Annotated in this window: 57 protein-coding genes and 1 pseudogene (2 of these 58 only partly in view); 33 read left to right on the forward strand and 25 right to left on the reverse strand. The window is 53.4% G+C overall.

What is annotated here, in order from left to right; translation table 11 throughout:
* The 3 genes in view from RJ38_RS13175 to RJ38_RS13185 are tightly spaced (at most 1 nt apart) and all read right to left on the reverse strand, a layout consistent with a single transcriptional unit that may run on beyond the window.
* On the reverse strand, window positions 1-1,269 hold the 5' portion of the coding sequence (locus tag RJ38_RS13175) for an aspartate aminotransferase family protein (protein ID WP_039019346.1). Its footprint begins 57 nt before the window's first position; 1,269 of the gene's 1,326 nt are visible here — the first part of the coding sequence; the start codon lies at window positions 1,267-1,269; its stop codon lies beyond the left edge, outside the window.
* A 1-nt stretch (window position 1,270) separates the two neighbouring features.
* A complete protein-coding gene (locus RJ38_RS13180) occupies window positions 1,271-2,065 on the reverse strand; it encodes a beta-keto acid cleavage family enzyme (protein WP_039019347.1) in 795 nt (264 codons plus the stop codon).
* Entirely contained in the window at window positions 2,062-4,464 is a 2,403-nt protein-coding gene (locus RJ38_RS13185) for a GcvT family protein (protein WP_039019348.1), read from the reverse strand. Before RJ38_RS13185 ends, RJ38_RS13180 begins: the two co-directional genes overlap by 4 nt.
* 213 nt (window positions 4,465-4,677) lie before the next feature.
* On the opposite strand from RJ38_RS13185, the gene RJ38_RS13190 reads away from it, so the two are divergent.
* The 5 genes from RJ38_RS13190 (at window position 4,678) to RJ38_RS13210 (ending at window position 10,931) form a co-directional block, all read left to right on the forward strand.
* The gene (locus RJ38_RS13190; protein ID WP_238321711.1) at window positions 4,678-5,463 is read left to right on the forward strand and encodes a MurR/RpiR family transcriptional regulator; all 786 of its coding nucleotides are present in this window, start codon (window positions 4,678-4,680) and stop codon (window positions 5,461-5,463) included.
* A 110-nt stretch (window positions 5,464-5,573) separates the two neighbouring features.
* A complete protein-coding gene (locus RJ38_RS13195) occupies window positions 5,574-6,545 on the forward strand; it encodes a TAXI family TRAP transporter solute-binding subunit (RefSeq protein ID WP_052245388.1) in 972 nt (323 codons plus the stop codon).
* A gap of 156 nt (window positions 6,546-6,701) precedes the next feature.
* Window positions 6,702-9,701, forward strand: a complete 3,000-nt coding sequence (locus RJ38_RS13200; protein ID WP_039019349.1) for a TRAP transporter permease — start codon at window positions 6,702-6,704, stop codon at window positions 9,699-9,701.
* Window positions 9,698-10,132 carry a universal stress protein gene (locus RJ38_RS13205; protein ID WP_039019350.1) on the forward strand — a complete coding sequence of 145 codons (435 nt, stop codon included), beginning with the start codon at window positions 9,698-9,700 and terminating at the stop codon, window positions 10,130-10,132. The genes RJ38_RS13200 and RJ38_RS13205 overlap by 4 nt, the downstream gene beginning before the upstream one ends.
* Window positions 10,133-10,271: 139 nt before the next feature.
* Entirely contained in the window at window positions 10,272-10,931 is a 660-nt protein-coding gene (locus RJ38_RS13210; protein WP_039019351.1) for an HAD family hydrolase, read from the forward strand.
* A gap of 59 nt (window positions 10,932-10,990) precedes the next feature.
* Here RJ38_RS13210 and RJ38_RS13215 read toward each other — a convergent pair whose 3' ends face one another.
* Complete coding sequence (locus tag RJ38_RS13215) at window positions 10,991-12,331, reverse strand: DEAD/DEAH box helicase (RefSeq protein WP_039019464.1); 1,341 nt, start codon at window positions 12,329-12,331, stop codon at window positions 10,991-10,993.
* A 348-nt stretch (window positions 12,332-12,679) separates the two neighbouring features.
* Window positions 12,680-13,543 carry a DMT family transporter gene (locus RJ38_RS13220; protein ID WP_039019465.1) on the reverse strand — a complete coding sequence of 288 codons (864 nt, stop codon included), beginning with the start codon at window positions 13,541-13,543 and terminating at the stop codon, window positions 12,680-12,682.
* Between the two features lie 143 nt (window positions 13,544-13,686).
* On the opposite strand from RJ38_RS13220, the gene RJ38_RS13225 reads away from it, so the two are divergent.
* Entirely contained in the window at window positions 13,687-14,709 is a 1,023-nt protein-coding gene (locus tag RJ38_RS13225; RefSeq protein WP_039019352.1) for an aspartate-semialdehyde dehydrogenase, read from the forward strand.
* A gap of 82 nt (window positions 14,710-14,791) precedes the next feature.
* Here RJ38_RS13225 and RJ38_RS13230 read toward each other — a convergent pair whose 3' ends face one another.
* Complete coding sequence (locus RJ38_RS13230) at window positions 14,792-15,250, reverse strand: hypothetical protein (RefSeq protein ID WP_156121864.1); 459 nt, start codon at window positions 15,248-15,250, stop codon at window positions 14,792-14,794.
* A 338-nt stretch (window positions 15,251-15,588) separates the two neighbouring features.
* A complete protein-coding gene (locus tag RJ38_RS13235; RefSeq protein WP_039019354.1) occupies window positions 15,589-16,239 on the reverse strand; it encodes a carbonic anhydrase in 651 nt (216 codons plus the stop codon).
* 166 nt (window positions 16,240-16,405) lie between these two features.
* Between RJ38_RS13235 and RJ38_RS13240 the strand changes: the two genes are divergently transcribed.
* The 3 genes from RJ38_RS13240 to RJ38_RS13250 all read left to right on the forward strand — a co-directional run bounded on the left by RJ38_RS13240 (window position 16,406) and on the right by RJ38_RS13250 (window position 19,104).
* Window positions 16,406-16,783, forward strand: coding sequence for a hypothetical protein (locus tag RJ38_RS13240; protein WP_238321705.1), 378 nt, complete (start codon window positions 16,406-16,408; stop codon window positions 16,781-16,783).
* A gap of 112 nt (window positions 16,784-16,895) precedes the next feature.
* The gene (locus RJ38_RS13245) at window positions 16,896-18,278 is read left to right on the forward strand and encodes a leucyl aminopeptidase family protein (RefSeq protein WP_039019355.1); all 1,383 of its coding nucleotides are present in this window, start codon (window positions 16,896-16,898) and stop codon (window positions 18,276-18,278) included.
* 1 nt (window position 18,279) lies between these two features.
* On the forward strand, window positions 18,280-19,104 hold the full coding sequence (locus tag RJ38_RS13250) for a C40 family peptidase (RefSeq protein ID WP_082005741.1): 825 nt from the start codon (window positions 18,280-18,282) through the stop codon (window positions 19,102-19,104).
* Here RJ38_RS13250 and RJ38_RS13255 read toward each other — a convergent pair whose 3' ends face one another.
* From RJ38_RS13255 to RJ38_RS18915, 3 genes are all read right to left on the reverse strand, one after another.
* On the reverse strand, window positions 19,105-19,458 hold the full coding sequence (locus tag RJ38_RS13255) for a DUF2794 domain-containing protein (protein WP_052245389.1): 354 nt from the start codon (window positions 19,456-19,458) through the stop codon (window positions 19,105-19,107).
* Between the two features lie 196 nt (window positions 19,459-19,654).
* A complete protein-coding gene (locus tag RJ38_RS13260) occupies window positions 19,655-20,278 on the reverse strand; it encodes a TetR/AcrR family transcriptional regulator (RefSeq protein WP_039019356.1) in 624 nt (207 codons plus the stop codon).
* 130 nt (window positions 20,279-20,408) lie between these two features.
* Window positions 20,409-20,561 carry a hypothetical protein gene (locus tag RJ38_RS18915; protein WP_156121865.1) on the reverse strand — a complete coding sequence of 51 codons (153 nt, stop codon included), beginning with the start codon at window positions 20,559-20,561 and terminating at the stop codon, window positions 20,409-20,411.
* A gap of 145 nt (window positions 20,562-20,706) precedes the next feature.
* Between RJ38_RS18915 and mbfA the strand changes: the two genes are divergently transcribed.
* The 6 genes from mbfA to RJ38_RS13290 all read left to right on the forward strand — a co-directional run bounded on the left by mbfA (window position 20,707) and on the right by RJ38_RS13290 (window position 26,307).
* Window positions 20,707-21,684 (forward strand): iron exporter MbfA, encoded by a 978-nt coding sequence (mbfA, locus tag RJ38_RS13265; RefSeq protein ID WP_039019357.1) that lies wholly within the window; start codon window positions 20,707-20,709, stop codon window positions 21,682-21,684.
* 135 nt (window positions 21,685-21,819) lie between these two features.
* Window positions 21,820-22,746 carry an AEC family transporter gene (locus tag RJ38_RS13270; protein ID WP_039019358.1) on the forward strand — a complete coding sequence of 309 codons (927 nt, stop codon included), beginning with the start codon at window positions 21,820-21,822 and terminating at the stop codon, window positions 22,744-22,746.
* Window positions 22,747-22,750: 4 nt separating this feature from the next.
* Window positions 22,751-23,476 carry a nitroreductase family protein gene (locus RJ38_RS13275; protein WP_052245390.1) on the forward strand — a complete coding sequence of 242 codons (726 nt, stop codon included), beginning with the start codon at window positions 22,751-22,753 and terminating at the stop codon, window positions 23,474-23,476.
* 81 nt (window positions 23,477-23,557) lie between these two features.
* Window positions 23,558-24,388, forward strand: coding sequence for an S-formylglutathione hydrolase (gene fghA, locus RJ38_RS13280; protein ID WP_039019470.1), 831 nt, complete (start codon window positions 23,558-23,560; stop codon window positions 24,386-24,388).
* Window positions 24,389-24,412: 24 nt separating this feature from the next.
* Window positions 24,413-25,849, forward strand: coding sequence for a Si-specific NAD(P)(+) transhydrogenase (gene sthA / locus RJ38_RS13285; protein WP_039019359.1), 1,437 nt, complete (start codon window positions 24,413-24,415; stop codon window positions 25,847-25,849).
* A complete protein-coding gene (locus tag RJ38_RS13290) occupies window positions 25,846-26,307 on the forward strand; it encodes a YaiI/YqxD family protein (RefSeq protein ID WP_039019360.1) in 462 nt (153 codons plus the stop codon). The genes sthA and RJ38_RS13290 overlap by 4 nt, the downstream gene beginning before the upstream one ends.
* A gap of 25 nt (window positions 26,308-26,332) precedes the next feature.
* Here RJ38_RS13290 and RJ38_RS13295 read toward each other — a convergent pair whose 3' ends face one another.
* On the reverse strand, window positions 26,333-27,331 hold the full coding sequence (locus RJ38_RS13295) for a permease (protein WP_238321706.1): 999 nt from the start codon (window positions 27,329-27,331) through the stop codon (window positions 26,333-26,335).
* Between the two features lie 98 nt (window positions 27,332-27,429).
* Window positions 27,430-27,741 (reverse strand): ArsR/SmtB family transcription factor, encoded by a 312-nt coding sequence (locus RJ38_RS13300; RefSeq protein ID WP_039019361.1) that lies wholly within the window; start codon window positions 27,739-27,741, stop codon window positions 27,430-27,432.
* Window positions 27,742-27,855: 114 nt separating this feature from the next.
* Here RJ38_RS13300 and RJ38_RS13305 point away from each other — a divergent pair, with 114 nt between their 5' ends.
* The 5 genes from RJ38_RS13305 to RJ38_RS13325 are packed head-to-tail and all read left to right on the forward strand — an operon-like array spanning window position 27,856 to window position 32,186.
* Entirely contained in the window at window positions 27,856-28,830 is a 975-nt protein-coding gene (locus RJ38_RS13305) for a DMT family transporter (protein WP_039019362.1), read from the forward strand.
* Window positions 28,831-28,887: 57 nt separating this feature from the next.
* Window positions 28,888-29,511: an HAD family hydrolase gene (locus tag RJ38_RS13310; protein ID WP_039019363.1), complete on the forward strand. Its 624-nt coding sequence runs from the start codon at window positions 28,888-28,890 to the stop codon at window positions 29,509-29,511.
* The gene (locus RJ38_RS13315; RefSeq protein WP_039019364.1) at window positions 29,508-30,428 is read left to right on the forward strand and encodes an ornithine cyclodeaminase family protein; all 921 of its coding nucleotides are present in this window, start codon (window positions 29,508-29,510) and stop codon (window positions 30,426-30,428) included. Before RJ38_RS13310 ends, RJ38_RS13315 begins: the two co-directional genes overlap by 4 nt.
* 12 nt (window positions 30,429-30,440) lie before the next feature.
* Window positions 30,441-31,229 carry a phytanoyl-CoA dioxygenase family protein gene (locus RJ38_RS13320; RefSeq protein ID WP_039019365.1) on the forward strand — a complete coding sequence of 263 codons (789 nt, stop codon included), beginning with the start codon at window positions 30,441-30,443 and terminating at the stop codon, window positions 31,227-31,229.
* Between the two features lie 27 nt (window positions 31,230-31,256).
* Window positions 31,257-32,186 carry an alpha/beta fold hydrolase gene (locus RJ38_RS13325; RefSeq protein WP_039019366.1) on the forward strand — a complete coding sequence of 310 codons (930 nt, stop codon included), beginning with the start codon at window positions 31,257-31,259 and terminating at the stop codon, window positions 32,184-32,186.
* Between the two features lie 34 nt (window positions 32,187-32,220).
* On the opposite strand, the gene RJ38_RS13330 is transcribed toward RJ38_RS13325, so the two are convergent.
* A complete protein-coding gene (locus RJ38_RS13330) occupies window positions 32,221-33,468 on the reverse strand; it encodes an MFS transporter (protein ID WP_039019367.1) in 1,248 nt (415 codons plus the stop codon).
* A gap of 117 nt (window positions 33,469-33,585) precedes the next feature.
* Here RJ38_RS13330 and zapE point away from each other — a divergent pair, with 117 nt between their 5' ends.
* Window positions 33,586-34,662: a cell division protein ZapE gene (gene zapE, locus RJ38_RS13335; RefSeq protein ID WP_039019472.1), complete on the forward strand. Its 1,077-nt coding sequence runs from the start codon at window positions 33,586-33,588 to the stop codon at window positions 34,660-34,662.
* Window positions 34,663-34,701: 39 nt separating this feature from the next.
* On the opposite strand, the gene RJ38_RS13340 is transcribed toward zapE, so the two are convergent.
* The 4 genes from RJ38_RS13340 to RJ38_RS19520 form a co-directional block, all read right to left on the reverse strand.
* Window positions 34,702-35,322 (reverse strand): LysE family translocator, encoded by a 621-nt coding sequence (locus RJ38_RS13340; RefSeq protein ID WP_039019368.1) that lies wholly within the window; start codon window positions 35,320-35,322, stop codon window positions 34,702-34,704.
* Window positions 35,319-36,590, reverse strand: a complete 1,272-nt coding sequence (locus RJ38_RS13345) for a bifunctional folylpolyglutamate synthase/dihydrofolate synthase (RefSeq protein WP_039019369.1) — start codon at window positions 36,588-36,590, stop codon at window positions 35,319-35,321. Before RJ38_RS13345 ends, RJ38_RS13340 begins: the two co-directional genes overlap by 4 nt.
* A 103-nt stretch (window positions 36,591-36,693) precedes the next feature.
* Window positions 36,694-37,275, reverse strand: coding sequence for a substrate binding domain-containing protein (locus RJ38_RS18560; protein ID WP_082005742.1), 582 nt, complete (start codon window positions 37,273-37,275; stop codon window positions 36,694-36,696).
* A gap of 12 nt (window positions 37,276-37,287) precedes the next feature.
* Window positions 37,288-37,566: a LysR family transcriptional regulator gene (locus RJ38_RS19520; RefSeq protein ID WP_052245392.1), complete on the reverse strand. Its 279-nt coding sequence runs from the start codon at window positions 37,564-37,566 to the stop codon at window positions 37,288-37,290.
* 69 nt (window positions 37,567-37,635) lie between these two features.
* Between RJ38_RS19520 and RJ38_RS19080 the strand changes: the two genes are divergently transcribed.
* On the forward strand, window positions 37,636-38,025 hold the full coding sequence (locus RJ38_RS19080; protein WP_052245393.1) for an MBL fold metallo-hydrolase: 390 nt from the start codon (window positions 37,636-37,638) through the stop codon (window positions 38,023-38,025).
* Between the two features lie 53 nt (window positions 38,026-38,078).
* Here the strand turns inward: RJ38_RS19080 and accD are convergent, their stop codons facing one another.
* Together accD and RJ38_RS13365 are read right to left on the reverse strand one after the other, a co-directional pair.
* Entirely contained in the window at window positions 38,079-38,996 is a 918-nt protein-coding gene (gene accD, locus RJ38_RS13360; RefSeq protein WP_039019370.1) for an acetyl-CoA carboxylase, carboxyltransferase subunit beta, read from the reverse strand.
* A gap of 75 nt (window positions 38,997-39,071) precedes the next feature.
* Window positions 39,072-39,962 carry a CPBP family intramembrane glutamic endopeptidase gene (locus RJ38_RS13365; protein ID WP_052245394.1) on the reverse strand — a complete coding sequence of 297 codons (891 nt, stop codon included), beginning with the start codon at window positions 39,960-39,962 and terminating at the stop codon, window positions 39,072-39,074.
* 176 nt (window positions 39,963-40,138) lie between these two features.
* On the opposite strand from RJ38_RS13365, the gene ilvD reads away from it, so the two are divergent.
* From ilvD to RJ38_RS13395, 6 genes and pseudogenes are all read left to right on the forward strand, one after another.
* Window positions 40,139-41,866, forward strand: a complete 1,728-nt coding sequence (ilvD, locus tag RJ38_RS13370; protein ID WP_039019372.1) for a dihydroxy-acid dehydratase — start codon at window positions 40,139-40,141, stop codon at window positions 41,864-41,866.
* On the forward strand, window positions 41,866-42,498 hold the full coding sequence (locus RJ38_RS13375) for a hypothetical protein (protein ID WP_039019373.1): 633 nt from the start codon (window positions 41,866-41,868) through the stop codon (window positions 42,496-42,498). The genes ilvD and RJ38_RS13375 overlap by 1 nt, the downstream gene beginning before the upstream one ends.
* Window positions 42,499-42,669: 171 nt before the next feature.
* Window positions 42,670-43,440, forward strand: a complete 771-nt coding sequence (locus RJ38_RS13380) for a DUF6478 family protein (RefSeq protein WP_039019374.1) — start codon at window positions 42,670-42,672, stop codon at window positions 43,438-43,440.
* A 9-nt stretch (window positions 43,441-43,449) separates the two neighbouring features.
* The gene (locus RJ38_RS13385; protein ID WP_039019375.1) at window positions 43,450-43,818 is read left to right on the forward strand and encodes a hypothetical protein; all 369 of its coding nucleotides are present in this window, start codon (window positions 43,450-43,452) and stop codon (window positions 43,816-43,818) included.
* Between the two features lie 123 nt (window positions 43,819-43,941).
* Window positions 43,942-45,965 (forward strand): annotated as a pseudogene (locus RJ38_RS13390) (FAD-dependent oxidoreductase).
* Window positions 45,966-46,091: 126 nt separating this feature from the next.
* The gene (locus RJ38_RS13395; RefSeq protein ID WP_039019376.1) at window positions 46,092-46,994 is read left to right on the forward strand and encodes a LysR family transcriptional regulator; all 903 of its coding nucleotides are present in this window, start codon (window positions 46,092-46,094) and stop codon (window positions 46,992-46,994) included.
* 18 nt (window positions 46,995-47,012) lie between these two features.
* Here the strand turns inward: RJ38_RS13395 and RJ38_RS13400 are convergent, their stop codons facing one another.
* The 4 genes from RJ38_RS13400 to RJ38_RS13415 are packed head-to-tail and all read right to left on the reverse strand — an operon-like array spanning window position 47,013 to window position 49,987.
* Window positions 47,013-47,957 (reverse strand): OmpA family protein, encoded by a 945-nt coding sequence (locus RJ38_RS13400; protein ID WP_039019377.1) that lies wholly within the window; start codon window positions 47,955-47,957, stop codon window positions 47,013-47,015.
* Window positions 47,954-48,523 (reverse strand): peroxidase-related enzyme, encoded by a 570-nt coding sequence (locus tag RJ38_RS13405; protein ID WP_039019378.1) that lies wholly within the window; start codon window positions 48,521-48,523, stop codon window positions 47,954-47,956. The genes RJ38_RS13400 and RJ38_RS13405 overlap by 4 nt, the downstream gene beginning before the upstream one ends.
* Window positions 48,524-48,533: 10 nt before the next feature.
* Window positions 48,534-49,259, reverse strand: coding sequence for a GNAT family N-acetyltransferase (locus tag RJ38_RS13410; RefSeq protein WP_039019379.1), 726 nt, complete (start codon window positions 49,257-49,259; stop codon window positions 48,534-48,536).
* Window positions 49,256-49,987, reverse strand: a complete 732-nt coding sequence (locus RJ38_RS13415; RefSeq protein ID WP_039019380.1) for a competence/damage-inducible protein A — start codon at window positions 49,985-49,987, stop codon at window positions 49,256-49,258. Before RJ38_RS13415 ends, RJ38_RS13410 begins: the two co-directional genes overlap by 4 nt.
* 42 nt (window positions 49,988-50,029) lie before the next feature.
* Here RJ38_RS13415 and sfsA point away from each other — a divergent pair, with 42 nt between their 5' ends.
* Both sfsA and map read left to right on the forward strand, forming a co-directional pair.
* Window positions 50,030-50,737, forward strand: a complete 708-nt coding sequence (gene sfsA, locus RJ38_RS13420; RefSeq protein WP_039019381.1) for a DNA/RNA nuclease SfsA — start codon at window positions 50,030-50,032, stop codon at window positions 50,735-50,737.
* A gap of 77 nt (window positions 50,738-50,814) precedes the next feature.
* On the forward strand, window positions 50,815-51,651 hold the full coding sequence (gene map / locus RJ38_RS13425; protein WP_082005754.1) for a type I methionyl aminopeptidase: 837 nt from the start codon (window positions 50,815-50,817) through the stop codon (window positions 51,649-51,651).
* A gap of 60 nt (window positions 51,652-51,711) precedes the next feature.
* On the opposite strand, the gene RJ38_RS13430 is transcribed toward map, so the two are convergent.
* Window positions 51,712-52,911: a hypothetical protein gene (locus RJ38_RS13430; RefSeq protein WP_238321708.1), complete on the reverse strand. Its 1,200-nt coding sequence runs from the start codon at window positions 52,909-52,911 to the stop codon at window positions 51,712-51,714.
* 27 nt (window positions 52,912-52,938) lie between these two features.
* On the reverse strand, window positions 52,939-53,409 hold the full coding sequence (gene greA / locus RJ38_RS13435) for a transcription elongation factor GreA (protein WP_039019383.1): 471 nt from the start codon (window positions 53,407-53,409) through the stop codon (window positions 52,939-52,941).
* Between the two features lie 304 nt (window positions 53,410-53,713).
* Between greA and RJ38_RS13440 the strand changes: the two genes are divergently transcribed.
* The 3 genes from RJ38_RS13440 to RJ38_RS13450 all read left to right on the forward strand — a co-directional run.
* Window positions 53,714-55,351 carry an electron transfer flavoprotein-ubiquinone oxidoreductase gene (locus RJ38_RS13440; RefSeq protein ID WP_039019384.1) on the forward strand — a complete coding sequence of 546 codons (1,638 nt, stop codon included), beginning with the start codon at window positions 53,714-53,716 and terminating at the stop codon, window positions 55,349-55,351.
* Window positions 55,352-55,466: 115 nt separating this feature from the next.
* The gene (locus RJ38_RS13445) at window positions 55,467-55,808 is read left to right on the forward strand and encodes a RidA family protein (protein ID WP_082005744.1); all 342 of its coding nucleotides are present in this window, start codon (window positions 55,467-55,469) and stop codon (window positions 55,806-55,808) included.
* Between the two features lie 236 nt (window positions 55,809-56,044).
* On the forward strand, window positions 56,045-56,550 hold the beginning of the coding sequence (locus tag RJ38_RS13450; RefSeq protein ID WP_039019386.1) for a tetratricopeptide repeat protein. Its footprint extends 1,213 nt past the window's final position; 506 of the gene's 1,719 nt are visible here — the first part of the coding sequence; the start codon lies at window positions 56,045-56,047; its stop codon lies beyond the right edge, outside the window.

Here is a 56,550-nt window from a genome sequence, read left to right on the forward strand (position 1 = left end):
CTGTTCCTCGGTCATGATGTAGGGCGGGGCAAGCAGGATGTGGTCGCCGTTTTTACCGTCACGTGTGCCTGCCATTGGATAGCAAGCCAGACCTTCGGCAAAACACGCTTTCTTCAGCTTCCCAGCCAGACCAAGGGCCGGGTCAAAGGGTTCTTTGGTTTCGCGATCTTTGACGATCTCGATGCCGCGAAACAACCCGCGACCACGAATATCACCGACATTTGGATGTTGACCAAATTCTGCAACCAGTGCCGCTTGCAGCCTTTCGCCCATGTCTTTCACACGCGCCAGAAGGTCACGTTCCAAGATCGCTTTCACCACGGCAAGACCAGCAGCCGTTGCGCAGGGGTGGGCCAGATAGGTGTGGCCATGTTGGAAAAACCCGGTGCCATTGGCGATCGTGTCATAGATTTCACCTGAACAGAGCATCGCGCCAATTGGCTGATAGCCCGCGCCAAGGCCCTTGGCGATACAAAGGATGTCGGGGCGGACGTTGTCAGCTTCACACGCATAGAGATGCCCAGTGCGACCCATGCCGCACATGACCTCATCCAAGATCAAAAGCACACCGTATTTGTCACAGATTTCGCGGATGCGGGTGTAGTAGCCTTCCACCGCAGGCACCGCCCCAAGGGTCGCGCCGACGACGGGTTCTGCCATGAAGGCCATGACAGAACCCTCACCCAAACGTAGGATCTCATCTTCAAGTTCTTGGGCGGCGCGTTGACCGTATTCAAAGGCGCTCTCACCGTCTTGGCGCAGGGTGTATTCATAGCAGGGCGCGATATGGCTGACATCAACCAAGATCGGGGCGAATTGTTGGCGACGCCATTCATTACCACCAGCAGAAAGTGCGCCAATGGTGTTGCCGTGATAGCTTTGCTTGCGGGCAATCAGGTGGCGGCGTTGGGGTTCGCCTTTCTCCACGTGGTACTGACGCGCCAGCTTGATCGCGGCTTCGGTTGCCTCAGATCCGCCTGACACGAAATAGACGCGGTCGATCCCCTCGGGGGCATGTTCGACCAGTAGATCCGCGAGGTCTTCGGCGGGTTGGGATGTGAAAAAGCTGGTATGCGCAAAGGCCAGTTGGTCGAGTTGCGTTTTCACGGCTTCGGTCACTTCTTTATCGGAATGGCCAAGGCACGACACGGCCGCGCCGCCGGACCCATCAAAGTACCGTTTGCCATTGGTGTCGATCACGTAGCAGCCATCGCCTGAGGCCGCGACAGGGGGCTGGATTTTGCTGTGGCGGGGGAAAACATGGGTCATTTTAAGACACTTTCTGTAGATCAGATGTGGGCGTCAGGCCAAGGGCACGGCCTTCGTTTACGGTAAGGGTTACAAGGTCGGCATTGTCTTTGGCAAGGCTGCCGTCCGGGCGGTGCAGGTTGTTTTCAAAGCCGATCCGCAAGTTGCCGCCCGCTTGCATGCCGGCGCGCGCACAGGCGAGTTCATTTTGACCAAAAGCGCAGATTGTCCAATCCAGATCAAGCATCTCGCTGGCGTTAAGATAGGATTGCAGATCACCTGGCTGCGCCAGAATCTGGGGCGAATATTGCCCAAGAACGAAGATTGCGGATTTCATGTCGGGCGGTACAATCCCTTGTTCCATCCAATGGGCAAGCTGCGCGATGTCATCGGCATTATACAAGATATGTTGCACATCAATTTGGGCCTCTGCGCCAAATGCGTAGAGACGTTTGGCGATGTCCATATCCCGTGCCATTTCACGCACGGATACGCTGGCGGCCTTCGGAATGATCTGGGTTAGACACTGATATTGCGCCGAGGCGTCATAAATTCCCGCAGCTTCGGTAGTGATCTGGATATCCATTTGCGGAACCAGTTGGGCGATCGCCGCCATGGCATCGCGATAACGTCCGGCGTCAAGGGAATGCACACCGGCATCATCGCGCACATGCAGATGGATCCCGTCCGCGCCAGCATTGAAACAGGCCTTTGCCGTTGCGGCGATCTCATCTGTGGTCATGGGCAGAGCGGGGTGGTCTGCCTTGGTCCGACGTGCGCCATTTGGCGCGACGGTGATTTTGAAACTATGGGTCATCTTTGTGCCTTACGCATCCGTTCACCTTTGGGATCAAAGGCAGGGCCGACCATCAGGCGGCCTTTGTACATTTCACGTGCGATATCGAGTTCGACTGCAATGCCATCCGGTTGATCAATATGGACATATCCCAGCGCGATAGGTTTCCCGATGCGATATCCGAAAGCCGTGGTGGTGGTATGGCCGATGATATCACCGTTCAGATAGATCGGTTCATGGCCAAGCGGCACGGCGGTTTCATCTTCAAGCACAAGGGTGATAACGCGCGCCTTCGCACCTTCTTCACGGCGCTGATCCACGGCGGTTTTCCCGATGTAGTCGATGGTTTTCTTGCACATGCCATCCATGCGGGCCTCGATTGGGGTGGTGTCGCTGTCCAGCTCATGGCCCATTGCACAGAAGCCTTTTTCCACCCGCATTGAGGTTTGGGCAAACAAGCCCGCAGGCGTTGCACCGGCTTTGGTCAAAGCGTCATAGATCACGCCGACGTTTTCTGTCTTGCAGGTGATCTCCCAGCCGGCTTCTCCGACATAAGACATGCGCATGGCGCGGACATGTTTGCCCGCGATATGGGCGGGGCCAACTTTGAAATATCCGATGTCATTGAGTTCAGGCGCACCAACGTCACGGGCAATGCGCGCCGCTTCGGGGCCCATCAGACCAAGAACCGCGTAATCTTCGGTGCTGTCGGTCAGGGTCACGTCGTAGCCTTCTGAATGTCGCGTGAACCAAGACAGGTCGCGTTTGATGGCATTGGTGCCGACAAACAGGCGGTAGTGATCAGGCGCAATACGCTGTGCAGTGATGTCGCTTTCATAGGTGCCACGGCTATTCAGGATGGCGGTGTACATGACGGAACCAGGCGCTTTGCCCATATTGCCTGCGCAGACATATTGCAGGAAGGCTTCTGCATCAGGGCCTTGGACTTCGATCTTACCGAAAGGGGATGCGTCAAAAATCGCGGCTTTTTCATGGGCGGCCATGACTTCAAGCTTCACATTTTCAAACCAATCGGGTTTGCCAAAGGTCATCGCCGGGGGATTGGAGGCGCCGAAATACTGCGGGCGTTCCCAGCCATAAGTTTGGGTCATGACAGCACCTGCTTTGCGATATTGCGCGTCCAATGGCAGACGTTTGAGATCACGTGCGGTTTTCAATTGGCGACCGGGATAGGCGATTTCGTAATGGGTGCCGAGGATCTCAGGTGCGCGCGCCATCAGATGTTCAATGCGGTTGTAGACAGGGGCGAAGCGTTTCGCGTCGGTTTCGCCAAGATCATAGGCCGTGTGCCCATGAACGATGCAATGCGCAAGGTTCATGCCAGCGCCACCACCAGATGCCATGCCAACGGAATTCATACCGCAACCGTAAAACAGCCCTTTGGTTTCGGAGGCTTCGCCCAACATGAATGTGCCATCAGGAGTGAAGCTTTCTGGACCGTTCAGCAGCATCTTGACCTCAGCCGTTTCAAGGGCGGGCAGGCGGTGCAGGGCGTTCATCATCATGGGTTCAAAGTGATCCCAATCCTCAGCCAGCAGGCCGAATTCGAAGCTTTCATCCAAGATCGCGGGGTCGATTGCTTTGCCCATGGGTTCAAAACAGCCGACCAGCAAGCCGCCACTGTCATCGCGAATATAGAGGTGGCTGTCGTGATCAGAGAGGGTGGGCATGTTGCCGGTGATGCCGTCGATAGGTTTGGTTAGAAGGTAGAAATGTTCACAGGGTTGCAGTGGGGCTTCGGCCTTGGCCATGCCGGCGACTTCACGCGACCAGAGACCGGCGCAGATTGCGACGGCGTCACACATCACAGTGCCTTGGCTGGTTTCGACGCCTGTGATTTTGCCATTCTTGGTTAAAATCCCGGTGACGCCTGTGTTCTCAAAGACCTTCGCGCCGCGGTTTTTCGCGCCTTTGATCAAAGCTGCACAGACATCAGACGGGGACACGCGCCCATCGTCTGGTGACCAAACCGCGCCCAGCACATCATCGGTGTTCATCAAGGGCCAGCGTTCTTTGGCCTCGGCCGCGCTGATGGACGTGGCATCTATGCCATAAGCATGGGCAAGTGATTCTTGGCGTTTCACATGGGTCAAACGATCAGGGGTGGTGGCGATAGACAGGGATCCTTTCTGGATCCAGCCCACATTTTGCCCGGTCTCTTGTTCCAACTGACTGTATAGATCGACCGAATATTGGATCATTCGGGTCAGGTTTCGCGAGTGACGCAAGGCGCGCACTTGGGCTGCGGAATGCCAGGTTGTGCCGCTGGTCAGCTTGTTGCGTTCCAAGAGAATCGCATCGCTCACACCCATCTTCGCCAAGTGGTAAAGGGTAGAGCACCCCATGATTCCACCGCCAATAACGACGACAGATGCATGAGAAGGAAGAGATTTCGGCATTGGATCAGACCTTTGTCCGGGGGATGTGATTTGCGCCCAACACTGAGGGAAACGCAGAATTAGTCAATCGACGCCCGAAATAACAAATGTTATCATATTTTTGGCGAATCAAAAGGCGTGCTTGATGGATCCCACCGTTAAAATTAAAATGATTTCAAAGCTAAGGCCGATTATGAAGGGTTTTCCCCTCGGTTAAGAGTCGTAGCGAAATACATCGTCGACAACCCAGGGGACTTTGGACTTGACCCTATTCGGGTGACCGCACGTAAGGCTGGAGTTAGCACATATACGCTTGTTCGGATGGCGCAGTATCTTGGTTTTGAAGGCTTCGAAGATCTGCGTGCGCCCTTTAGAACGGCCTTGGTTTCGAGGTCAGAAACCACCGATAATCTTGAATGGTTGGAAGCGGTCGCACAATATCCCGGAACAGGCAAAGCACAGGTGGATGCGACCCGAAATTCCTTGGCAATCACACAGCGATCGCTGCACCAATTGTCGCCTGACAAGTTGCAGCGTGTGGTCGATCTGATGTTCGGTGCGCGCAATGTGTACCTGACCGGGGTTCGTGCGAGCTACGGACTGGCCTACTATTTTCACTATGTTGGACGTATGGCATTGCCAACATTGCAGTTAATCCCAAGACATATGAACAGTTCTATCGATGAACTGAACTATGCAAATGAAGAAGATATCCTGATCGTCATCACGGTCACGCCCTATTCAAAGGAAACAATACACGCCTGTCAGTTTGCGAAGTCACGTGGAATTAAACTGATCATGATTTCGGATTCCGAAGTCATCGCGTCTGAATTAAAACCGGAAGAAGTTTTGGTCGTTTCCACAATTACGACACATTTCTTTGCATGTTATTCGGGGGCCATGGCTGTGATCGAAAACATACTCGCGCTGCTTGTAAAACGTGGTGGTAAAGAGGCTGAGAAACGCATTGAATCCTACGAAGATCTTCGTAGCGATGTGGATGCCTATTGGTCTAAATAAAAAAACATTAGTTTTTGCATGACAATCCCGTGACCGTCCGACATTTTATGCAAAGCTCAGAGGGGCGAAGACCCTTCTTACGGCTAATAATATGTATAGGGAGTTATCATATGACATCGATGAAATTTATGTTCGGTCTCGCGACCGCAGCGGCAATGACAGCTGGCGGCGCATTTGCAGAAGAACAGCAGTTCATCACAATCGGCACCGGCGGCGTGACCGGCGTTTATTACCCAACTGGTGGCGCGATCTGCCGTCTGGTAAACAAAGGCCGTCGTGACCACGGTGTACGTTGTTCCGTAGAATCCACTGGTGGTTCTGTGTACAACATCAACACCATTCGCGAAGGCGAGCTGGAATTCGGCGTTGCACAGTCTGACTGGCAGCACCACGCGTTCCACGGCACATCCAAGTTTGAAGATGCTGGTGCATTCGAAGGCCTGCGCGCTGTGTTCTCAGTTCACCCTGAGCCCTTCACAGTTGTTGCACGTGCCGACGCTGGCATCACATCTTTCGCTGACCTTGCTGGTAAGCGCGTAAACATCGGTAACCCAGGTTCCGGCGCACGTGGCACCATGGAAGTTCTTATGGAAGCTTCTGGCCTGACCACTGACGATTTCGCTTTGGCAACTGAGCTGAAGCCTGCTGAGCAATCTGCAGCGCTTTGCGACAACCAAATCGACGCAATGGTCTTCACTGTTGGTCACCCTTCCGGAACCATCCAAGAAGCAACAACAGCATGTGATTCTGTGATTGTTGAAGTTTCTGGCGAAGCTGTTGACGGTCTGATCAACGACAACGCTTACTACCGTACAGCAACCGTTCCTGGTGGCATGTACCGTGGCAACGATTCTGACATCGGCACATTTGGTGTTGGCGCGACTTTCGTGTCTTCCGACGCAGTGTCTGAAGAAGTTGTTTACGTTCTCGTGAAATCAATCTTTGAAAACTTCGACGACTTCAAAGGTCTTCACCCTGCATTCGCAAACCTGAAACCAGAAGAAATGGCGACTGCTGGTCTGTCTGCTCCTCTGCATGATGGCGCTGCGAAATACTACCGTGAAATGGGCTGGATCGAGTAATCGACCAGATCTGATCTGAGTATCAGGGGGCGGGTAACTGCCCCCTTTTCTACACCTGATACATGAAATCCGCATATAAGACGGCGCATAGGTGGTGTATTAAGTTTTCCAAAATTCCGGCCGCATCTGACATTGCGGCATGTCCGGGAGGGACATATGTCACAAAACACCGAAAATTCCAGCGCGCTAAGCGAGGAAGAGCTCCAGGAACTGGTCGCTTCTTCTGACGCAGGCGCACGCAGCCCGGCAGGCGCGGTTGGCACGATGATGGCGGTTGTCGCCATTGTCTGGTCGCTGTTCCAGATTCTGCTGGCATCACCTTGGGCCCCGTATATTTTGCCGGGTTCAGTTATTAACAACTCGCGTCTATTCCATCTCAGCTTTGGTCTGTTTATGGTATTCTTAGCCTACCCACTGACCGCTACCAGCCCGCGTGACCGCATTCCTGCCTATGACTGGATTTTGGCGATATTTGGCGCTGCTGTCGCGCTATATGGCTTTTTCTTTTATCAGAAAATTGTGGATGCTGGTGGACTAGCCGATAACCTGGATAAAAAAGTCGCTCTGGCTGGACTAGTCGTTTTGTTCGCAGGCGCATGGCGGGCCCTTGGTCCGGCTATGGCAGTTCTGGCTTCAGTGTTTTTGGGCTATGTCTTCCTCGGAGACAGCAGTGGGATCGTGTACTTCCTGGAAACACGCTTGGAGATGGAAGTCTCATCAGGCTTGATCTCCGTATTGGAATGGGGTGGACTAATTCTCCTGCCAATCATTGTATTTGTTGCTTATCGGACTATTGGGATTGCCCCAGCAGTTTTGATTTTTCTTCTTGGCTTGATGTTTGTGGTCGGCGTACCTGAAGTCATCCAGTGGAAAGGCGCATCCCTGAAGAAAGCCATGTCGCATATGTGGATCACCTCTGAGGGTGTGTTCGGTATTGCGCTGGGTGTTTCGACCAAATTTGTGTTTCTCTTTGTTCTGTTCGGCGCATTGCTGGATAAAGCGGGTGCGGGCAACTATTTCATCAAGATGGCCTTTGGTGCCCTAGGCCATTTGCGCGGTGGTCCGGCGAAAGCGGCTGTTGTGGGTTCTGCGGCGACAGGTCTGATTTCCGGATCCTCCATCGCCAATGTTGTGACAACTGGTACATTCACCATTCCTTTGATGAAGCGTGTTGGGTTCTCGTCTGAGAAAGCCGGTGCGGTTGAAGTTGCGTCCTCTGTGAACGGTCAAATCATGCCCCCAGTTATGGGTGCTGCGGCCTTCTTGATGGTGGAATATACATCAACACCGTATATCGACGTGATTACCCATGCCTTCCTGCCTGCTGCAATTTCTTATATCGCGCTTGTGTATATTGTGCACTTGGAAGCGGTTAAGAAGAATATGCCTGCACTTGGCGAAAGTGACACCAGCTTCTTGAAGATGCTTCTGTCATTCATCTTGTCATTTGGCATTATGTGGGGCGTTAGCAAAACATGTGGAATTGCGTTTGCTCTCATACTTTCGGGTATTCTTGGGCTGAGTGCCAGCCTGACAAGTTTGTTGGCATATCTCGTAGTCTCAGCGATAGCTTTCGTTCTCATTCGTTGGTCTGTTAGCATTGAGAAAGATAGCATTTGGTCGTGGTTCGCTTCCACTGGTGCGTTCATCATAGCGTTGTTTGGCAGCCTGTTTGGTGTTTTGTATTCATTCATGCAGGTTCTTAGCTATGTCTTCCCGGGTGGTTCAGGCGCGTCGACTGCGATCATTCTTGCACTGATTGGTGGTTCATATCTTGGTTTGCTGTATCTGGCATCGCAAAGCCCAGATCTTGAAGCCGATGATCCCAATGCGGCAGAAATCAAGCTCCCAGTGGTTGGTGAAGTCTATAAAACCGGCCTTTACTTCCTGCTGCCAATCGTTGTGTTGGTTTGGTTCTTGATGGTCGAGCAGAAATCTCCTGGTCTTTCGGCTTTCTGGGCAACTGCTTTGATGATTGTCATGCTTCTGACGCAACGCCCTCTGAAAGAGATGTTCCGAGGTCAGAATGACTATGTAAACACATTCAAAGACGGCTTGGTTGATCTGATGCAGGGCCTGATTGACGGCGCACGCAACATGATCGGCATCGCGCTGGCGACAGCGACAGCTGGTGTGATCGTGGGCACTGTGACTTTGACGGGTATTGGCCAAGTTATGGCTGATCTGGTCGAATTCCTGTCTGGCGGCAACTTGGTTGCGATGTTGGTGCTGGTTGGCATCCTGTCCCTGATCTTGGGCATGGGGCTGCCGACAACCGCGAATTATATCGTTGTGAGTTCTCTCATGGCGGGTGTGGTTGTGGAGCTTGGCGCGCAAAACGACCTGATCGTTCCATTGATCGCGGTGCACTTGTTTGTGTTCTATTTTGGGATCATGGCGGACGTGACGCCACCTGTGGGGCTTGCGAGTTTCGCGGCGGCGGCTGTGTCTGGTGGGGATGCAATCAAAACTGGTTTCATTGCGTTCTTCTATTCACTGCGCACCGTGGCTTTGCCGTTCGTGTTCATCTTCAACACAGATCTTTTGTTGATTGATGTGACCTGGACGCAGGGGATAATCGTGGCCATTGTTTCGACCATAGCCATCCTTGTGTTCACCGCGGGCACAATGGGTTGGTGGCTGACCAAGTCGAAGATCTACGAAAGCATTGCCCTTTGTGCGATTGCCTTTGTTCTCTTCCGTCCTGACTATGTGATGAACCGCATTCAGCCTCCGTTTAACGCGGTTGAACCGGCAAATCTCGCGCAGGCGCTTGGGGATGCAAATCCTGGTGATGAAGTACGTATCGTTGTGCGCGGCCCTGATTTCGACACGCTCGAAAGCAAGGACGTAACCCTGGTTCTGCCAGTGGGCGATGAGACAACCGGTGAGGAACGTCTTGCAGCCTTTGGTCTGGCAACCACTGTTGACGGCGACGTCGTACAGCTGGATGAACCTTTCCCGCAAACAACGTTCTCGTCGAAACTGGGTGGCTTTGACTTCTACGGTGACGAAGTCGTGACTGTTGCAGCGGCCAAAGCGACGGCGGAACAATCTCCTAAGGAATTGGTGTTCATTCCGGCACTGATCTTCCTGGGTCTGATTGGGATGTTGCAATTGGCCCGTGCGCGTAAAGAAGAAGGAGAAATGGCATGAGTGGTTCCGTTCTATGCGCAATCGATGTCAGCCAGCCGGTTGATGATACGAAAGTGTTGAAAAAGGGCGCTTTGCTTGCCGCGATGGAAGGGGCGACGCTTGATGTGATCACTGTCATCCCTGACTTTGGCATGAGTGTCGTTGGGTCGTTCTTTGACAAAACCCACACTGAGCAGGCGATTGTCGAGGCAAAATCGGCCTTGAACAAACTCTGCGTTGAGGTGCTGGGCGATGAGATGAACGCAAATATCCGTCACATCGTGGCCGTGGGTACCGCCTATGAGGAAATCCTGAAAACCGCGAATGCGGCAGGCAGTGAGCTGATCGTGATCGGCGCGCATAAGCCTGATTTCAAAGATTACCTTCTGGGCCCCAACGCCGCCCGCGTGGCGCGTCACGCAACAGTGTCCGTGCATATCGTCCGCAGCTGATCGGCTGAGACATGAAATAATAAAACGGCGCGGGTATTTCTCGCGCCGTTTTGCGTTCGTAGACGCTTACGAAATAAATTGAAGACCGGAAGTTTGCGCCGTACCATTTGCGAAATTCAATGATTAAGAAGGTCATTTTATGTCGAAATTTGATTTGGTCATATTTGATTGCGATGGGGTGTTGCTTGACAGTGAATTGATCTCCTGTGGTGTCGATGCGGAAGCCTACTCCAAGGCGGGCTATGCCATGACCACGAACGAGGTTGCGATGCGCTTCGCCGGAGTGCCGGGAGAAGTCAGTGATGCGATCATTGCACAGGAGATGGGCAAACCGTTACCGGACGGTTTTCGGGCGAATTTGAAGGAGGTTGTCCTTGCGCGATATAGAGACGAATTGGAGCCGATCCCTGGGGCAAAGACGCTTTTGTCATCATTGGTTGTCGCGAAATGTGTCGCCTCATCCGCAGCGCCTTCCAAGCTGGCGCTTGGGTTGATCCTGACTGAGATGTTTGAACTTGTTTATCCGAATGTGTTTTCTGCTAACCTGGTCTCTAAGGGTAAACCACACCCGGATGTGTTTCTTTACGCTGCGGAAAAAATGAATGTCCTGCCTTCCCGTTGCGTTGTGATTGAAGACAGTGTCGCGGGGGTTGCCGCTGCGAAAACGGCAGGGATGACCTGTATCGGGTTTACGGGCGCGTCCCACTGTTTTGAAGGGCACTCGGACCGTTTGACAAAAGCAGGGGCGGATTTTGTGGTGAACAGAATGGATGCAATACCTGCACTGCTTGAAGGTTAGTTCGCGATACCGATCGGCCAAACAAAAGCCCCGCAGCAGTGCTACGGGGCTTTTGTTATTTACGCTGCTGGTTTGCTGCGACGGGGGCGGCGTGGCTTGCGGTTTTCGCCGCCAGGGTTGCCACCTCCAGCGTTGCCGCGACCACCAACATGACCGCCGCCACCGGGTTTGCCGCCTGGACGACCGCCACCACCGTGACCACCGCCGCCATGACGACGTCCGCCGCCACCGCCACCGCGATGTGGTTTATGTTTGCCTAGGCCACCGCGTGGTTCTGGTTTTTCTTCCTGCGGACGTGCGCCACCGATCACTTCAATCTCGGTTTTCATCAGCTTTTCAATCGCGCGTAGATAGGCGATTTCAGTCGCTGCACAAAACGCAATCGCATCGCCATCACGGCCCGCACGTGCGGTCCGACCAATGCGGTGGACATAGTTGTCGGCGACTTCGGGCAGCTCATAGTTATAGACGTGGCTTACGCCAGGGATATCGATCCCGCGCGCGGCAACATCGGTCGCAACCAGAATGCGGATCGCGCCGGATTTGAAATCACGGATCGCTTTGTCACGTTGGTTTTGTGATTTGTTGCCGTGAATGGAAGATGCTTTGAAGCCATCTTCTTCGAGGCTGCGTTTTAGTTTCTCAGCACCATGTTTCGTACGTGCGAATACCAACGAAAGACCATCTGGGTCACGACGTAGGTAATCTTTCAAAAGCTCAGTTTTGTTTTCTTTCGCGCAGTAATGCAGCGTCTGACGCACTTTATCCGCGGCCTTACCGGGAGGGGCAACTTGTACGCGTTTTGGGTTGGTCAGATACGCTTTTGACAGCTCTTCCATGGTTTTTGGCATGGTGGCTGAGAACAACAAAGTTTGACGCGGTGTGCCTAGTTTTGGTGCAATTTTGCGCAACGAGTGAATGAAACCCATGTCGAGCATTTGGTCAGCTTCGTCCAGCACAAGGTAAGTTGCACTGTCGAGGTACAAGGCGCCGCGATCCATCAAATCGATCAAACGACCAGGGGTCGCGACCAAGATATGCGTGCCTTTATCAAGCTTTTTGATTTGGTTGTTGATGGAAACACCGCCCACAACAGTTACAACGCGGATTGGCGTGCCCTGTGTGTAGCTTGTGATGTTTTCAGCGATCTGGTTTACCAGCTCACGGGTTGGCGCAAGGATCAAAGCTTTGATTTGCTTGGGGCCGGGTTTGCCATGTTCGCGCATCAAACGGTTGATCAGGGGCAAACCAAAGGCGGCGGTTTTGCCGGTACCGGTTTGCGCAAGACCGATGATGTCATTGCCTTCCAAGATCAACGGGATGGCTTTTTGTTGGATCGGGGTCGGCGTCTTATAGCCAGCACCGGAAATCGCAGCCATCAATTTTGGTGTGAAATCCATGTCAGCGAATTGTGGGCCTGTGGTGGCAGGCGCTTTGTCAGCTGTGTCTTCAGTCGTGTTTTCTGTTGCGTCGGTCAAAGGATGACCCTTTCATATGTCGGGCAATAACGGCCCATAACAAAGAGACATTTCAGCAATAGAAATGCCATTTGCGCCAAGATGGCGCGCGGTTGCGGTTACATATGCTGCCAGCCTGTGGCGCGTCATATGTCAGACCCCCGCGTGATTTGGGAACTGTTCGGAATATATTCTCTGCTTTTGCTGATTGTTCAGCGGCTGCTCACGCGGCAACGGGCAAAGACAGGGGGCGTATGCGCCTTCAGCGCGACAAAGTCAATGGTGGGGTGTTTAGGCGGTTTTGACCATGCGGCTGCGCAACACGGTGTAGACCCCGCTGGCGACAATCAAGGCGCTGCCCGCCAATGTCCAAGCATCCGGGTTTTCGCCAAACACCAGCATTCCAATGACCATCGCGAAGATCAACCGTGTGTAACGGAAGGGGGATACAACGGAGACTTCGCCCATGCGCATGGCGCTGGTCAGGGCAGAATAGGCGATGACACCGATCAAAGAAGCCGCAATCACGCAGGCAAGCGTCACGGCATCGGGCACCACAAAACCACCCGTATAGGGTGCGGCGATGCACCCGGCGATGATCAGCATGGTGAAGCCACTGACACCAAGCTGTGCATTGGTCATGGTGGCGGGGCTGGCGCGTGTGGCCAAATCACGGCCGGCAAATCCAATCGTGCCCAGCAGCGCAAAAAGGGATGTCAGCTGTAACCCTTCAGGGCCGGGACGTAGGATCAGCAGAACGCCCAGAAAGCCAACCAACATAGAAACCCAACGCCGCGCGCCGACGACTTCAGAGAAGATCACAATCGCGCCGAGAGACACAAACAAAGGTGTCGCCTGCAAAATCGCCGACGCTGTGGAAAGCGACGCCAAAGCTATCGCCAATGTGAAAAACAACCGCCCGCTGATTTCAAATCCCGCGCGCCAGAGCATCGGTTTTGAACGCCATTGCGGGTGGATCAAAGCTTCGCCGTTCAAGCGCCCCATCGCGGCAAAGATCACCCCGCCGATCAGCCCAAACAGAATCAGGGCCTCACCCACGGGGATAAATGTTGTGGCCTTCTTCAGGAACATGTCTTCAATGGCAAAACAGGCCATCGCCAGCACCATGAATAGACTGCCTTTTGTATTATCCATCTGCACGTCCTCGGATCTGATCGAAATGACCATAATGTGTTCAAATGGCGCAGCAAGCGAATAAACACGCCTCTTCCATGCGCGCAGAGTTTGCGCTATGACCCATCTCGCTCGCTATGAGTAAAACAAAGAGGAGTCCCGTGATGGGGTACAAAGTTGCTATCGTAGGCGCCACAGGCAATGTGGGTCACGAAATGCTGAACATTCTGGCTGAACGCCAGTTTCCTGTAGATGAGATCGTGGCACTTGCAAGCCGCCGGTCCCTCGGATCCGAGGTCAGCTTTGGCGATACCACACTCACGACCAAGGACCTTGATACCTTCGATTTCGCGGGTTGGGATATGGCCTTGTTTGCGGTTGGTTCTGAAGCCACGAAAATCTACGCGCCCAAAGCGGCAGCGGCAGGTTGTCTTGTGATCGATAACTCATCTTTGTATCGTTATGATCCACAGATCCCGCTGATCGTACCTGAGGTAAACCCAGAGGCGATTGCGGATTACAAAAACAAAATGATCATTGCGAACCCCAACTGTTCCACAGCCCAAATGGTTGTGGCGTTGAAGCCGTTGCATGATCGTGCCCGCATCAAACGCGTTGTGGTCAGCACCTATCAATCCGTGTCTGGTGGCGGCAAAGAAGCCATTGATGAACTTTGGGATCAAACCAAATCCATCTACAACCCGACCGACAGCAAGCCACCGAAGAAGTTCACCAAACAGATCGCTTTCAACGTGATTCCCCACATCGACGTCTTCATGGAAGATGGGTCGACCAAGGAAGAATGGAAGATGGTTGTTGAGACGAAGAAAATCATCGACCCATCCATCAAAGTGACCGCGACCTGTGTGCGCGTGCCTGTGTTTGTTGGCCACTCTGAATCCGTGAACATCGAATTTGAAGATTTCTTGGATGAAGACGAAGCCCGCGATATCCTGCGTGAAGCACCAGGCGTTATGGTCATCGATAAACGCGAAGATGGTGGTTATGTGTCCCCGATCGAATGCGTCGGTGATTTCGCAACTTTCATCAGCCGTATCCGCCAGGACAGCACTGTTGAAAACGGTCTGAACCTATGGTGCGTGTCCGACAACCTCCGTAAGGGTGCTGCCCTGAACGCGGTACAAATTGCGGAACTTTATGGTCGTGAGATCCTGAAAAAAGGCTAATCCAGCCTGCATAGATGTAAAAAGGCCGGGCAATCGTTCGGCCTTTTTCAGTTTCAATGTATCGTCATCTTGCCGCGCCGGGTCAGGCTTCTGGGGGTGCCGCCGGGTATCTATATTCTCGGATCAATGTCCAAATGCTTTGGTTGATAGCTTGTATGGTCTTGATTGCGGCCGTTACGCCTTTGGCGTCATCTTGGCTGACGGGTTCTGCTGGCTTTGGTTTTAACGTGGTTGTCCGATCCCCAAGTTTGGTCAAATATGCTTCAGAAATCTTCGCGCTGGGATCAAAGTCATAAATGCAATGACTATAGCGGTCGCGCAGTTTACGGGCTTTTTTCAGGCGAGTGATAACCGCAAGAACGTCGTCTCGTTGGGCGCTGGGTGTGTGGTCTAGCCTCGCCAAGCGTTGCACCAAATCCAAGCGCGCATCAGAGGTTCGCAAGGTAACAAAAGTGGCGGCGGCGGTTTCAATGTCGGATTTTGAGAGGCCCGCGATAAGATGTATCAGCAAGCCTTCGGTGTTGACCCATGCGTGATTCATCCTGCCAACCAGCAGCAAGTACTTGTCAAAATTGTGTGTGTTATTGGCGTTCATACCTCGAATTTTCGTGGCTTTATAGTTGGAACGTGCAACGTAATATAATCGACCATTTAATAACCTTCCCGGGTTATCGGAAGATTATTAAAGACCGAAAACCCTCAAAACAGCCCCCTCCTGAGATACCCGGAATTATGGGAATTCAGGAGGGGGCTGAGTGTTATAATACCATGAATTGATGGTATTGCCCAGATTAACTTTTCTCTTATTCCTGTAATCACAATGGGATAAGGGACAATTAGGCGTTTGGAATGATGGGCAGGGTCGTGATCTTGATCAACTTAAACCTGATTGAAGGACTTGGTCGCCGGATCAAAACATTCAAGTCCACCGACGCCAATATCATTCCACAGACCGTGAATGGACAGGTCGCCCGCGTTCACGGCTTCGGCGACAAAAGGGAAGCCCATAAGGTTTTCCAGCGAAACCAATACAGCTTCCTTTTCAAGCGCGGTTCTGCGTTCGGCTTCATCCTCAATGTGTTTCACGCGCTCATATCCAGGACGCAAAATATCCATCCAGCGTCCAACAAAACTGGTTGCCTCTTCCAGCTCTGGGGCTTGGCCGTTGCACATGTCGTGACAGCCTGCGACACCGCCACAGCTGGAATGCCCAAGAATGATGATATGGGCGACTTTCAGTGCATTTACCGCATATTCGACCGCCGCGGATGTACCGTGGTGATCACCATCAGGCGCATAGGGGGGGATCAGATTTGCGATGTTGCGATGGATGAAAAATTCGCCCTGTTCAGCACCAAAAATCGACGTGACGTGCACACGCGAATCGCAGCAAGAAATGACCATGGCCCGTGGGTGCTGTCCTTCTGATGCCAAGCGACGATACCATGCCTTATTGTCTTCAAAGGCCGTGGCTTTCCAACCGTGATAACGCTGAGCTAGATAAGCGGGCAGAGTTTTTGCATGTTCCATGGGGGCCTCTTTCAATAGATCGCCGAGCGATGAGCTTTACCCGTTCTAAGCGAAATCTGTGTGGAATTCGAGCAAATATTCTGTGACCTATCAACCTTTTCGAAGGGATTACTGAGATAGATTGGCGAATACGTGGGGGCACGTGCTTGAAAAGGGTGATGGATAGATGGTGGTTACGACATTACGCCAGAATGAGGCTCCGGGGATGGATCCAGATCGGATCACGGAGTTATACGTAAAGCTGGGCGAGGCGGGTGCAGAAGACGTGATCTGCCGTGCGATGGAAGAATTGGCTTCACGGTTGGCGGACATCCACGAAGTGCAATTGTTTGCGGATGCTGATTTGTTGCGGCAATCTGCCCGCAGTATTGCAGAAATCGCGGGGAAAATTGGGCTGACCAGCCTGTCTCGTGTGGCATTGGATGCGGAATATTGTTTGAACTTCAATGACTATGTTGCGAGGTCCGCCACCATCGCGCGCATGGTGCGCATTGGTGAAAAGTCACTTACAATTGTATGGGATTATCGCGATATGTCTGTGTGAGATGATGTGAGGGGACCAGAAAATACATTGCAATAGGTCGCTATGGGAAATTTCAGCTTGCGGGTCGACGTTGGGGCGGCCACTCTGGCGTCATCCAGTCAGAGAGAACCCAATGTCCCTTCAATTCAGTGCCGACGCCAATGCATTTCCCCTCCATATTGTAGAAATTAAAGATCTTACGGGTTTCTTAGAAACGCTGCCGGTTGCGCAAAAGAATTGGGCTGTGGCCTCGGGGTTTTCTGCGACGTTGGGGAGTGCGCTTGTGTTGCATCATGCGGATGGCACCCTTGCGGGCGGGGTGATTGGGTATGGGGATGCGAAATCTCGCAAGCGGGGGCGTTTTCATGTAGCTGCGGCGGTTGAAAAACTGCCTCAAGGATCATGGCAGATCGTCAGCGATCACAGCCAGGAGATGTTGGAAGAAACTGCGTTGGGCTGGCTTCTCGCCTCTTATCGGTTTGATCGATACAAGACACAGTCCAGTCTTAAGGCGCGGCTGGTTGCGCCCGATGGCGTTGATGCGGCCAAGATCGAAGCGATTGCCACCGGCGAAGCACTGACCCGTGACTTGATTAATACGCCTTCGTCAGACATGGGCCCGGCGGAACTTGAAGCCGTCGCACGCGACCTTGCAGAACAACACGATGCAGCGATTGAGGTGATTTCGGGACAAGATTTACTGACTGAAAATCTCCCAATGCTGCATGACGTGGGTCGGGCGTCGTCTCGTGTGCCGCGTCTGTTGGATATGACTTGGGGGGCAGAAGGGCCAACATTGGTCTTGGTGGGCAAGGGCGTTTGTTTTGATACAGGTGGCTTGAACTTGAAACCTGGCGGATCAATGGGCTTGATGAAAAAAGACATGGGCGGATCCGCAGCGGTGCTGGGTCTTGCGCATATGATCATGGCATTGGACCTGAAGTTGCGTTTGCGCGTGTTGATTCCCGCTGTGGAAAATTCTGTGTCCTCAAACAGTTACCGCCCCCAAGATGTTCTTACATCTCGCAAGGGCCTGACCGTCGAAATCAACAATACCGACGCCGAAGGCCGTCTTGTTTTGGCGGATGCATTGACCTTGGCTGACGAACGAAAACCTGATTTGATCATCTCAATGGCAACCCTGACTGGCGCGGCGCGTGTCGCTGTGGGCCCTGATTTGGTGCCGTTTTACACGGATGATTCCGCTGCCGCGACCAGCCTGTTTCAATCAGGCGAAAAAATCGCTGACCCGCTGTGGCGCATGCCGTTTCACGCGCCTTATGAGACAATGATCGAACCTGCGATCGCCGACCTGGATAATGCCCCGAAAGGTGGGTTTGCAGGATCGATTACGGCCGCACTGTTCTTGCGACGCTTTGTCAGTGAAGATCAGCCATATGTTCATTTTGATATGTATGGCTGGCAGCCGACATCAGAACCCGGGCGTCCAAAAGGTGGGGTCGGCCAGGGCACGCGCGCCATCTTGGATGCGTTGCCTGACCTTCTGGACCTTTAAGATGGACCGCAGAATAACCCCCGCCACGCCCCGTGTTGCGGCCAGTGAATTGCGCGACCAAGTGACCAGCAACCGGTTCAGTAAGGGCACCTTTATGCACGTTTGTGTGCCCGTTACCGACCTTCTAGCAGCACCCGATGGGCCACGTGATCGACAGCTTCTTTTGGGGCAGAGCATGCGTGTTTTTGAAACGCATGCTGGGTTTAGCTATATTCAAAGCCAGCGTGATGGCTATTGCGGTTACGTGTCTGAAATGGCGCTTGGCCCTGTCGCAGCATCAACCCATTGGGTGACTGCCCCCGCGACACATCTTTATGCTGAGGCTGATTTCAAATCCCAAGACATGGGTCTTTTATCGCTCGGGGCTGAGCTTTGCGTGACAGAAACTCAGGGGCGTTTTGCGCGTACCCAGATGGGATCTTGGGTGCCTCAGCAACATATCGAACCCATTGATTTCCGCTTTGATGACCCGGCTTCTGTCGCGCAGACACTGATTGGCACGCCTTATTTGTGGGGGGGGAACAGTCGATCAGGCCTGGATTGTTCCGCGTTGGTGCAGATTGCTTTTCATGCCTGTGGGCGAGAAATTCCTGGCGACAGTGACCTGCAAGAACGCGGCCTTGCGCCTGGCTTGCCAATGGGTGACATCCCTAAACGCAATGATCTTATGTTTTGGAAGGGGCATGTTGCGTTGGTTCTGAGCGAGGACAGGCTGATTCATGCAAATGCAGGCGCGATGGCCGTTGCCATTGAGGGTATAAATGCAGCAATCCGTCGCATTGAAGATCAAGGGGATGGGCCTGTCACATCGCGGGTGCGTCTGTGATCACTTCACTGCGCTAATCAATTTGCGTTCCAGCACACGCAACACTTGTTTCAGATCATGCCCGCGCCGTAGAATTTTCCCATCCATGCCGACAACGCAGTATTGACCTTGCTGCAACCGCAGTTTGGGGCGTTTTTCGATCCGATACATTGGGACTTCTGCAGCGCGCCGGTATACTGAAAACACGGCCAAATCGCGCAGCATTGAAATGCCATAATCGCGCCATTCACCAGCCGCGACCATCTGACCATATAGCGACAAAATGATGGCCAGCTCGGTGCGATGAAAGCAGACCTGCTGCTGGGGGCGTGCTGATTGAGGGCCTGACAGCGATGACAAAGTGGGTGTGTGCATCTCCGTAATCTGTGTCCAGTTTTCGCTAAAAGCAAGTAAACTGCCCGAAATTTGTCACAATTATAACGCCAAATTTCCATTCAAGGGCCGAGATATTCCAGAATATTGATCACGTAGCAGATGCTATTTCCGGTGTCGCGGCGTTTTTTGCCCCCACCAAGTCACGACACCGGAACGCTGCATCCGGGACGTGGGGTCAGTGGCGCAAGCCATAGCGGGCCAAAAAGGTATCAACGGTTCCGGTGACGACCTTTTTGATATCGGCTTCTGTTGGGGAGTCTTCCATTTGCAAACAACACTTTACCCATAGATCTGCTTTGCATAGGGCCGCGAATTGTTCTGCCGCGAATTCCAGGTCGTCGATCTTTAATTCGCCTCGTTCGATCTGGGCTTCGAACAATTCGATCAAATAGGCTTTCCCCATTTCAGGGCCCATCTTGTAGAATTTATGCGCCAATTCAGGGAAGCGTTTCGCTTCGCCGTGAATGAGGTTGTGCATAGAGAGAGCCAGCGGGGAAACAATGAAGCGCACAAAGATAGTCGCAGCCGAGGTCAAGGCCTCGCGCGCCGGGGCTTGCTTGAGGTTTCCGCAAAAAGCTGCATTGGCTTGTTCTTGGCACTTGATGCGCATAATTTCCAAGAATAACATACGTTTATCTGGAAAGTAGCTGTACAAAGTAGCCTTGGAAACACCGGCCTCTCGGGCGATTTCGTCTACGCTTGCACCGTCAAAGCCATCTCGCATAAACACGACTTGGGCGCCATTGAGTACATCGTCGTACTTACGGCCTTTGCGTGATGTTGCGGTGGTCTCTGGCATGGTTTCTCCGGCTGAGAGCGCGTTGTGCGACAGTATAAACCGAACAGTTCACTTTCAACAACCTATCATAATGGGAAAAAAGGCGGCAAGGTTGCCCCCGCCGCCAGGTTCCTCAGGGATGAACTGGGGGTTACTCTTCTGGGCCAGGCTCTGCGGGTTCAGCATCTGTTGGCCAAGTTAGGGTAGGGAACCAGGTGCCTCCAATGCCGCCTGCATTTGCGGTGGCAGGAATGGCAAGGGTCGCAACAAGTGCGAGTGTCAGTGCTGTGCGGATGAACGTCATTTTGATGCTTCCTTTGGTGAACTAAACTGTTTCGTTCACCATATCTAAACCGTTTAGTTTAGATATCAAGGGCGGCAAGTAAAAAAACAGTATTTGTTTTCTTCAGAGATTGGGTTACTTAGAATCATTCTAAAAAGGATAAGCCATGTTTCCCGGGATGACCTACCGCCGTCAGTTTGCTGATCTCACAGAGCAAGAAATTCTAGCGCTTGCGATTTCTTCGGAAGAAGATGATGCGCGAATATATAGGACTTATGCGCAGCGCCTGCGTGCAGACTTCCCAGCTTCGGCGGACATGTTTGAAGAAATGGCATGTGAGGAGGATGATCATCACAGAGCGTTGATTGCGTCGCATCAAAAGCGTTTCGGTGATGTTATCCCTTTGATCCGACGTGAGCATGTTTCAGGGTTTTACGCGCGCCATCCCATTTGGCTGATTGAAAACCTTGGCTTAGATCGGATGCGTGCGGAAGCCGCCAAAATGGAACATGACGCCGCCAATTTCTACACCAAGGCCGCACAGCACAGCAGTGATGCCTCGACCCGTCAGCTGTTGTCGGACTTGGCTGCCGCCGAGGCAGGGCATGAAGCGCGCGCAAACGCTTTGCAACATCAGCATCTATCTGGTTCGGCTTCGGAGGAAGAATCGCGTACCGCCCATCGACAGTTCGTTCTCACGTGGGTGCAACCTGGCCTTGCGGGGCTAATGGATGGTTCGGTTTCCACTTTGGCCCCGATTTTTGCGGTGGCCTTTGCGACGGGTGACACATGGACGACTTTTCTTGTTGGCCTTGCGGCTTCGGTTGGAGCGGGAATTTCAATGGGCTTCACCGAAGCTGCGTCAGACGACGGTGAATTGTCGGGCCGGGGTTCGCCCATCAAGCGTGGTTTCGCTTCCGGGATTATGACAACCGTTGGGGGGCTTGGCCACGCATTGCCTTATCTGATTGCTGATTTTTGGACCGCGACAAGTATTGCCATTTTGGTTGTGTTCATTGAGCTTTGGGCGATTGCATGGATCCAAAACAAATTCATGCAAACGCCGTTCTGGCGTGCGGCATTTCAGGTGGTGTTGGGCGGGGCCTTGGTATTTGCAGCTGGGGTGCTCATTGGAGGTGGCTAAAGGTTTTACGCCTCCGGCGGGAGTATTTCTGGCAAGATGAATGGGGATTGCCATCTTGCCTCAATTATTCAAACGCAACGTGACAACATGTGTTGTGGGATATGCAAAGCCAATCCTTCATGCTAGCGCTATCCCATGATCGAAATTTTTATGAAAACCCTGCCGTTTTTCGCGCTTATTGGCCTTGGCTATGGCGCTTGTCGCAGTGGGTTTTTCCCAAAAGAAGCCTCGGTCTGGTTGACGAAGTTCGTCTTCTATTTCGCGCTGTCGGCCATGTTGTTTGGCTTTGCGGCCAGCCTACCTGTGACCGAGATTTTTGATCTCAGCTTTGCGCTTGCCTATCTTACAGGGTGTTTCATCGTCTACGCCATTGCGACCATTGTTGCGTTAATGCGCAAACGGGGTTTTGAAGAAGCGGCAATAGAGGCTCAATGCGCCACCATCGGCAATACCGGGTTTTTGGGCGTGCCTTTGATGGTGTCGCTTTTTGGCCCCATTGCAGCGGGCCCAGCCCTGATGGTGTTAACGCTTGATATGGTCGTATTTTCTAGCCTGATCGTCATCTTAATCACACTGGCCCGCAATGGCCGGATGCAATGGGCGCTTTTGGGAACAGTGGCGGGCGGGCTTTTGCGCAACCCTATGATCGTGTCGATTGTCGCGGGCCTTGCTGTTTCAGCGCTTGGGTGGTCACTGCCCGCACCCGTGCAAGAGTTCACCGATATCTTGGGCGCAGCGGCCACGCCAGGCGCGCTTTTTGCCATCGGGGCATCTTTGGCGGGCAAGTCTGCAGAACGCATTTCCGTTGCTGCATGGCTGTCTTTCCTTAAGCTGTTTGTCCATCCATTGGCGGTGTTCATTGCTGCGTTCTGGATCTTCGAAATTGAGGCTTTCCCAGCCATGATCATGGTGACGGCTGCATCTTTACCAGTCGCGGGGAATGTTTACATTCTTGCGCAGCATTATGGGGTTGCACCGCAGCGGGTTTCGGCCTCGATCTTGATCTCGACACTCATCAGTGTGGCAACTGTCACGCTTACCATTGCTTTTCTACAGGGGTAAGTACATGTATTTTCTAGAAGATGTTAAATACGAGGCGCTTGAGCTGCCTGATCGCGCCACCATGACGGACGCAGAAATGATCACGTCAGCCGAGGCCTTTTCCACGTTTATGACGCAACGCCACACTGTGCGTGATTATTCTGACCGGCCCGTGGATGAGGCGGTGATCGCGGAATGCATTCGTGCTGCGGGCACCGCCCCGTCTGGTGCCAATCATCAGCCTTGGCATTTCGTGGCGATCTCTGATCCAGACATGAAAGCCCGCATTCGCGAGGTCGCCGAGGAAGAGGAAAAAGCATTTTATGCCGGGGGGGCAGGGGACGAGTGGCTGAAAGCGCTTGAACCCGTGGGCACGGATGAAAGCAAGCCACATCTGACCAAAGCGCCGTGGTTGATTGTTATCTTTGCCCAACGCTGGGGCATGACACGCGATGGGCATCGTTACAAAAATTACTATGTTCCTGAAAGCACCGGAATCGCATCCGGTTTCTTGCTGGCGGCTCTGCATCACGCGGGTTTGACCAGTCTGACGCATACACCTAATCCGATGAAATTTCTCAATGAAATGTGCGGTCGGCCCGCATCGGAGAAAGCTCTTATGATCGTCGCTGTCGGCCATCCCTCTGAGGATGCCACCGTTCCAGCGGTCGCCAAGATGAAGAAGCCAATGGATGAGATCATGTCAGTGAATCCAGCCCCGACGCAGGGCAACGACGAAAACAAGAAGTAAGGCGACGCAAACCGGGTTTGTGCTTTGCACGCGGCCTGATATGCAGAGTTAACTTAAAAAATAATCATGGATGGGGTCACAATGAAAACCGTTTCAGAAAATGCATGCTTCGGCGGCACGCAGGGCGTTTACAGTCACGCATCAAAAGCCACGGGCACGGAAATGACGTTTGCACTCTTCCTACCCGAGGAGGCGCAAGACGGCCCGGTCCCAATTCTTTGGTTTCTGTCCGGGCTGACATGCACCCATGAAAACGCCATGACCAAAGCAGGTGCACAGGCTTGGGCGGCGGAACAGGGCATTGCAATTTGCTTTCCTGATACGTCTCCGCGCGGCGAAGATGTCGCTAATGATGAGGCTTATGATCTTGGCCAAGGGGCGGGTTTTTATGTTAACGCCACCCAGGAACCATGGTCACCGCATTTCAAAATGTGGGATTATATCGCTGAAGAATTGCCGGCCCTGATCGCGGCCAACTTTGCGGTAGATACGGATCGCCAATCCATCACGGGTCATTCTATGGGGGGGCATGGCGCGTTGACACTGGCTATGAACCTGCCGGGTCGTTTTAGGTCGGTATCCGCCTTTGCGCCTATTGCGAATCCTACCGCAAGTGATTGGGGCCGCAAGCAATTTTCGGCTTACCTTGGGGATGACGAAGCAACCTGGGCCAAGCATGATGCAAGTCTGTTGATGGCGGATGTGGGCTTTGACGGCCCGGTTCTGATCGATCAAGGGGCGGATGATCAATTCTTTGATCTGCTGAAACCTGCTGCTTTGGCGTCTGCTATGATGCAAAAGCGCCAGAACGGAATTTTGCGCATGCAAAAAGGCTATGACCACAGTTATTTCTTCATCGCTTCCTTCATGGAAGACCACGTAAATTTCCACGCAGAAGCGCTCTGGGCGTAAGCTTGGAAAATGGGGGCTACAGCTATGAACCACTATGATTTGATCGTTATCGGCAGCGGCCCTTCTGGGCGATCTGCTGCAATTCAGGCCGGTAAACTTGGGCGCCGTGTGATGGTTGTTGAACGCTTTGCCCGCCTTGGTGGCGTGTCTGCGCATACGGGAACCATCCCGTCGAAAACCCTGCGTGAGACTGTTTTGAACTTGTCGGGTTGGCGCGAACGCAGCTTTTATGGCCGCAGCTATCGTGCCCGTGAAGACATTGGTGCGGCTGACCTAAAAGCCCGCCTGCACATGACAATCGACCATGAAGTTGACGTGCTGGAACATCAGTTTAACCGCAACCACGTTGATACGTTGACGGGTGAAGCGCATTTCCTGTCTGACAAAGAAATCTCGGTCAAACAGCCTTCGGGCGAAGTGTGCACCTTCACGGCGGATAAGTTTCTGATTGCTACGGGCACCCGGCCATTCCGCCCTGATTACGTGCCTTTCAACGGGAAAACCGTGTTGGATGGGGATGAATTCCTGGACATGGATGACCTGCCACGCAGCCTTGTTGTCATCGGTGCGGGCGTGATTGGCGTGGAATACGCCACCATGTTCTCAGCCCTTGATATCCGGGTCACATTGATTGAACCGCGTGAGACGTTCCTTGATTTCATCGACCGACAGTTGATCGACGAATTCACCCATCAAATTCGTGAAAACGGCGTTGATTTGCGCCTTGGCGCGGCGGTCGAGAAGGTCGAGGATCGTGGCACATTTGTTGAGGTGTCTCTTGATAATGGTCGCCATGTACGCGCGGATATGCTGCTGTTTTCTGCGGGGCGTATGGGCGCGACAGATGCGCTTAATCTCAAGGCAGCGGGTCTTGAGACTGATCACCGTGGCCGCATCAAAGTGGACCGCAAGTCATACCAAACCGACGTGCCGCATATCTATGCCACCGGTGACGTGATCGGGCACCCAAGCCTTGCGTCAACTTCACTTCAACAGGGCCGGGTTGCCGCTTGCCACGCGCTTGATACACCGACGCTGAAGGAATCACCTTGGTTCCCCTATGGCATCTATTCTGTGCCTGAAATGTCCACCTGTGGCATGTCTGAGGAAGAAGCGCAGAAACGCGAAATTCCTTATGAAGTTGGCGTCGCGCGCTTCCGTGAAACCTCTCGCGGGCATATCATGGGCCTTGAACACGGCATGTTGAAAATGCTGGTCAGTTTGAAAACCCGCCGTCTGCTGGGTGTGCAAATTGTTGGCGAAGGTGCGACCGAATTGATCCACATTGCTCAGGCTGTTTTGAACTTGCATGGCACAGTTGATTATTTCGTTGAAAACACATTCAACTATCCGACCTTGGCTGAGGCATACAAAATCGCGGGTCTTGATGCCTTCAACCGGATGCCCATCCCGGATGAGTTCAAGAAAGCTGCCAAACCCAAAACCGCGAAAAAGAAATGACCGCGATTTACATCGATGCCGACGCCTGCCCGGTGAAAGCCGAGGCAGAGCGCGTCGCGACCCGCCACAAGGTCAAAATGTTGCTTGTTTGTAATGGCGGTTTGCGGCCCTCAGCAAACCCGTTCGTGGAACTTGTGATCGTGCCCGATGGCCCGGATGTTGCCGATATGTGGATCGCGGATCGCGCGAAAAAGGGTGATGTCGTTGTCACTGGCGACATTCCTTTGGCGGCGAAATGCGTTGCCTCTGGTGCGCGTGTCATTCGCCATAATGGCGAGATGTTCACAGAAGCCAACATCGGTCAGCAGCTTGCGACCCGCGATCTTATGGCGGATCTACGGGAAGCGGATCCCTTCCGGCAGGGCGGCGGCAGACCGTTCTCAAAGGCGGATCGTTCGCGGTTTTTGGATGTCATGGAACGCGAAATTCGAGGGGCATTGCGGGACGGCGTGGCTTAGCCGCCCGCTGGACGCGGTGACGCTGCTAGATCACGCTCCAGGCTTGGAAAATTAGCCCGGCCATAAAGGCCCCAGACAAAGACAGAACCAAGTATAGTCCAAAGACCTTTGGCTTTACCAATGCCCAAACCGCGATGGCGGCGGGCAGGGATGTCACGCCCCCGGCCACCAAGAAGGCAAGTCCTGCACCTGGGGCCATGCCCTGTTCAATCAACCCGCCGACCAAGGGCAAGGCCGCATAGCCGTTCAGATAGGCCGGAACCCCGACAAATGTTGCCACTGCGATCGGGCCAACCCCGGTGCCACCAAGGGCTTTTGTGACCATATCTGCGGGGATCCAAGCCAACATGAGGCTTTCCAATAAGAAGGCCAATATCAGCCATTTTGCGAGGAATAGAGTCGTTTTTAGGGCCTCATTTTTGAACTTTTCACGACGCACCGCATCCTTCCAAAACGCCCAAACAACAGGTTTGTCTTCTTGCACAGCAGAGGCACCACATCCGCCACCCACGCCATCTTTCAACGGGTCTTTGAGGGCCGCTGTGCCGGACAAAATATGCACGGTGAAGCCGCCGAAAATTCCCAAGCTGACCGCAGCAATTGTCTTGGCGATGGCGAACTCAAACCCCAAAACACCTGAGGTAAGCAAGAACATCGAGGGGTCCATCACAGGGGAAGCCAGCCAGAATGCCATCACCGCCGAAAGGGGCACGCGCATTGCCAGCAAAGCCGCAATCAAGGGGATCACCCCACAAGAACAGAAGGGCGAAAACCCACCAGCAACCGCGCCCAATAAGATCATCAACGCGGGCGTTCCTGTGAAGGCTTTTGCAATCAAACCGTCCGCATCACTTGCGCCTGCCCAAGCGGCAATACCTATGGACAATAACAGGTAAGGCCCCGTGTGCGTCAGGGATACGACGACTTTCTCTAGGCTGGCAAAGGCCTGTGTGCGATCAAAGATGAGAAGCAAAGCGAAGATCACAATGGACGCCAACCAGACGCGTTGATCTTTCCAAATCATTGCGACCACAGAGGGCCTTTGGGTTTGGGTACAACAGGCATTTGTCATTTCTATATATCCGGTTTTATGGTTTCTTTTTGACAAAAAAAGGGACCCCCCTATTTTGCCATCTCTTCCGTCTTCAAGCCAACACAGCATTCCTCAGCAAGGAAGCCTAACAGGCCGTGCATTCTGTCATAATCCGTCATGCTGAACACTTCGCGCCCACGTTTTTCCTGCAAGACCAAACCGGCATCAACCAAGGTTGAAAGATGGTGGGCCAAGGTCGAGGGTGCGATCTTTAGGTGGCCGGCAATCTCGCCAACGCGCAATCCGTCTTTCCCAGCCTTCACCAATAGGCGAAAGATCGATAGGCGGGCGTCGTGGCCAAGTGCGGCAAGGGCGCGTGCATTGGGGCTGCTGATACTCATGCGACTTAATATAACCATAAAACTAGTTTTATCAATATATAATCGCAATGTCTGAAAACGACGCCATGTCGGCAACAGCGTAGATCGCATCCTGAAATCTGTTTGTATACATTCATGACACAGGCTGAAATCACACAAACCACCAATCGCAACACGCTTTATGGCGCGTTGTCCGTATTGATTGCGGTCATCTTCTTTTCGATGAATGACACGTCAATTAAGTTCCTATCTGGGGGTTACGCCTTGCATCAGATCGTTTTGATCCGGTCGATTCTAGGGCTTGGTGTGTTGTTTGCTGTGCTTATGCCGCTGGAAGGGAATTGGCAGTTATTGAAGACCAAACGCCTTGGTTTGCACCTGATCCGTGGCATGTGTGTGGTCGTGGCGAATATGACGTTTTTCCTTGCACTTGCGGTGCTTCCCTTGGCGGATGCTGTGGCGGTCTTCTTTGTCAGCCCACTTTTAATCACTGCTTTTTCGGTCCTGTTTCTGGGTGAAACGGCTGGCATTCATCGTTGGACTGCCGTTGGGGTTGGCCTTGTTGGCGTTGTTATCATGCTGCGCCCTGGGACGGAAAATTTCAACCTTACCATGATCTTGCCACTTCTTTCGGCAGCGGCCTATGCGATGTTACACGTGTTAACGCGTAAAATTGGCATCACAGAAAGCGCTGTGACGATGACCTTTTATATTCAGATCAGTTTCATCGTGACATGTGTGGTCATTGGCCTCGCTTTGGGGCACGGGCGGTGGGAAGGTCAAGGACCTGAAATTCTGCATTTTATGTTGCGCACTTGGTATATGCCGCCCGTATCTGATTGGTGGATCTTTGGGCTTATTGGCTTGGCCAGCGGGTTTGGCGGGTATTTTATTTCGCAAGGATATCGCTTGGCCGAGGCATCCGTCGTGGCACCGCTTGAGTATGTCGCTATGCCAATTTCAGTGATTGCGGGCTTGTTTATCTTCGGAGAATGGCCCGATCCGATTGCCTGGATTGGGATCACGTTGATCGTTGGGGCGGGGCTATATGTGTTTTGGCGTGAAACCGTGAACAATGTGCGTCTGAAGCGTCGATCCATCCGGCGTTAATTCGGGCTTTACGTTGCGACTGTGCCCTGTATCAATACGCTGTGAAAGCGGGGAACTATGGCGATAGAAGCGGTCATCTTTGACATCGGTAATGTGCTGATCGAATGGCAACCAGAACGATTTTATGACGCTGAGATCGGTGTGGCCAAGCGACGTGACATGTTCGCAGAGGTCGATTTGCATGACATGAACAACGACGTCGATCTGGGCGAGGATTTTCGCGACACGATTTACGCAACCGCCGATAAGTTTCCCCAATGGCGTGATGAAATTCACATGTGGCACGACCGTTGGTTTGAACTTGCCACGCCCGCGATTGATCATTCCGTTCACTTGTTGCGTGCGCTTAGGGCGAAAGGCATCCCGGTCTTTGCCCTGACGAATTTCGGTGATGAGATTTTCGCACGCGCACAGAAACATTATACGTTTTTACAGGAATTCGATCGGTTCTATGTTTCCGGTGAAATGAAAATGGTGAAACCTGATCCTGCGATCTACGCCGCTGTTGAAACCACTTGTGGGTATGCGCCACAAGGGTTGCTTTTTGCTGATGATCGCCAAGAAAACCTAGATGCCGCCAATAAGCGTGGCTGGCAAACACACCACTTTACATCCCCTCAAGGTTGGGCCGATCGCCTGGTCTCTGAAGGTTTGTTAATTTCAAACGAGGCCGGCCCATGATCCCATATATTTCCTTCAATGATGGCGACGCGCTGTGCGATTGGATCGATCATTGTGATGCCATTTACGCGGGCCATAGGTTCCCTCATGGGGACATCGGCGACACGTTTCTATATCGTGGGAATGACACGCTTTTATCACGTGCGGCCTATATCGATGGGATGGGCGTTTTGGTGAAGGCTGCGACGATCAATCCGGGCAACCCGGCCAAAGGCAAGCCGATGATTCACGGGGCTGTCACGCTATTTTCTGATGACACGGGCGAGCCCGAGGTGATGATTGATTTTCATCTGGTTACCAAGTGGAAGACCGCAGGGGATAGTCTCGCTGCTGCACGCATTCTTGCCCGGTCAGACAGTCGTAAAATCTTGATTGTCGGTGCGGGTACGGTTGGCCGTAATCTGCGTGTTGCCTATGCGCAGGCCTTCCCGGATGCCAAATTTATGGTCTGGAACCGCTCTCCCGAAAGTGCGGTGAAATTTGCGGCGGACTTCGACAAAACCGAAGCTGTAACAGATCTTCAATCTGCCGTTGAACAAGCCGACATCGTGACCTCGGCCACCATGTCGACGGACCCTTTTATCAAAGGGGAATGGTTCCGCCCAGGGCAACATATCGACATCATTGGGGCCTATCGCCCCGATATGCGCGAAGTCGATGACGAAGCCCTGAAACGCGCCTCTATCTTTGTGGACAGCCGTGACACCACCCTTGATCACATTGGGGAATTGAAAATCCCGCTGGCCGCTGGCGTGATCACCCGCGAAGACATCCTGGGTGATTACTATGACCTGCAATCCGGTGTGTTTAAGCGCAGCTCAAACGATGAGATCACCTTATTTAAAAACGGCGGTGGGGCGCATCTGGACCTCATGACAAGCCGTTACATCCTGAACGCATGGCAAGCAAAACAGTAAGAAAGATACGCAATGATTACCGAACAGCAAATCGAAGAATTCCAACGTGACGGCGTCGCTTTCATCCCGGGTGCTTTCACCGATTGGGTTGAGGTGATGCGCGAAGGTGTGGCCCGAAATCTGGCAGAGCCCGGCGAATACGCATCCGAAAACAACGTCAAACAGGGGCGGTTCTTTGATGATTACTGCAACTGGCAACGCATCCCCGAATTTGAACGCGTTATGCGCGAAAGCCCCGCCGCTGAGATTGCCGCAAAGGCCATGCGTTCGCAAACTGCACAGTTCTTCCATGATCACGTGTTGGTCAAAGACGGCGGCACGCCAACCCCCACGCCTTGGCACCAAGATGGCCCGTATTATTTCGTTGAGGGTCAGCAAACTGTCAGCTTCTGGGTGCCGCTTGATCCGGTTGATTCGGCCTCGCTGCGTTTGATTGCCGGGTCTCACAAATGGGACAAACCTGTGCGCCCGGTAAGCTGGGCCGACAACAGTGATTTTTATGAAGGCGATGATACGGATTGGATCGAAGTGCCCGATCCCGACAGCACGGATTACGGTAAGCATGATGTCCGCGAATGGAAGATGAACCCGGGTGACGCGGTGATCTTTGACTATCGCACGGTGCACGGCGCACGTGGCAATCCTGGGGGCATGGGGCGACGCGCTTTGTCTCTACGTTGGGTCGGCGATGATGCGCGTTATGTGGAACGCCCCGGTCGTACGTCTCCGCCGTTTCCAGGGCACGATATGAAGCCTGGCCAGAAGCTGCGCGAAGATTGGTTCCCCGTCGTTCCGTATTAAATCAATCAGCCAGGGAAAGGGCATGTGATGCTTTGGTTTTCGACACTATTACTGCCTTTTCTTGGCATTGGGGTATATCCCTTTATCCGCGAAGCCCTGCGTCCCGACGTGGCAACAACGCGTGAGAAGACCAAACGCGCGGGGCAAGTTGCAGCGCTGCCATCGGGCAAGACCTGGTACAGCTGGCACGGGCAAGAAGGCGCGCCTGTCGCGGTCTGCGTGCATGGGCTGTCTACCCCGGCTTTTGTCTGGGGGGCTGTGGTTGATATCTTGGTTGCGCAGGGGTTTCGCGTGCTGACCTATGATTTATACGGACGTGGATTGTCAGATCGCGCACCCGGCGAACAAAATGCTGATTTCCACCTAAATCAGCTGAATGAATTGCTGAAGGATCAACAGGTTGCAGATGGGTTTACCTTGCTGGGCTATTCCATGGGCGGTGCCATTGCCACGTATTTTGCGGCCCGCCATCCTGAACGGTTAAAGCAAGCGGTCTTGATTGCGCCTGCCGGGCTTGGCCATGATCTTGGCCCCACGACAGAGTTCGTTCTGCGCCATAACCTGCCGGGAGATTGGCTGATGTTGACCCGCGGCGCGCGTGAGTTGCGTGACGGCATCCAGCTTGAAGCTGCCGGTTTCACCCCTGCCGTGCCTGGCATATATGAGATGCAGGAAGCTGAACTTACCCTGCACGGCTATATCCCCGCGATCACCTCAAGCCTGCGTCATTTTCTGCGCTCAGATCTGGGGGCGGAGCATGAAAAAATCGCAGCATCCAAACTGCCTTTGACGGTTGTCTGGGCGGCGGAAGATACGGTGATCCCAATTGCAAATATGGAAAAACTGGCTGTACTTAACCCGGATGCACAGCAGATCTCAATCGCGCACGCGCCGCATGGGGTCACCTATACCCACCCGGATGAAATGCGCGAAGCGTTAAGACATATTTCGATCTGATTTCATCTTGCCAGAAATACTCCCCCCGGAGGGATCAGGTCCGTGCTACAGCCGCCCCCAGTGGTTTTTCACGGATCGGCAGATGAACGACGGCTGAGAATGCGCCGATGGCAATGCCCAGCCACCAGACCTGGGAATAACTGCCATAGACGTCATACATGCGCCCGCCCAGCCAAACGCCCAAAAAGCTGCCCAATTGGTGGCTGAAGAAAATGATCCCATAAAGGGTGCCCATATAGCGCAGCCCATAGATATGCGCGATCAAGCCCGAGGTCAGCGGCACAGTCGCCAACCACAATGACCCCATCGCAAGAGAGAAAATGATCACGCTTGTGGGGGTGATGGGCATCATGATGAAGGTCGCGCCAACAATGGTTCGGGCGGTGTAAATCCCCGCCAGTAAGTATTTCTTCGACCAGCGTTTGCCGGCCCAACCCGCCAGCAAGGTTCCTGCGATATTAGCTGCACCGATCAATGAAATCGCGACCGCCCCAAGGGTGGACGTTGACCCAATTCCGATAGAGGACAACAACCCATCTGGTGCAATGGGCCCGCAAAGTTCGCGGATGAAGGCCGGGAAATGGGCTGTGATAAAGGCCAACTGATAGCCGCAGGAAAAGAACCCCAAGAAGATCAGGGTGTAAGACGGGTCCTTAAACGCTTTGACCAGAATTGCGCCCATGCTTTCTTCCAACTCTGCTTTGCTCGCAACCACGGGCGAGCGCATCAAAGGCAGGAAAACCAACACGACAATCATCACGCCAGCAAAAACAAGAAACACCGACTGCCAAGTCATGAAGCCAAGTAAATATTGCGCGGTCGGGGCGCCGATCACTTGTCCGGCGGACCCGGCGGCGGTGACAATCGCCAAAGACATGGATCGGTTTTCATCGGAACTTGCGCGCCCGACGACGGCCAAGATCACGCCAAAACCTGTGCCCGCGATGCCGAAACCCACCAGGATTTCATAGAATTGATGCGCGCTGGGCGTCACTGCGGTGGAGGATAAAACTAGCCCTGCCGCATAAACCAAAGCCCCCATCAAAATCGCTTTGCGGTCACCGATCTTTTCGGCAATCGCGCCAAATATTGGCTGGCCAATGCCCCAGGCCAAGTTTTGGATTGCAATCGCGAGGGAAAATTCCGACCGCGCCCAACCGAACTCATCGGCGATGGGGATCTGGAACACGCCAAAAGATGCGCGCACCGCAAAGCTCAGCATGATGAAAATACACCCACCGATCAGAACCGGTGTCATTATAGAATTGCGGGTGTCAGTCATGGCGGGTCTCCTGTGGCGCTTGGTGACACTGACGCCGTGTGCCCTGCAGGTCAAATTGATTATCGTGATGACGTTACATCACCTTTTCTAATCAGTGCGCGCAGTTTATGTGGGGGTATGGAAACGCTTAGTGAAATTTATCTGTCTAAGGTCGCCGCAGGCGAGTTGACATCTGATCCCGCCCAATTGGCGATCTTGCCGCAGCTTGAACGGATCTCCCGGGCGCTGATGGCCCCTGAACCCAAACGCGGGTTCTTCCGTAAATCTACCGTGATTGAAGCGCCCAAGGGCCTTTATCTTTGGGGCGGGGTTGGGCGCGGGAAATCCATGTTGATGGATATGTTCGTCGATCACCTTGATATCCCTGGGAAGCGCCGCGTGCATTTCCACGCTTTCATGCAAGAGGTTCACGCAGCCCTGCATGAAGCGCGTAAAACCGGGGTTGAAGACGCGATTGTGCCTGTTGCGGTCGATATCGCCAAGGGACTGAAAGTACTGGCCTTTGACGAAATGCAGATCACGGATATCACCGATGCGATGATTGTTGGGCGTTTGTTTGATAAGCTGCATGAAGCCGGTGTCGCGATTATCACCACATCAAATCGTGTGCCAGATGATCTGTATAAAAACGGGCTGAATCGTAACCTGTTTTTGCCGTTCATTGAGTTGATTAAAACCCGTTTGGATGTGGTCGAGATCATCTCGGAAAATGACTATCGACAGAACCGCCTAAAAGGGGAACGCGTTTGGTTTTCACCCGTCTCTGCTGAAACGCGGACGGCGATGGATGTTATCTGGCAGGATCTGACCACTGGCAAAGCGGAACAGCTAATCCTGATGGTGAAAGGCCGCGAAGTCGAGATCCCAGGTTTTTACAACGGCGTTGCGCGCGCATCGTTTTTTGACCTATGCGGTCGATTTTTGGGGGCGGGCGATTATCTTGCATTGGTGGAAAATACACGTGTGTTATTGCTGGATGATGTCCCACAATTAGGGCGCACGAACTTCAACGAAGCCAAGCGTTTTGTGACATTGGTCGATGCATTGTATGAGGCCAAAGTGCGCCTGATCGTATCTGCCGCCGCAGAACCTGAGATGTTGTATATTGAGGGCGAAGGCAGCTTTGAATTCGAACGCACGGCGTCGCGCTTGCGTGAGATGCAGGACGAAACCTGGGGTGATACCGCCGCCTAAATCGCCTGCGGTATCTGTTTTATAGCATTTTGGAATGCCTCAACGTTGCGCTGTAATCAGTTTGGCGGCAAGGGCGATGAACACGGTTCCAGCCACGCGGTTGATCCAGATTTGAGCAGAGGGTCGCGCTTTTAGCCAATCGCCAAGTGATCCCGCGCCAATTGCCACGCTGCCAAACACAAGGATCGTGGAACACGCCATAACCGCGCCCAAAACCAGAAGTTGAGGGATCAGCGGGAGTTCGGGACGCGCGAATTGCGGTAGGAACGCCAGAAAGAAAATCGCGACTTTTGGGTTGGTGATGTTCATGATCAAGCCGCGCAGATAAAGTGACTTTAGATTGGCGTCAGCGCGTTCGCCTTCGATGGCGGTGCTCCCAGCGCGAAAGGCCTTATACGCAAGGTATAGCAGATATCCAGCGCCCGCGAATTTCAACAGGGTGAAGGCGATTTCGGATGTCTGGAAGATCGCGGCCACGCCCAAGGCCACTGCCGTGGTGTGAAATAAAAGCCCGGTGCAAAGGCCGAGCGTCACAAATAACCCGGCCATGCGCCCGTTCATTGCGGATTGGGTCAACACGAAGACATTGTCTGGCCCCGGCGCGAGGGCCAGCATCACGGATGCGCCGAAAAACAGCGTAAGTGTTTCAAAAGGGATCATAGTTCATTCCTCCGCAGGACTTCGCCCGCAAGATAAAGCGAACCACAGATAAGTATACGCGCAGTTGGGTCCGTTTCCGCAAGCTTTTTCAACGCGCTGTCCACATCTTCTGCTGTATCGGTTTTCATACCTGCGGCTTGCGCAAAGCGGGCGGTTTCTGCTGCGGGCAGTGTGTTTGGCTCGCCCGGGATGGAAACCGCGATCAGGCTGTCGGCGACTTTTGCGAGGGGTTCCATGTAACCAGAGGCATCCTTGGTGTTCAACATGCCGCAAATCAGATGCAATGGGCGCTTGGGCAGATTGCCGAGGTGTTTCGCAAGGGCAATGGCGGCTGCGGGATTGTGACCACCATCAAGCCAAAGTTCGGCCTCAGGCACACGGGCTGGGAAGGCACCATCTGTCAAACGTTGCATGCGAGCGGGCCAAAAGACATTCTCCATGGCGGCTTGATAGGACGCTTCGGGCATATTTAGGTGACGCAAAGCCGCGAGCGCAGCACCGGCATTTTCAAATTGATGCGCGCCGGGAAGGGCGGGCAGGGGCAAGTCAAGCAGGCCGGTTTCATCCTGATAAATCACACGCCCGCGTTCTTCAGATACATGCCAATGCTGGCCATGAGCGATGATAGGCGCGCCCAAGCGGGCGGCGGTGGCCTCAATCACGTCCATCGCTTCATCCGGTTGCGGGCCGACAATCACCGGCACGCCGCGCTTGATGATCCCAGCTTTTTCAGCCGCGATTTTCGCCAATGTATCGCCAAGAAATTGTTCGTGGTCGATGGAAATTGGGGTGATGATCGACAGTTCAGGCGTGATCACATTGGTGGCATCTAAGCGTCCGCCGAGGCCGACCTCAAGCAAGGTGTAATCCGCTTTGTTGCGCGCGAAAGCCAGTAGGCCTGCGACAGTTGTGATCTCGAAATAGGTGATGGTTTCGCCACCGTTCGAACTGTAACATTCGTCTAGAATTTCGGTCAAATATTCTTCTGTAATCAGATCACCTGCGAGGCGGATGCGTTCATGAAACCGCGCGAGATGTGGGGACGTATAGGCGTGCACAGATTTTCCCGCGCCTTCCAGACCCGCCCGGATCATCGCTTGCGTTGACCCTTTGCCATTGGTGCCTGCGATATGGATCACAGGGGGGAGCTTTTCCTGTGGGTTGTCCAAGGCGGCCAACAAACGCCAGACCCGATCCAAGGTCAGATCGATGATTTTTGGATGTAAGGCGAACATGCGTTCAAGGATGAGATCGGATGTTTGGGTCATGGGGCACCTCTGTTTGCGGCTTTGTCGCGGTCTGCACCAGATTGCCAGAAAAGGGAAGATCATAGTGGCCCGTATCAGCCAAGTTGACCGTCATAAACGACAGCTATCCCTTGCGAAATTCTGCGAGCCTCGTTCGGAACATATCGCGAAATAGATCTGCAAACGCCTTGGTCGCTGCGGAACGATAATCGGCAGGGGGGAACACCGAATAGACCCCAGCGCGGGGTAAATCCCAGTTGGGCAACAGGCGTATTAGGCTTCCGTTTCGCAGTTCATTCAAAACATAAAAGTCGGGAAGAATTGCAAAGCCCGCACCTGCGATCGCCATGTTTTTGATCACAGGGGTAACGTCGGCGGATATGCTGGCGTTCATGGTTGTTTTGACGGGTTTTCCTGAGGGGGAGGTGAAACCCCAGTCGCACGGATTGACCAGCGCCCTATGTTCGATGAAAGGCAGACCCTGCAAGTCAGCGGGGCTGGTGGGGGTCGAATGTTCGGAAAGAAATGAAGGGGCCGCCACGATATATTGGTGAAAATCAGCAAGCTTTCGAGCGATATTTCCAGAATTTTCAAGCCACCCTGCGCGGTAAGCAATATCAAATCGTGCATCAACCGGATCAAGCTTTTGGTCGCTAATGGTTAGGTCAATTGTAACCGCAGGATAGGCCTTGCGAAAGGCGGCAATCGCCGGGCTGACCTAGTCCTCTCCGAGATCCAAAGGGGCGGTGATCCGCAAGGTGCCTGAAGGGGTATTGTGCCCTTTTTGCACGATTTGACAGGCTGATTCCGCTTGACGAACCGCTGCACAGGCGGATTGAAAGAAGTCCTCGCCTATCTCGGTCAATTTCAGGTGGCGAGAGTTCCGAATGATCAAAGTCGCGCCCAGTTCAGCCTCAAGTCGTTGCAATTGCTTGCTGACCACAGCCTTGCTGATACGCAATTTTTGCGCAGCCGCTGTAATGTTTCCGGCTTCCACAATGGCAACGAAATATTCGAGGCGGTTTAGATTGATACCATTCGTGCGGCTTTCCCGGATGCACGGATCGTGGCAACCCCATCGACGGTTGAAGGCATCAGCCAGACCATTCAGTTGAAATATGATTTCTGGGGGCCAATTCTGGGTGATAACGCACCTACAGATTTGATTGTACCCGAGGTCCTGGAAGGCCGCGATGATTGGCGTATGAACTTTGATGTGATTGAGGGGCTGAACCCGAAACGCGTCATTGCCGGGCATTCTGTTGGTGATAGCGCGGAAGACATCAGCATCGTTGAATTCACGCGCAGCTATGTCGCGGCATTTGAGGCGGCGGCTGAGGTTGCGAATTCTGAGGAATTGGTTGCAGCGATGCAGGTGGCATACCCAGATTTTGCTGTGAACAGCTCTCTTGAAATTGGGGCTGCGGTGCTGATGGGCGAGCGTTCCTGGCCGTAAACGAAAAAGACCCGGGCGCTGACCCGGGTCTGAAATACTGGAAAATCGGTGGGTTATTCCGCCGCTTTTTCTTCCGCCTTATCGGCCTTAGTAGGCTTTGGCAGATCACCTTTGATCGCGGGGCCAAGACCCATGAGCATACGGGTGATTGTGATCAATTCATCACGCATGTTTTTGCGGTGCGTCACGCGGTCCAACATGCCGTGATCCAGCAGATATTCGGAACGCTGAAAGCCTTCAGGCAGTTTTTCACGGATGGTTTGTTCAATCACGCGAACACCAGCAAAGCCGATCAAGGCGTTTGGTTCCGCGATTTGCACATCCCCCAACATCGCATAAGACGCGGTCACGCCACCGGTTGTTGGGTGGGTTAGCACAACGATGTAAGGCAGGTTTGCTTCGCGCAGCATTTCTACGGCGATTGTGGTGCGTGGCATTTGCATCAGGGATAGGATCCCTTCCTGCATGCGCGCGCCACCAGCGGCAGAGAACAGCACAAACGGGCGTTTCATCGCAACTGCACGTTCCGCACCGGCCAAAATAGCGTTGCCAACATACATGCCCATGGAACCACCCATGAACGAGAAATCCTGACAGGCGGCAACAATCGGGGTGCGCCCAATTTCGCCTTCCGCCACAAGCATCGCTTCATGTTCGCCAGTCTTTTTGCGGGCCGCTTTCATACGCTCAGGGTATTTTTGTTGATCCTTGAACTGCAACGGGTCGGTTGTGACCGCAGGCACTTCGATTTCGCCAAATACGCCGCCGTCAAACAAGGCTGTAAACCGTTCACGTGGTGTGATCGCCATATGGTGATCACATTCAGTACAAACGTTTAGATTCTCAGCCATTTCGCGGTGAAACAGCATTGTGCCGCATTCTTTACATTTAACCCAAAGATTGTCTGGCGTTTCACGGCGGGAAAACAATGAGTTAATCGTTGGGCGAACGTAGTTTGAAATCCAGTTCATAGGGTCTCTCTGTCTGATCTTGCTCTGCCCAAAGGGCGTTTGACCTGAAATACGCTGTCGCAAGGTAAATTGCAATCAACGCTTCAATATCAGTCGCACCATTAGCCAATTGCAAAGCACAAAAAGGAAGTCGGTCAGCAACATCGGGTTCTGTTCAAGCATCTCTTCGCTGGTCCAGGGCAGGTGAAACAGCGCAAATCCGCTTAGATTGTCTGGGAAGGCTGCAAAGACCAGTGGATAGAGATTGTTCACAAAATGGAAAGCAATCGCAGCACTTAACGTGCCGCTGCGTGCAACCAAATCCGCGGCACAGAGGCCAAATAGCGTGGCCCAAAGCACGGGCCAAATTGCGCCATCCCCCCAGGTGTTCGGATCATAATGCAGACACCCAAAGATCACAGAAGGCACCAGCATCCAGATGATCGGGTTGTTGAAACGCGCCGCCAACTGGCTTTGGAAATATCCCCGGAACACGATTTCTTCTGCGCTGGTTTGGATCAACACTCCAATAATGGCGATGGGCAAGATCATCAGCCAGCTTCCCGCGCTTAACAGCGGGTTTGGTTTTAGCAGGCCAAGATTCCACGGTGGAAGCAATTCAAGTGCGATCACCAATATCAACAGCGCGGCGGACACATATGGAAACATCCGTTTTTCAACGTGCCATGGTGCAAATAATGTATGCCAGCGGCGTTTGTGTAAAACTTCGACCATCAAAAATATGGGGACAGCCATGCATATGAACGTGAATAGGGTTACGCCCGTCCAGAATGGTGTCGTGATGCTTCCCAAGGCGAATGACAGCTCATCCATCGACATCTGCAATGCCCGTGCAATGCTGCTGAAAACATAAAGAATGCTGAGATAATACAACACGGTCCCCAGCATCAAACCCAAAGCCAAACGCCAGATTTGCGCATGTTTGCGGGCGGGTGCGATCAGAGGTTCATAATAGGGGTAGCGCATCATCTGTCCTTGGTTTGACTGCGATCAGTCCTTAATCGGTGGTTGATTCGTCATTGTCTTGCCTGCGACGAAACTGCATTTTATGCGCAGGATATGCAATCAAGCTTGTTCCTTGGGCAATGCAGTTGTATTCCAGTGGCAATCTCGTTTCAGGTCCCGTTTGAAGAAAGCCAGCCATGTCCAGCGTCGATAAAACCAAACTTCCCAGCCGTCACGTCACCGAAGGCCCAGCCCGCGCGCCACACCGTTCATATCTTTATGCGATGGGTCTGTCGGAAGAAGAAATTCACCAGCCGCTTGTTGGCGTTGCCACATGTTGGAACGAAGCCGCGCCTTGTAACATTGCCCTGAACCGTCAGGCGCAATCTGTAAAAGCAGGTGTGAAGAAAGCTTTTGGTACGCCGCGCGAATTCACAACCATCACCGTGACCGACGGCATCGCCATGGGTCATGAAGGTATGCGGTCTTCCTTGGCATCGCGCGAAGCGATTGCTGATACCGTCGAATTGACCATGCGCGGCCATTGTTATGACGCGATTGTTGGTCTTGCGGGCTGTGATAAATCTCTGCCTGGTATGATGATGGCGATGGTGCGTTTGAACACGCCTTCCGTCTTTATCTATGGTGGGTCTATCCTTCCGGGCCGCCACAATGGCAAAGACGTGACCGTTCAGGACGTGTTTGAAGCTGTTGGCGAACACCAGGCGGGCAATCTGTCTACCTGTGAACTTGAAAAACTGGAACAAGTTGCTTGCCCGTCTGCCGGTGCTTGTGGTGGGCAATTTACGGCCAACACAATGGCTTGTGTGTCTGAGGCCATCGGCCTTGCCCTGCCAAATTCTGCGGGTGCACCAGCGCCTTATGAAAGCCGCGACCAATACGGCGAAGCGTCTGGCCGTGCGGTTATGAACCTGATTGCAAACAACATTCGCGCTCGTGACATTGTTACGCGCGAAAGCCTGATCAATGCTGCGCGCGTTGTGGCTTGTACCGGTGGGTCCACCAATGCGGGGCTTCACTTGCCCGCGATTGCCCATGAAGCTGGCATTGATTTCTTCCTGCAAGACGTCTGCGACATCTTCCGTGAAACACCATATTTCGTTGATCTGAAACCAGGCGGCGCTTATGTGGCCAAGGACCTTTATGAAGCGGGCGGCGTTCCTGTGATCATGAAAGAACTCGACAAAGCGGGCCTTGTGAACCGCGATTGTATCACGGCAACGGGTCGTTCCATCGGCGAAGAAATCGACATGGTGACGCGCGAAGCTGACGGTAAAGTCATCTATCCAGCTGCGACCCCAATCACCAAAACTGGTGGTGTTGTGGGCCTCAAAGGCAACCTGGCCCCAGAAGGCGCGATCGTGAAAGTTGCTGGCATGGAAACACAGCATCAGATTTTCACCGGTCCAGCCCGCGTATTTGAATGCGAAGAAGAAGCGTTCGAAGCCGTACAAGGCCGCGACTATGAAGAAGGCGATGTCTTCGTGATCCGCAATGAAGGCCCCTCCGGCGGCCCAGGCATGCGCGAAATGTTGGCAACAACTGCGGCACTGTCCGGCCAAGGCATGGGCAAAAAAGTTGCTCTGATCACGGATGGCCGTTTCTCTGGCGCGACACGTGGGTTCTGTGTGGGTCACGTTGGCCCAGAAGCCGCACATGGTGGCCCAATCGCATTCATCGAGAACGGCGACGTGATCACTTTGAACGCGATTGAAGGTTCTATCGATGTTGCTTTGACGGATGAAGAATTCGCTGAACGTAAAGCCAAATGGAAAGGCCCACGCGAAACTATCTATGCGTCAGGCGCTTTGTGGAAATACGCCCAGCAAGTTGGCGCGACCTATAAAGGTGCCGTGACTCATCCTGGCGCGAAACACGAACGCCACATCTACATGGATCTCTGATGGCGTCTTGCTTTCATATTATAAAACAAAAGGCCCGGATCATTCTGGGCCTTTTGTCATTGCTTGCCTTGCCCGCATGTCTTGCCGCGCCTCTTGTTGATGAAAACCGTGAATTGGCGGATCACGGTCAGGTGTTTGACGGCGCTGTCACTATTCCTGCCCCTGATGGGTATTGTTTGGACGAAGCCACATCCAAAGCCACAGCAAATCCCCCGGTTCTTGTTTTCGCCTCGTGTCAGGCTTTGGGTCAAACCAACACCCCGCCACCGAACACACTTGCTATTGTAACAGCGACGATCATGCCTGACCCCGTACCAGTTGAACGGAACGCGCAGCCAGAATTACTGGCGTTTTTTCAGTCTCAAGGTGGGTTAAGTTTGATGTCCCGTGGTGCACGAACTGAGATCTCTATCGTGGATCATAGCCAGCAGAGCGATGATTACTTTTGGGTCTTGGCCAGGGAAGACCGGGCGCCGCGTCACTTAAGCCCGTGGATCTGGTTCGGTCTGACCGAGGTTTCCGGCCATGGCGTCACTGTTTCTGTTTATCCTGCCTCAGATCACCACGGGGATGATGATGCTGCAGGAAAATTGCTGTTCACATCTTTCCTGCAGCGCCTTGCCAAACGTTAACGATTTTCTTATCAAAGTTGGACAATAAGATGGGTTGCGAGTGCAGCGAAAAACGTCCAAATATCGTAGTTGAATGGTTTCGCTATGACGGCGATGGCGGAAACGGCTTGCTGCTTGTGAAAGTATTTATTCGAACATGTGTGATGATTTAATCAATATGAGTGTTTTGACATGAAGGCAGGCGGAAAACTTCTTCAACAGTTACGGCACCAACGCTATCTGAAGCGGTTGGGGCAGCAACTTGACCAAGCGGATAAAATACCGCTTGGGGAACTGCGCCAGCAATGCAGTCAGGCACGCCATGTTTTGCGGCCCCTGACGCGCTTTCTGCGTTTGTCAGAAGAACGTTTGGCCGATCCACTGACCCGTGATCAGAAGATCCCGGCACCTGTTGGGACGGATTGGACGTGGCGACCAAAACAATGGCGCACCCAGATGGCCGAAAAAGGGTTTGCTGGCCTCGCAAGCGAAACGCAAATCGGCGAAGATGCCACCGTATTTCACGATTGTTCCGAACGCGAACTTATCGTGAAGCAGGTTCGCAATCGCAACGCGGGGGACGGTGCACGTTTTGGGCTGCGTTTCGATGTGTTCCATTTTGCGGGCAGTTTTCTATCCCTCGCTGTCGATCTTCCGCCGGAAGCTGTTGCTGGGCTGAAAAAACGCCATCTGTTCCGCTTGGATACTTCAATTTCCGTGGAACGTGACATTGATCTTTATGCGCGATTGAACATCAAACACGGGCCGAATACCGAAAAACTGGTCAGCAAAATATCGACTGATGGGGCGGGTTCGTCTGCGGAATTCGATCTGGCTTACACGCAATTGAATGAACAACGCGTCGAGAAAATTTGGATGGATTTCATCTTTGAGAACCCTGCCCACAATCAAATCGAATTGCATGATGTGACGTTCAGCCGCCGCCCGCGGTCAGAAATTTAAGAGGTTCCCATGGCTGACTTTACGATTATTCATTCTGAAATGCATGATGGGATCTGGAACGGCGTTGTGTCCGGCCCCAAGGATGGCAATCAGCCCGACATTGAAATCAGCTGCCTCGATCGTGTGCTGGACAGTGTTTCCCTTGAAGATCAAGGTTTAGGCGTTTGGAAGTTATCTTTTCCGGTGCCCGCCGATCTGTTGTCAGACGGGGTGCAAATTCTTGTGGTCACAGAAAAATCAAGTGACACGCGGATTGGGAATTATCCGATTATATCAGGCCAATCCCTTGAAGATGATTTTCGGGTAGAGGTCGAGCTTTTGCGTGCCGAAGTCGAGCTCTTGAAGAAAACCCTGCGCAAGCATTGTTCCGAGACTTAAGGGCGAGACCTGAGGGGCGAGGCTTGAAGATCCAACGTTTTGATCATCTAGGTTAACGCGGCGTCTTGCGTGACAGTCCGGGTCTTTCTGCGCAAACTGTGCTGAAAGACAAAGGACACGCCAATGACCAGCTATCCACTTCTGCTTTCTTCGCTTGATCTCGGCTTTACGACGCTGAAAAACCGCGTGCTCATGGGGTCAATGCACACCAATTTGGAAGAACGCGGTGATTGGAACCGGGTCGCCGAATTTTATGCCGCACGTGCGCGCGGCGGGGCTGGCCTGATTGTCACGGGCGGTATGTCCCCCAATGCTGAGGGTGGTGTTTTTCCGGGTGCAGGTGGCTTGTTCACCGACAAAGATATCGAAAATCACCAGCATGTCACCGGGCGTGTCCATGCTGAAGGTGGCAAGATCGTCATGCAAATTCTGCACGCGGGGCGTTACGCCTATAGCCCAGATTGCGTCGCACCCTCTGCCATAAAATCGCCGATTTCGCCGTTCCCGCCGAAGGAGTTGGATGGTGCAGGGATAGAGAAGCAGATCGCCGACATCGTGACATCCGCCACACGTGCGCGCCAAGCTGGGTATGACGGCGTCGAGATCATGGGATCTGAAGGGTATTTCCTGAACCAGTTCCTCGTGACCCATACCAATAAGCGTGAAGACGAATGGGGGGGCAGCCCCGAAAATCGTATGCGTTTGCCGATCGAGGTCGTGAAACGGGTTCGCCAAGCGGTTGGCGATGACTTCATTCTGATCTATCGGTTGTCGATGATCGATCTGATCCCAAAGGGGCAAAATTGGGAAGAAGTCGTGACATTGGCAAAAGCGGTTGAAGCGGCCGGGGCGACAATCATCAACACGGGCATCGGCTGGCACGAAGCACGCATCCCCACCATCGCCACATCCGTGCCGCGTCGTGCGTTCTCCTGGGTCACCAAAAAATTGATGGGTGAAGTGAGCATTCCAATCATCACGTCAAACCGGATAAACACGCCTGAGGTCGGCGAAGAGGTGCTGTCCGAAGGTTGCGCTGACATGATCTCAATGGCGCGACCTTTCTTGGCAGACCCTGATTTCGTGAACAAAGCGGCCACCGGGCGATCATCCGAGATCGCGCCCTGTATTGCCTGCAATCAAGCCTGTCTTGATCATACGTTCGCCGGAAAACTGACCACCTGCCTTGTGAATCCTCAGGCTTGCCATGAAACTGAATTTGATGCCAGCCCGGCAGAAAGCCCGAAGAAAATTGCGGTTGTCGGTGCGGGGCCTGCGGGGCTTTCGGCGGCGTTGACAGCTGCGGGTCGCGGGCATTGGTTACGCTTTTTGATCGTTCTGATCGCCTTGGCGGGCAATTGAATATGGCGAAACAGGTCCCGGGCAAGGAGGAATTCCACGGTCTGGTGGCGTGGTATGAAACGATGGTTGAAAAATCTTCTATTGACTTGCGCCTGAATACGGAGGTCAGCGAAGGGGATCTGCTGGCCACAGATGAAGTGATCATTGCCACGGGTGTGACGCCGCGCGATCCACAAATTCCCGGTCAGGATGGGCCCAATGTCGTGACCTATATCGATGTTCTGCGTCATGGTGCGCCAATCGGCGATAAGGTTGCCGTGATTGGGGCCGGGGGCATTGGATTTGATGTTTCCGAATTCTTGGTTACGCAAGACAGCCCGACCGAAGACCTTGAGGCTTGGAAAGCCGAGTGGGGCGTTGGGGATCCATCCGAAACCCGAGGAGGGCTGCGACCGGATGGTGCACAACCTGAGGCCCCAACGCGGGCGGTCACCTTGTTGCAGCGCAAGGCAGAAAAGCCGGGTCGCCGACTTGGGAAAACCACCGGTTGGATTCATCGCGCGACGTTGCAGATGAAGAATGTCCAAATGGTTTCGGGCGTTAACTATGAACGCATTGATGCACAGGGGGTTCATGTCTCAGATGGGGCCAACCGTGAAAATCTGCGCTTGATCGAAGCAGACGCGATTGTGCTATGCGCGGGCCAGGTCCCAGAACGGGGTCTCGCTGACAAACTAGAAGCGCAAGGCATTGCATGTCATGTCATCGGAGGGGCTGACGTGGCCGCAGAGCTTGATGCCAAACGCGCAATCGCTCAAGGTTTTGAGATCGCAATTAAGCTTTAGCCCCCAAGATAACCCCGGCCAATAGTGGAAACTGTTAACATAATACCACGTTATTGTCCGCCCACTGACCCATTGTCGCCCAAATTCGGTGCTGAACTATCTTAACAGGTTTTATTGGGGGTGCATATGGATCGACTGACGGAAATGGAGGCCTTCGTTGCGGTCGTCGAACAGGGCGGTTTCACAGACGCAGCCCGCAAGATGGACGTCTCTAAATCTGCGGTGTCGAAACATATCTCGTCGTTGGAAACCCGGTTAGGGGCGCGCCTATTGCGACGGACAACACGCCGGGTCACTCCGACCGAAGTTGGGCTGGCCTATTATGATCGCGCCCGCAACGTCCTGAATGACGCCAGCGAGGCCTACCTTTTGGTGTCGGCTTTGCAATCTCCCCCGTCTGGGCATTTGAAAATCTCGGTTGCCACTGATTTTGGCAGGCGGCAACTTGCGCCTGTGATCGATGAGTTCTTGCACAGGTTTCCAGATATTGACGTAAGCATGACGTACGAAAATCGTTACGTTGACCTTATGGGCGAGACCATCGATGTCGCCATTCGCACGGGTGGCGTGGTGGACAGCAGTTTGCGTTCGCGTAGGCTTGCCGAGGCGACAATGTCCATGGTTGCATCGCCGTGCTATTTTGAAAAATTTGGACAGCCAAAGAAGATCGACGATCTAAACACGCATAGACTTCTTCATTCTTCCAGCATTTCTGCCGCGGTCTGGAACGTGCGGGCGACAACAGGCGAGATGCGCCAAATCCGCGCCACAGGTCGGCTGTCGGTTAATGATGGGCAATCCTTGCTCAGCGCGGCCATTTCCGGTCTGGGGATCGCCTATTTGCCAAGTTTTCTCTATGGGGATGCTCTGAAAAAAGGGGTGGTTCAAAAGGCAATGCCGGATGGGGCTTTCGATGATTTGGGCATTTATGCCGTATGCGCGCCAAGCCGATTTACCGAACCCAAAGTGCGCGCCTTCATGGATTTCATGACCGAAGCTTTCATTGGCAAAGGGCCTGACCATTGGTGAAAAGGCGCGCGGTGGGGATCATTCGACGGACATAAGCATAACCTCCACGCGCCGATTTGCTTCGCGACCAGCGGTGGTTAAGTTGCTAGCACGCGGTGCTAAATACCCTGCCCCTTCAGCGGATACTTGTGACGACGACACGTTGAATTTCGAAATCAAATGTTCCCTGACTGATTGGGCGCGCCGTTTGGAAAGACTAGTGTTTCCGGGCAGGCCCCCAACTGCATCTGTGTGACCAACCAAGGTCACTTGCCGATCAGGATTGCCGTTCAAATATTGTGCCAATGCCGCAAGCGCCGACATGCCGGATTCTGTCAACCCGGCACCGCCACTTTGAAAGGTTAACCCTTCTAGTACAGCATGCCCGTGGCCTTCCAACGCCTGCCCAAGTTCGGACGAAGCCAAGGGGGTGGGGATCGGTTGGGTAACAGATCCAGCGGGTGTGGTTGTAACCGTTTTGGCAGCATCGCCCAGTTGATTGATCTGCACAAAACCCGTGCTATCGGTACGGCTGACAAATATGGTCACGGCATTGCTTGCGCCTGTTGCCGTGACCTGTTGAGCGGATAGAAACCTAAAATCGCTCAGATTCACATGCATATCAGGTTCTGAAAATACGTCAGCGGAAAATCTGAAGTCAAAGCCACCACAACCGTCTGTCTCGCATTCAAATGTGATCTCAAACCCGGCATCCATCAGCTGTTGGCGCAATGGATCTAGCAATTGCAAACTGGTCAACTCAGAAGCTGGAAGCCTCCAAGCTTGCTTGGCCACGGCACCTTGTAGATCAATACTGGACATCTCGCCATCGCGCCAAGGAGTGGTGATTAAAGCAAAACTTGTGTGATCGGATGTTTCACTCGCACTTATCTGGGCGGGCAAGGGGAATTCGGGCGTGAAAGCGCTGACTGCGGTCGACATAGCCGCCAGCGCGATCCCGAAAATGGCAAGCTTTGCTGTCATCTATGGCTCGCGTGGTAGTCATCATTGGGGCGCATTTTGGTGCCCGATGCAATGCGATTGGTCATATTGTAGAACCCTGCAACGGACGCGATATCCCAGATATCCCGATCACTGAAACCCACATCCCTTAGCTTCTGGCGGTCGCTTTCAACCACTTCGGCGCTGGTTTTGGTGAGTTTTTCAGAAAACTCAAGCATCGCCCATTGCCGTTCAGGCAAATCCAAGACGCGCCAATTCATGACAAGCGCCTCGCCCAGTTGCGGATCACCAGAAAGTTCGCGCACAGCAGCACCATGGGCGACAAGGCAGTAATGGCATTTGTTGATGGAAGACACGCAAACCGCGATCATCTCACGTTCCAGCTTGGTCAGGCCAGAATCCGCCAGCATCATGTCATTATACAGCGCAGCAAAGGCGTTTAGTTTATCAATATCAAACGCATAGGCCTGCAAAACATTCGGCACCATCCCCAACTTTTCCTGGCAAATGTTGAAATATTTTGCGGTCGCTTCGGGTAGTGGGTCGACCATGGGCAGATCAAGGGCGGTTACGGGTTTATCTGTCATCTATCTGATCTCACGCTTGTTTTACTCGATAATGGTACTGTCCCACAGAACACATGTTCATGGAAGAATAGAGCGCATTTGCCCCCTCGTTATCCTGCGTCACAATCACAGAGAAATATTTTGCCCCGTGATGTTTTGCCCAGGTTGCCGCCTTGCGCATCGCATTTTGTGCAGACCCGTTCCGACGCTGGGAGGGTGTGATTTCAAGGGCGTGCAACATGGCGATATCGTTGTGAACGCCGACATAAGCAACGCCAGCTGGGCGGTCATTCGTGCGTGCGAAAATGCTTGTTTTCGGCTCACACCCCCGGCGCATTACATCGATGCGCGCGGCATCAATCCCGCCCGCAAGCCACAGTTCTTCCATGATGCCAACAGGCGGCCAAACGGTAAAGGCGGACATGCGCGGCGCATCATCGCCGGCAATTTCACCAATGGGTGCGACCCAAAGCGTCACCGGGTCTTTCACCATATAGCTGCGTTCCGCCAGCGCTTGGTCCAGCGCGCCCTCACCTTCGCGGATCATGAAAAGCGGCGTCTGCCCCAAGGCCTTCATTTTGTTCTCAGCCACTGCGATGTCGGGCACCTCGCCCGCATTTACAGCCGTGGTTGCGGAAACGCGCTGGCCACCACCCACGCCATCACGGATGACCCAACCTGCGTTCTGTTCGCGGGAAGCCGGGGGCCATGTCGCCTCGCAGACATCATAAAGTTGGAATACATCAGGCGCGCTCATAACAGGTTCTCCGAAAATTTGTTCCGCAACACATCCATCACAGCCTTTGCCGCCTGCGCATCCGTTCCCCGGATCACGATATTGGTGCCGTAACGGCCTTCATGATGGAACGGGTATGACCCGATAGACAGGGCGGGATTGGCCTTTGCCAATGCGCCTAAGGGGGCTGCAATATCGCCTTCACCGACCAAAAACCGTTGGCTTTCCGACAAAAGGGGCGCACCGCCGGTTAGTCCGGGCATCACACTTTCGACCATGGCACGAAACACCGATGGAACCCCTGCCATGACGTAGCAATTTTCCACCTGAAAGCCCGGCGCAATCGACACCGGATTATCAATCAGAACCCCATGTTCTGGGATGCGCGCCATGCGCAAACGTGCTTCGTTCAACTCAGACCCTTGCCGTTCATAATGCGCCGCCAGCAGGGCGCGGGCATCATCGCGCACGTCAATGTTTTGGCCAAAGGCCTCGGCCACGCAATCGGCCGTAATATCATCATGGGTCGGGCCAATGCCGCCAGAGGTAAACACATGATCAAAGCTGGCCGACAGCGTGCGAATTGCAGCAATAATCGCAGGGGCATCGTCGGACACAACGCGCACTTCCTTTAAATCAACGCCCTTTTGCGTCAGCACCTGCGCCAGATGATGCATATTCGCATCGCGCGTGCGCCCGGAAAGGATCTCATCACCAATAACAAGCATTGCAGCCGAAGGATTTGTCATGTTCTGTTCCTCAAAGATCTTACCCCGGTATAGGCCCGCATTATGGAATTTCAAACCCCGCTTGTCCCCGCCAGGCTCATTCGTCGCTACAAGCGCTTCCTTGCTGATATGCGTTTGCCCGATGGGCAGGAAATTACCGCCCATTGTGCGAACCCTGGGTCCATGATGGGCCTGAAGGATGAGGGGCAGTTGTGTTGGCTGGAACCCAATGACGACCCAAAGAAAAAGCTGAATTATGGCTGGCGTCTGGTGGATCACGAAAACGGGCATTTCACCGGGGTTGATACCAGCTTGCCGAACCGTGCGCTAAAAGCGGCCTTCATGGCGCGCGATGTGCCGGAGGTCGCGGATTACGCAGGCGTGAAGCCCGAGGTGAAATATGGCGAAAATTCCCGCGTGGATTTCCTGCTGACCGATGAGGGCAAACCCGATCTTTGGCTTGAGGTGAAATCCGTCACCCTGTGTCGTACCCCCGGTCTTGCAGAATTTCCCGACAGTGTGACAGCGCGCGGCACCAAACACCTGAATGATTTGGCAGATCAAGCGCGCAAGGGCGACCGCGCCATGTTGTTTTACCTGGTACAGCGCACGGATTGCACGTCGGTTACATTGGCGGATGACATTGACCCGACCTACGCGCAAGCCTTCAGAGAGGCGCGCAAAGCGGGATTGGAAGTGTTGGCCTACACGTGCAAAATCTCGCCTGAAGGCATTACAGTGCATGCGCCCGTGCCCTTTAGCTTCGATTAAGCTTTTACATTTCTGATGGCTGCAGTATTTAGGCCCCGAATTGATCCATAGTTGAATTGGAGAGACCTGTGAACGACATGCACCTGCGCGAAACCAAAGAAGGTATCCGGATTTATGATCCGGCAGATTTTGACGGCATGCGCAAAGCGGGGCGCTTGGCGGCGGAAATCTTGGACGCGGTTGGCCCATTGGTCAAAGCCGGTGCCACGACCCATGCGTTGGATGCGGCCGTTGAGAAAATGGTTGACGACGCCGGTGCGCTGTCCGCCACCATCGGCTATAAAGGCTATAAGCATGCGTCCTGCATTTCGGTGAATCATGTGGTGTGTCACGGCATACCGGGCAGCGAAATTCCGAAAAGCAAATATGAAAAGGTGGCGCGTAAGAATGACATCCTAAAGGATGGCGACATTCTGAACGTTGATGTCACTGTGATTGTGGATGGCTGGTTTGGCGACACATCCCGCATGTATACCGTTGGCCCACAAAAGAAATTCGCGGAACGCTTGGTGCAGGTCACTCATGACAGCCTGATGGAAGGCATCAATACCGTAAAGCCGGGCAACACGTTTGGCGATATTGGCTATGCCATCCAGAAATACGCCGAAGCCCGCAAAATGGCTGTTGTGCGTGACTTCTGCGGTCATGGGATTGGGCGTGTGTTTCACTCGCCGCCCAATGTTTTGCACTATGGTCGGGCTGGTTCTGGTGCGACGCTAGAAGAAGGCATGATCTTCACGATTGAACCCATGCTGAATCTTGGACGCCCGGAAACCAAAGTTCTTTCTGATGATTGGACTGCGATCACCGTCGACAAGACCCTATCCGCACAGTTCGAACATTCGATCGCGGTGACATCTGACGGCTTTGAGATCTTCACGCAATCCCCCAAAGATATCTATTTTCCGTCGTAAGGCGTTGATTTAATTTAGAGGATCGCCCTGTTGAACCGGGCGATCTATCTGTGGGCGTGATCAGTCGAACGTGCCCGCGACACGCCCCAACAGCATAAAGGCACGCGCGGTGCGTGTATCGGAAAACGTCATGATGTCATCGTCACTGGCGTTTTTCACGAACTCAACGAAGCTGAGATCAAACTGGCGGATGAAGTGATGGGCCGCATCGCGGAACACCGGGTCTTCGCGCATGCGCCCTGCTGTCAGTGTCAGCGATGATCTGTCCCGCACGCCGCCCAAACGGGAAATAGAGTCACCCCGTTCGCCAGCCGCAAAGCTGCGCCAGTAAGTGGCGGGTACTTTTTCTTGGCGCAGGTCATCCATATAGATGCCTTCTTGGCTGAGCAGCGTTAGAATATCTTGGCTAGCTTGGACAAGGCGCGCGCTGCGTCGGTCGTGAAGCGCATGGCGCAGAGCCGCGAAACCTTCGTGATCGTCGACGTTTTCAGGAAAATTCAGCGCACGTGTGAAATCAGAAACCGAAATTGGCAGTTCAAGTGCCTCTGCCGGGGTGCCCAATTCAAGCGCGCGTTGACCTTCGCTGTTTGCGGGTGGCTGTGGGGCAGGGGCCTGCGCGACCGCGGGCATCGCGCCGGTGTCCGTCAGATGCGATGCAGTGAAGCGCGCCAAAGTGTATTCAGTTTCTTTTTGGGCCGCCGCGATTTGATCCAATTTCTGTTCCATGGTTGGCCCGTTGCCGGTGCCACCATGTTGGACTTGGGCGATATAGGTTTGCCGCATTCCATCTATCGCCGTTTGTAAACGGGCTGACTCGGCTTTCATGATCCGGGCTGATCTTGCGGCAACGGCACCGATCCAAATCACAGCGATAGGCAAGAAGATTGCCAACACCGTCATGATGAATTCCATACCACTGCTTTGCTGTTCACCTTCGCCCGTGTCGGTGAAAACATAGAACACCACGACAAAGCCCAGCCATAACATTGTAAGCGCAACGGCAATCAATTCAGTCGCGGACACGCCCCCTTGCCCGGGTGTGCTATAGACGCCCAAGTTTACGGGTGCTGCGGTTTTGGGCGCGCGGCTGGTCTTGGTCACGGGCTTTTTGACGGGGGTTGCAGGTCTTTCAACCGTTGTCCCCGTTGCTGGCTTTACACCACTTGCGTCCGGCTTTTGCACTGATTTTTGCGTCGGCTTTGGGTCAGCCGAAGTCGTATCGTTCACTGATGATGCAGACGGAATATTGTCTTCGGGCATAAAAGCACTTTCGAACGGTGAAAGACGTTACTTATAAAGGATGGTCAAAACTTCATAATCCCGCTGACCGCCGGGGGTGCGCACTTCGACGCTGTCGCCCTCGTCTTTGCCGATCAGGGCGCGGGCCAATGGGGATTTGATGTTCAACATTCCATTTTCAATATCGGCTTCGGGCTCACCTACAATTTGATAGGTTTTTTCTTCATCCGTATCCTCGTCGACAATCGTGACGGTTGCGCCAAATTTGATGGCGCCGGACAGGCTGGTGGGGTCAATGACTTCGGCCAAAGAAATAATGGCTTCGATTTCTTTGATACGGCCTTCGATGAAACTTTGTTTCTCGCGGGCAGAATGATATTCCGCGTTTTCAGACAGATCGCCATGCTCGCGCGCTTCGGCGATAGCCCGGATAACAGAGGGGCGCTCAACGGTTTTGAGGTTTCTCAACTCTTGCTCAAGTGCGGTGTGCCCACCGCGGGTCATCGGTATCTTTTCCATGGTCGCCCTGTTATATTTTCTATCTTAGGTTGATTATCGGCTTTTCCAAGGGAAAAAAGCAACTGAAGTGTTTAACCTGACGCAGGGAGGCAAAGTCAAGACCCGCAGTTTTGTGTCACGCGGTTCTCGGCGAAAATGTTCCGGGGTTTGGCGCTTCCTTACCTCACCTATGTATAAACTGCGGCCAAATTGACGGTGTGGGCGCATTTTACGGCGCGTTTGAATTGACGACAGGTCTGCAAAGCGGATAGGGCTTTTCGAGAAACAAAATTGCGCAGCCGTAAGCGACGTGGAGATGGGTACAATGGCCGATATTGAACGCGAGTCGATGGAATATGATGTAGTGATCGTAGGTGCGGGGCCCGCTGGTCTTTCTGCTGCGATCCGTCTGAAGCAACTTGATGCGGACTTGGACGTTGTTGTTTTGGAAAAAGGCTCCGAAGTGGGCGCCCATATTCTATCAGGTGCCGTGCTTGACCCCTGCGCCTTGAACGAATTGATGCCGGACTGGAAAGGAAAAGGCGCGCCGCTGAACACGCTTGTGAAGGAAGATAACTTCCTGATCTTGGGTGAAGCTGGCAAAGCCCGCATTCCAAATTTCCCTATGCCACCTTTGATGAACAACCACGGAAACTATATCGTTTCTATGGGCAATGTTTGTCGTTGGATGGCGGAACAAGCCGAAGAACTTGGCGTTGAAATCTTCCCTGGCATGGCCTGTTCCGAACTGGTGTTTGGTGACAGTGGCGAGGTCAAAGGCGTGGTGGCCGGTGTGTTCGGTCTGGAAGCGGATGGATCCTACGGTGAAGGCACCGAACCTGGCATGGAACTCTATGGCAAATACGTATTCCTATCCGAAGGTGTGCGCGGTTCCTTGTCTAAGGAAGTGATCAACAAATACGACCTTGCCAAAGATGTCGACGTTCAAAAATACGGCCTTGGTATGAAAGAGATCTGGGAAATCGATCCTGCGAAACATTCTGAAGGGACCGTGACCCACACAATGGGCTGGCCTCTGGGTTCTAACGCGGGCGGTGGTTCCTTCATCTATCACCTTGAGAATAATCAAGTTTATGTCGGTTTCGTGGTCCATCTGAACTACAAGAACCCACATCTCTTCCCTTACATGGAATTCCAACGCTTCAAACATCACCCGGAAATTGCAAAGCTGCTGGAAGGCGGCAAACGCGTCGCTTACGGCGCACGTGCGATCACTGAGGGCGGTTGGCAGTCTCTGCCGAAAACCTGTTTCCCAGGCGGCGCGCTTTTGGGCTGTTCCGCAGGCATGGTCAACGTGCCGCGCATCAAGGGCAACCACAATGCGATGTATTCCGGTATGCACGCAGCCGAAGCGGCATTCGCAGCGATCAAAGACGGCCGTTCCGGTGACGAACTTCAGTCTTATGACGATATGGTCCGCAACGGCCCAATCGCCGCTGATCTGAAACCTGTGCGCAACGTGAAAGCCATTTGGTCGAAGTTTGGCCTTGTTGCATCCTTGATGCTGGGCGGCTTTGATATGTGGGTTGCGAACCTCACAGGTTGGAATCCGCTAGGCACTTGGAAGCACGGGAAAAACGATGCCCAAGCAACCGAAGCAGCTGACAAACACGCGCCGATTGATTACCCAAAACCCGATGGCAAGCTCAGCTTTGATCGCCTGACCAACGTCAGCTTCTCCATGACCAACCATGAAGAAAGCCAACCGGCACATCTGAAACTGACCGATGCCAGTATTCCGATGTCCGTGAACATGCCGAAATTCGCAGAACCTGCGCAGCGCTACTGCCCTGCGGGTGTTTATGAAGTCGTCGACAATGATTTTGTCATCAACTTCCAGAACTGTGTGCATTGCAAAACATGTGATATTAAGGATCCCTCCGAGAACATCACTTGGACCACGCCACAAGGCGGTGACGGGCCAAATTACCCGAACATGTAATTCGGTACAGTTATGATATTGCGGGCTGCCTTCGGGCGGCCCGTTTTCGTTTTTGGTTGATGCAGGCGATGTTTCGCGGCAAAGCTCTGCCAAACTCATATCAAAGGACATGAACATGATTGAACGTATTGAAACTGGGGTGCGCTCCTCCAAGATCGTGAAACACAATGGCGTGGCTTACATCACAGGCCAGGTTGGCGAAGGTGCAACCATCCAGGAACAAACCGAAGAATGCCTGCGTCGCGTCGATGCGCTGCTGATCCAGGCTGGTTCGTCCCGCGAAAAAATGTTGCGCTGCACAATCTGGCTTGCAGATATGTCCGATTTCGCGGGCCTGAACGAGGTGTGGAACGCTTGGGTTCCCGAAGGCCATTCCCCAGCACGCGCCTGTGGCGAAGCGAAACTTGCCCGCCCAGAACTGAAAGTCGAATTCATCGTTGACGCCGCTTACGATTAATAAGCGTCAATATCCTTGTTCCGGGCCGCCCTTTTGGTGGCCCGTTTCATTTTAGGCACCTGTGTCGGATAGGAATTGCGCGACATGATGTGGAATTCAGTAAATATAAACGTGAACGTGATCTGAAGAACGCGCGAGTTAGCGCTGGATCGCAAGGTGTTTTGCCCCGCGCCATTGCCTTTCGCTGCCGCAACACTTAGCTTTCTTACTGCGACCTGAAATTAACCGGAGTTTCCATGTTCAGAACCCTCAGTGCAGCTTTGCTTGCAAGTGTGATGATCTTGCCCACAGGGGCATATTCCGATGGGCTTGCTGGGTCTTATCTTGCCGCGCGCCAAGCCAGTTTTTATTCAGACTATCAACGGGCTGCAGATTGGTATCTTCGCGCGATTGAACAGGATTCCAGCAATCCGATTTTGCTTGAGAACGCCCTAACAGCGTGGATCGGACTTGGGGACTTTGACGCCGCCATGGAAACCGTGGCGACCATGCGCGACGCTGGGTTTGACACTCAGCAAACCAGCATCCTTACGGTCGCAAATCTTGGGGCGCGCCAAGAATTCCAAACCCTGATTGAAGTCTACGAGGGGCCGGTCAATATTGGCCCTTTGGTGGACGGGCTTGTGGTGGCTTGGGCGCAAGTTGGTGCAGGCCAAATGACGGTTGCATTGGAAGGTTTTGATGCGGTTGCCGCAGATGCCTCTACGCGTAGTTTTGGTCTTTATCACAAAGCGTTAGCGCT

It is taken from the genome of Halocynthiibacter namhaensis (assembly GCF_000812685.1).
In the GTDB taxonomy this organism is placed as follows: Bacteria; Pseudomonadota; Alphaproteobacteria; order Rhodobacterales; family Rhodobacteraceae; genus Halocynthiibacter; species Halocynthiibacter namhaensis.

Coding starts and splice junctions, on each gene's coding strand:
- RJ38_RS13180 (WP_039019347.1), bottom strand. CDS start 2,065: ATGACCCATAGTTTCAAAATCACCGTCGCGCCAAATGGCGCACGTCGG.
- RJ38_RS13185 (WP_039019348.1), bottom strand. CDS start 4,464: ATGCCGAAATCTCTTCCTTCTCATGCATCTGTCGTCGTTATTGGCGGT.
- RJ38_RS13195 (WP_052245388.1), top strand. CDS start 5,574: ATGACATCGATGAAATTTATGTTCGGTCTCGCGACCGCAGCGGCAATG.
- RJ38_RS13200 (WP_039019349.1), top strand. CDS start 6,702: ATGTCACAAAACACCGAAAATTCCAGCGCGCTAAGCGAGGAAGAGCTC.
- RJ38_RS13205 (WP_039019350.1), top strand. CDS start 9,698: ATGAGTGGTTCCGTTCTATGCGCAATCGATGTCAGCCAGCCGGTTGAT.
- RJ38_RS13210 (WP_039019351.1), top strand. CDS start 10,272: ATGTCGAAATTTGATTTGGTCATATTTGATTGCGATGGGGTGTTGCTT.
- RJ38_RS13215 (WP_039019464.1), bottom strand. CDS start 12,331: ATGGATTTCACACCAAAATTGATGGCTGCGATTTCCGGTGCTGGCTAT.
- RJ38_RS13220 (WP_039019465.1), bottom strand. CDS start 13,543: ATGGATAATACAAAAGGCAGTCTATTCATGGTGCTGGCGATGGCCTGT.
- RJ38_RS13225 (WP_039019352.1), top strand. CDS start 13,687: ATGGGGTACAAAGTTGCTATCGTAGGCGCCACAGGCAATGTGGGTCAC.
- RJ38_RS13230 (WP_156121864.1), bottom strand. CDS start 15,250: ATGAATCACGCATGGGTCAACACCGAAGGCTTGCTGATACATCTTATC.
- RJ38_RS13235 (WP_039019354.1), bottom strand. CDS start 16,239: ATGGAACATGCAAAAACTCTGCCCGCTTATCTAGCTCAGCGTTATCAC.
- RJ38_RS13240 (WP_238321705.1), top strand. CDS start 16,406: ATGGTGGTTACGACATTACGCCAGAATGAGGCTCCGGGGATGGATCCA.
- RJ38_RS13245 (WP_039019355.1), top strand. CDS start 16,896: ATGTCCCTTCAATTCAGTGCCGACGCCAATGCATTTCCCCTCCATATT.
- RJ38_RS13250 (WP_082005741.1), top strand. CDS start 18,280: ATGGACCGCAGAATAACCCCCGCCACGCCCCGTGTTGCGGCCAGTGAA.
- RJ38_RS13255 (WP_052245389.1), bottom strand. CDS start 19,458: ATGCACACACCCACTTTGTCATCGCTGTCAGGCCCTCAATCAGCACGC.
- RJ38_RS13260 (WP_039019356.1), bottom strand. CDS start 20,278: ATGCCAGAGACCACCGCAACATCACGCAAAGGCCGTAAGTACGACGAT.
- RJ38_RS18915 (WP_156121865.1), bottom strand. CDS start 20,561: ATGACGTTCATCCGCACAGCACTGACACTCGCACTTGTTGCGACCCTT.
- mbfA (WP_039019357.1), top strand. CDS start 20,707: ATGTTTCCCGGGATGACCTACCGCCGTCAGTTTGCTGATCTCACAGAG.
- RJ38_RS13270 (WP_039019358.1), top strand. CDS start 21,820: ATGATCGAAATTTTTATGAAAACCCTGCCGTTTTTCGCGCTTATTGGC.
- RJ38_RS13275 (WP_052245390.1), top strand. CDS start 22,751: ATGTATTTTCTAGAAGATGTTAAATACGAGGCGCTTGAGCTGCCTGAT.
- fghA (WP_039019470.1), top strand. CDS start 23,558: ATGAAAACCGTTTCAGAAAATGCATGCTTCGGCGGCACGCAGGGCGTT.
- sthA (WP_039019359.1), top strand. CDS start 24,413: ATGAACCACTATGATTTGATCGTTATCGGCAGCGGCCCTTCTGGGCGA.
- RJ38_RS13290 (WP_039019360.1), top strand. CDS start 25,846: ATGACCGCGATTTACATCGATGCCGACGCCTGCCCGGTGAAAGCCGAG.
- RJ38_RS13295 (WP_238321706.1), bottom strand. CDS start 27,331: ATGATTTGGAAAGATCAACGCGTCTGGTTGGCGTCCATTGTGATCTTC.
- RJ38_RS13300 (WP_039019361.1), bottom strand. CDS start 27,741: ATGAGTATCAGCAGCCCCAATGCACGCGCCCTTGCCGCACTTGGCCAC.
- RJ38_RS13305 (WP_039019362.1), top strand. CDS start 27,856: ATGACACAGGCTGAAATCACACAAACCACCAATCGCAACACGCTTTAT.
- RJ38_RS13310 (WP_039019363.1), top strand. CDS start 28,888: ATGGCGATAGAAGCGGTCATCTTTGACATCGGTAATGTGCTGATCGAA.
- RJ38_RS13315 (WP_039019364.1), top strand. CDS start 29,508: ATGATCCCATATATTTCCTTCAATGATGGCGACGCGCTGTGCGATTGG.
- RJ38_RS13320 (WP_039019365.1), top strand. CDS start 30,441: ATGATTACCGAACAGCAAATCGAAGAATTCCAACGTGACGGCGTCGCT.
- RJ38_RS13325 (WP_039019366.1), top strand. CDS start 31,257: ATGCTTTGGTTTTCGACACTATTACTGCCTTTTCTTGGCATTGGGGTA.
- RJ38_RS13330 (WP_039019367.1), bottom strand. CDS start 33,468: ATGACTGACACCCGCAATTCTATAATGACACCGGTTCTGATCGGTGGG.
- zapE (WP_039019472.1), top strand. CDS start 33,586: ATGGAAACGCTTAGTGAAATTTATCTGTCTAAGGTCGCCGCAGGCGAG.
- RJ38_RS13340 (WP_039019368.1), bottom strand. CDS start 35,322: ATGATCCCTTTTGAAACACTTACGCTGTTTTTCGGCGCATCCGTGATG.
- RJ38_RS13345 (WP_039019369.1), bottom strand. CDS start 36,590: ATGACCCAAACATCCGATCTCATCCTTGAACGCATGTTCGCCTTACAT.
- accD (WP_039019370.1), bottom strand. CDS start 38,996: ATGAACTGGATTTCAAACTACGTTCGCCCAACGATTAACTCATTGTTT.
- RJ38_RS13365 (WP_052245394.1), bottom strand. CDS start 39,962: ATGCGCTACCCCTATTATGAACCTCTGATCGCACCCGCCCGCAAACAT.
- ilvD (WP_039019372.1), top strand. CDS start 40,139: ATGTCCAGCGTCGATAAAACCAAACTTCCCAGCCGTCACGTCACCGAA.
- RJ38_RS13375 (WP_039019373.1), top strand. CDS start 41,866: ATGGCGTCTTGCTTTCATATTATAAAACAAAAGGCCCGGATCATTCTG.
- RJ38_RS13380 (WP_039019374.1), top strand. CDS start 42,670: ATGAAGGCAGGCGGAAAACTTCTTCAACAGTTACGGCACCAACGCTAT.
- RJ38_RS13385 (WP_039019375.1), top strand. CDS start 43,450: ATGGCTGACTTTACGATTATTCATTCTGAAATGCATGATGGGATCTGG.
- RJ38_RS13395 (WP_039019376.1), top strand. CDS start 46,092: ATGGATCGACTGACGGAAATGGAGGCCTTCGTTGCGGTCGTCGAACAG.
- RJ38_RS13400 (WP_039019377.1), bottom strand. CDS start 47,957: ATGACAGCAAAGCTTGCCATTTTCGGGATCGCGCTGGCGGCTATGTCG.
- RJ38_RS13405 (WP_039019378.1), bottom strand. CDS start 48,523: ATGACAGATAAACCCGTAACCGCCCTTGATCTGCCCATGGTCGACCCA.
- RJ38_RS13410 (WP_039019379.1), bottom strand. CDS start 49,259: ATGAGCGCGCCTGATGTATTCCAACTTTATGATGTCTGCGAGGCGACA.
- RJ38_RS13415 (WP_039019380.1), bottom strand. CDS start 49,987: ATGACAAATCCTTCGGCTGCAATGCTTGTTATTGGTGATGAGATCCTT.
- sfsA (WP_039019381.1), top strand. CDS start 50,030: ATGGAATTTCAAACCCCGCTTGTCCCCGCCAGGCTCATTCGTCGCTAC.
- map (WP_082005754.1), top strand. CDS start 50,815: ATGCACCTGCGCGAAACCAAAGAAGGTATCCGGATTTATGATCCGGCA.
- RJ38_RS13430 (WP_238321708.1), bottom strand. CDS start 52,911: ATGCCCGAAGACAATATTCCGTCTGCATCATCAGTGAACGATACGACT.
- greA (WP_039019383.1), bottom strand. CDS start 53,409: ATGGAAAAGATACCGATGACCCGCGGTGGGCACACCGCACTTGAGCAA.
- RJ38_RS13440 (WP_039019384.1), top strand. CDS start 53,714: ATGGCCGATATTGAACGCGAGTCGATGGAATATGATGTAGTGATCGTA.
- RJ38_RS13445 (WP_082005744.1), top strand. CDS start 55,467: ATGATTGAACGTATTGAAACTGGGGTGCGCTCCTCCAAGATCGTGAAA.